We start from the raw sequence: 57,671 nt of genomic DNA on the forward strand, positions 1-57,671 counted from the left end.
TTTCCACTCACGCTGTTCGTGCTGAATTTGATTACTATACTGCTGTTGATGACTTATCTACTGAGGATAATGCTGGAGCTGGAATGTTGGGCACAATAGAATATAGTTCTTCAACGCTGTATCGTTATGCGAATGTTGCAATACATGAGTTTAGTCATCAGTTGAGCGATAACAAAGAATCTACAATTAATGCTCTTAAGCTTTTTATTGAAGCTTTCGCTAACGCCATGCCTACTGGCAAAGTAAATACTTTTGCGAATCAAACTTTGCCGCAAATGCTGGTGGTAACTTTGAGAGATGACAGACCAGTGAATTTAGTGAGTGCATTTGAAGATCCAGTAAAAGCAAAAGACGGATATGTTTCAAAATCTATTGAGAAACTATCTCAAGAATACGAGAAAGTTCAAAAATTTGTTCATAAGCCACTAGCGTCATTCTATGTGACAATGGATTCTTCAAATGAGGAGATTAAATTAGGAGTGAAAGAACAAAGTATGCAGCAATTATTGGATGATTTTTCTTCCAAAGTCTCCGAATTGCTTCAGTAAATTTCTTAATAAAAACACTTATTGGTTGATGTTTAGTGTTTAACAGTTAGGAAGCTTATGAAAAGTTTATTACTGAAGTTTGCTGGACCTTTGCAATCATGGGGTACAGATTCTCATTTTGAAACTCGTCACACAGATTACTATCCATCTAAAAGTGCGGTAATAGGTATGATTTCTGCAGCTTTTGGGTATAGGAGAAGTACAGATTGCGATGAAAATATTGCAAAGCTTAATGATTTAGATTTTGCAGTGCGAATTGATCAGCAAGGGAATTTGCTTAGAGATTATCATATTGCTGCAAAATATAAAGCTAACGGTGATTTTGAAAAAAATTATGTTACAAACCGTTACTATATAGAAGATGCTATATTTCTTGTTGCAATAGGATCTGACAATGAGAAACTCATCGATAGCATTAACGATGCTTTGCGCTCGCCATATTTTCAATCTAGTTTAGGCAGAAGATCGCTGCCTCCTACGGCTGATTTTATTCTAGGCGTGGAAGATTGCGGAGTAATTCAAGCATTATTAAAGTATGAGTGGCTTGCAAGAAAAGCAGGGAAAAGCCAAGTACAAGTTTCTAAATTATCTATGCTCTCGCAATCTTCTAATGAATCATGTAATGCTGGATTTATATCTTTATATGCTGATTCAGATTTAGTAGATAAAGCAGAATGCGAATTAGCTAAAGATTATACTTGTGCTTATAAAATTCAGTCGTATGTTCGTAAGCTACGAAAGGATTACGTTAATTCTTTCTCAAATAAGGAAAGAAAATTTGGATTTCGATACGAGTCAAAAATGGAAATTCCTATTGAGAAAATTTCACACAATAATTCGGATTCAGAAAGCAGTAAATCAGATAGTGAACATCTAAAAGATTCTGAAACTTTTAGTTTTGAGCATGATGCTTTTTCTGGATTGGAGGCTTAAATGTCTTATTTGAGTAGAGTTGAAATTGATTATAAAAAGCCTAAATCGCAGTTAGATCTTAAATCTGTAGGAGCTTTTCATAACTGGGTTGAACAAAGTTTCCCAGACGAATGGATAAATCATGAGCGAAGCAGAAAATTGTGGAGAATAGATTCTTTGAATGGGAAACATTACTTGCTTATAGTGAGTGATTCAGAACCTGATTTACAACGTTTAGAGATGTATGGAGTTGCTGGAACAGCCGCAAGCAAGAATTATGATAAGTTCTTGTCGTCTTTGAAAAATGGTATGAAAATGCAATTTAGAGTAACTCTTAATCCTGTTGTTGCTATTTCTGATACTTCTGAAACTCGCGCTACTAGAGGTAGGGTAGTACCACATGTTACTTATGATCAGCAGATGAATTTTTTGCTTAATCGTGCTCAAAAATTAGGTTTTTCATTGAATGAAAGTGAATTTACTATTGTTGAGCGCGGGTATAGTTTATTCACCAAGTCAAAAAAACCTATTCGTTTGAGTAAAGCTGTTTATCAAGGCGTTTTAACAATTAGAGATGAGGATGTTATGCGTAAAACTTTGCTAGACGGTATTGGTAAAAAGAAAGCATATGGCTTCGGAATGATGACTGTTATTCCATTGTAATAGCTTGAGTTAATGAATCTTTTGTATCAAAGGCTGTGGGAGTATGAAGAAGAAGTGTGGTGCTAAGAAGGCTGAAATTCAAGAGCTTCCGCGTATAAGTGATAGAGTGAGCTTCATATACATAGAGCATGCGAAAATCAATCGTCTTGATAGTGCTGTTACAGTCTTTGATGCAAATGGAACTGTGAGAGTTCCTGCTGCAATGATTGGTGTTTTACTTTTAGGTCCTGGTACTGAGATCACTCATAGGGCAATGGAATTACTTGGAGATGTTGGTGCGAGTATAGTCTGGGTTGGTGAGCATGGAGTTCGCAATTATGCTCATGGTAGAGCATTGTCGAGAAGTTCAAGGTTATTAGAAAAACAGGCTAATCTAGTAACAAATAACAGATGCAGATTAAAAGTTGCAAGGAAGATGTATCAAATGCGTTTTCCTAAAGAAGATGTATCTGCATATACAATGCAGCAGTTGCGAGGGCGCGAGGGTGCTCGAGTGAGAAATATATATAGGGAAATGTCTAACAAATACGATGTTCAATGGAATGGGCGTGATTATAATATTGATGATTTTGAAAGTGGTACTAATGTTAATCAAGCATTATCTGTGGGTAATGTATGTCTTTATGGTCTAGTCCATAGCATAATTTCTGCTCTAGGTTTAGCGCCTGGATTAGGTTTTGTTCATACTGGTCATGATCTTTCACTTGTATATGATATTGCTGATTTATATAAAGCAGAACTTACTATTCCTTCTGCTTTTGAAATTGCTTCTCAGTGTGAAGATGATGATGATATTGAACAGTTAATGCGTTTGAAAATGCGAGATTGTTTCGCAAGTTGTGACATAATGTCACGTATTGTTGATGATGTACAAGATATTCTTGAAATTCCTGTTGATGAGCAGATTACAGTAGATGTAATACATCTTTGGGATGATAAAGAACGTTTGGTAGCTTCTGGTGTAAATTACAGTGAGGTAAATTGAGATGCCGTTGACTGTAATTACAATGACAAATTGTCCGCTGTCTTTGAGAGGTGATTTGACTAAGTGGATGCAAGAAATTGCTACAGGCGTTTACGTTGGCAACTTCAACAGTAGAGTCAGAGAAGAATTGTGGAAGCGCATAGAAGATAGTGTTGGCAACGGTGCTGTAACAATGAGCTTTTCTTCACAAAATGAAATTGGATATGATTTTAAGACTATTCATTCGAATCGTGAAGTTGTCTACTTGGACGGTTTGCCTTTGGTTAGTATTCCTTCAAATGATATGTTGGAATGCGATATTAAATATGGATTTAGTGATGCCGCTAAGTTTCATAATGCAAAGAAATTTTCAAATGTTAGGAATAGAAAAAATATTAATATTTCTTCTAACATAATTGAGAAAGATTTAGTAAATGAGAATATTAGTTCTGTAAGTTGTGATAATTCTATACGATCTACGGTATTGTCTGTAAATGATGAAGAAGTGGCTTGTAATGATTACTGGAAAGATTATATAGGTAAAACAAGTAAAAATTTTGTTGTATTAGATTGTGAGACTACAGGTTTAGATAATAGAACTAATCAGATTATTGAAATTGGAGTTGTGAAGTTTATAGATGGAAGAATTGAAGAATTTCAAACTCTGATAAACATTAGTGATTGTAAGAATAATACAAATAATATAATTTCAAGTGAAATTACTGAATTAACTGGTATTACGTTCGATATGCTTGAGTCTGAGGGTGTAAGTTTAGGTTTAGCGTTAGAAAAATTTATTGATTTCGTGGGAGAACTACCTGTATTAGGGTATAACGTATCGTTTGATATTGGATTTTTAAACTCGGCTTTACTGTCATTAGGTGAGAAGTTTTGTAGCTCTTTTTCTATGAATAAAGTTATTGATATTTCTCGTTTTGTGAAGCATGATAGGAGGTTTTTAAAAAATTATCAGTTGAAGACTGTATTGCATGAGTATAACATTTCAGAGTCAGTCCCTCATAGAGCGCTGCTTGATGCTAGATTAACGGCACGTCTTGTTTTTCATTTGAAAGGATTGTTAAAATTTATTTCATAAGAATGCAATACCGTTGTGCTACTTTTTGTGGTAGGTTAGATTTGGAAAGTGAATGATATTTGACTATTTCTGTTATAGAAATGGCTATTTTATTGGGATCTTTAAGTGTCTTTCCCGCATACGCGGGGGTGATCCTGGTGAAGATGGCGTTTTAATTCTTCTTGATGAGTCTTTCCCGCATACGCGGGGGTGATCCCCCACGCGGAAAGACGAGAAAGCTTTTGCCAAAGTCTTTCCCGCATACGCGGGGGTGATCCTCATATCCCTTACTTTTTCATTGGACATACTCTGTCTTTCCCGCATACGCGGGGGTGATCCCGCATGCGTGCTTTATGCAAGCAATGCCACGACGTCTTTCCCGCATACGCGGGGGTGATCCCTTTGATAGTGTAGGTAATCTCTTTCATTTTTTGTCTTTCCCGCATACGCGGGGGTGATCCTCCTCACGATACGCTTTAACGCTAAAATCCTGCGTCTTTCCCGCATACGCGGGGGTGATCCCAAACTACTAAACTTTAAACATTCAAAGAATTGCGTCTTTCCCGCATACGCGGGGGTGATCCTAGTGTAATTTACATAACGAGTGTTCTGAAACTGTCTTTCCCGCATACGCGGGGGTGATCCTTGTTGACTGGTTTGGGAAACTCTTTGCAGCAAGTCTTTCCCGCATACGCGGGGGTGATCCTGTGACAACTAAAAAGCACGTTGATGCTATAATGTCTTTCCCGCATACGCGGGGGTGATCCTAAGGTTATCGCAAACTATGATAGGGGTTGGGAGTCTTTCCCGCATACGCGGGGGTGATCCTAACATACGCCTAACGCACCGCAGGTGTAACCGGTCTTTCCCGCATACGCGGGGGTGATCCCCGATAAATTTCATAAATACTTACCAAAAGAATGTCTTTCCCGCATACGCGGGGGTGATCCTGAGTGCAGAAGTAGACGAGCTAGTGCCAGTGTGTCTTTCCCGCATACGCGGGGGTGATCCCAATACTGCGAGTAATTGAGCAGACGCCAGAAGGTCTTTCCCGCATACGCGGGGGTGATCCCCAGTATTCTCTGCCATCGGGCAAGCAATACAAGTCTTTCCCGCATACGCGGGGGTGATCCCTTGAACGCAATCGCAGGCGGTAACAAAGAAACGTCTTTCCCGCATACGCGGGGGTGATCCCGGTAGAGTTAGCTGATGTTAGTTTTTGTGCAAGTCTTTCCCGCATACGCGGGGGTGATCCCAAGAGGCGACAAATCGGGAATCGGAACTAACTGTCTTTCCCGCATACGCGGGGGTGATCCTATACGCATGCCCCATATACTCCTCCTCTTAGCGTCTTTCCCGCATACGCGGGGGTGATCCGCTATTAAGCGCAAAGCCTAGTACTTGAGCGGCGTCTTTCCCGCATACGCGGGGGTGATCCTTTTATCAACTTTTAGAAAGGATTTTTATCATGGTCTTTCCCGCATACGCGGGGGTGATCCCTCTGAAAATCAATACGCATGATTATACTCCTTGTCTTTCCCGCATACGCGGGGGTGATCCTAGGATTCACAGTACATGCTTATGATGATTTTAGTCTTTCCCGCATACGCGGGGGTGATCCTAACATATCATCTGTAACATCGTCATTACAAGAGTCTTTCCCGCATACGCGGGGGTGATCCTGTTAGGAGAACCTACAAAAAGCGCAAATATATGTCTTTCCCGCATACGCGGGGGTGATCCTGAGTACACTGATTGGCTTGAAGACGTATGGTTGTCTTTCCCGCATACGCGGGGGTGATCCCAAGTGTGCAACGCGTGGGCTGCTATCATGCCAGTCTTTCCCGCATACGCGGGGGTGATCCTCGATGGACTATGAGCGAGTATGATTTTAGAGCGTCTTTCCCGCATACGCGGGGGTGATCCTTACACAGAAGTCCTGAGCCTGAATCATAAGTAGTCTTTCCCGCATACGCGGGGGTGATCCTTAGATATATCTTTGAGAAAACAAGTAAAAGAGGTCTTTCCCGCATACGCGGGGGTGATCCCAAAAAAGGAGTTAAAAATGTGGGAACGCGGCAGTCTTTCCCGCATACGCGGGGGTGATCCCACTAGACTCGCAGCGTGCAACTAAAAAAGGCAGTCTTTCCCGCATACGCGGGGGTGATCCTGAGCGCAGAAGTAGACGAAATAACACCAGTGTGTCTTTCCCGCATACGCGGGGGTGATCCTAGACAAAACGCTAAAGACACCGCACCCAATGAGTCTTTCCCGCATACGCGGGGGTGATCCCTCCATGTGATAATCATAACGAGTATTATCTTTGTCTTTCCCGCATACGCGGGGGTGATCCCGGTGTATACACTGGTAATTTTGCTGATGCAATGTCTTTCCCGCATACGCGGGGGTGATCCCTTGCTTTTACATAAGAGCGAAAAGTGACACGCGTCTTTCCCGCATACGCGGGGGTGATCCTATAGCCACGTCACGCGCCATCAGATACATTGGGTCTTTCCCGCATACGCGGGGGTGATCCCTTGGTGATAGCGTTAAAAATTTGCTGACTACTGTCTTTCCCGCATACGCGGGGGTGATCCTCTTTAGTTGCTAAAGATTTAACATATACCGGTGTCTTTCCCGCATACGCGGGGGTGATCCCTACCCAGTTTTTAATAATCTCATAGATTTGCGGTCTTTCCCGCATACGCGGGGGTGATCCTAGTGCGCCCTTGCAAACCGTATTTTTCAACTGGTCTTTCCCGCATACGCGGGGGTGATCCCTTTCGCATCAGTTGTTAAAGTAAAATCCGGCTGTCTTTCCCGCATACGCGGGGGTGATCCCTTTAGTTTTACGAGGTGTACGCTTAGTAAAGTGTCTTTCCCGCATACGCGGGGGTGATCCTTAAAACACCGTCAGCTCCATTTTTCACTTGTAGTCTTTCCCGCATACGCGGGGGTGATCCTTCATGCATTCAGCAAGGACAACAGACCGTATGGTCTTTCCCGCATACGCGGGGGTGATCCCCATACGAATTTGCGGATTATTTGAATTTTTTGGTCTTTCACGCATACGAGGGGGCGTGACAACCTGCTTGAGCGCTGCGATTTAGCGCGCGAAAGCATTTTGGAGCGCCGAGCTTGCTAAAGTTGAAAGCACGGTGTGCTTTCAATGCAAGCGAGGGCTGGCTTCGTAATTAAAACGAAGCCAGTAGGATTAGTTAGTTTCCCGCATACGCGGGGGTGATCCTGCAAGTGCAAAAACATCTTATGATAATGCAATGTCTTTCCCGCATACGCGGGGGTGATCACTTCATCCTCATACAATGAGAGGAATGCAAATGCACAAGTCAAAGAACTATGGGTTTGGCAAAATGGGACATTTAGGGTTATTTCCAAAAATGTGTGTACAGAATTTCTTGTTTTTATTTGAGGCGTGTTATGTGTAATACATGCTTAAAAGCATGTATGAAGAACAAGTCTTGCAATAATCCCGTTTGTGGTGTAAGTGGTAACGGCCTAGTTAGTAGATATAAATATAGTGAGAAAGAAATGTCGTAATAGCAGCTATTATCGAATTCTAACAGTACTTGGCAAGCGGTGTCCTATTGACAAATTCATAGATGATTACGCGAAAGATGAACGCGATACGCTAACGACGCACCGGTTTTATACATACTTTTTGGGAAATAACCCGACATTTAAGAAAATAAAAATGCACTAAAAAAAACGTGAGGTGCTCCTCAGACTAATGTTCCAGTCTTGAAAGCTGGTTTCCGAGGTCCCCACGCTCTTTATGTTGTATCACAATTTTATATTTATTTCAACATTAAAAATTGTAATAAGTATAGGAAAGAAATTATTTAACATGACATATCTTGGTCTTTCCCGCATACGCGGGGGTGATCCTTGTGGTGTGTGGATCGCACAATATGCGTCCAGGTCTTTCCTGCATACGCTGATGCTATTCTAGAAGTGCGTTTATCAAAAAAGAAAAAAGGTTAGCGTATTGTTACTGCATATAATGACGTAGAAGATAAGAGAGGTGTGAAAAGCTAATGGATATTATGAAACTTTGTTATGACATGGCTGAAAAACTTCGTCCCTATGCTGAACCATACATGGATGAAACTTGGAAAGAAGCAGCCAATAGTGCTATTCGAGCAGGCGAACCGTCTATTGCAATTGATTATTATTTAGTAGAAGCATGGATACGCAAGAGCGCACCTAAAGAGCTGCTAATCGAAGCCTACAATTTATTAGACCCTTATGAATGTGGCGATAACTACGATGATATAGCAGACGATTTAGGAGTCCCGCGTAAAGTTCATTCACCAGATGAATAAATAAATTTTATATTAAATCAACAACTATCAGATTTTATCCACCTTGCAAAGGGTGGTAAGCAATGAAAAGTATTCGTGTCAATACCGCATCACACATTCATTGCAGAAGATAAGAGAGGTGTGAAAAGCTAATGGATATTATGAAACTTTGTTATGATATGGTTGAGAAACTTCGGCCTTATGCTGAACCATACATGGATGAAACTTGGAAAGAAGCAGCCAATAGTGCTATTCGAGCAGGCGAACCGTCTATTGCAATTGATTATTATTTAGTAGAAGCATGGATGCACAAGAGTGCACCTAAAGAGCTGCTAATCGAAGCTTACAATTTGCTAGATCCTTATGAATGCGGCGATGACTATGACGATATAGCAGACGATTTAGGAGTCCCACGTAAAGTTCATTCGCCAGATGAATAAAAAATAAATTTTATATTAAATTAACAACTATCAGATTTTAGCCACCTTGCAAAAGGTGGTAAGCAATGAAAAGTATTCGTGTCAATATCGCATCCCACATTCATTGCAGAAGATAAGAGAGGAGTGAAAAGCTTATGAACATGCAAAAAATTTATTATGACATGGCTGATAAACTCCGGCCTTACGCCGAGCCATACATGGATAAACTTTGTAAAGAAGCCGCTAGTAATGCTACATGTGCAGGAGAGCCTTATGAAGCGTTAGCAGATTACTTAAGCTTTGCATGGGAACACCAAAATACTCCTCGCAAACTTATTATTGAAGCATACAATCTTATCGACGATGACTATCTTGATTCATATAACGAAATGGTAGATAAACTAGGGATTCCACGTCGTCAACATTCTGCAGATTACGACGAAGATGAATAAGATTTCGCGAAATTAGCAATTATCAGATTTTAGCCACCTTGCAAAAGATATAATAATTTGCAAAGCTATGTGTGAAAACGTGTTTTTGGATTATAAGTCAAGTTTCACGAACTTTCTATACATATAGAATTTTGCGTTATATAACAAAAAAGTTTTAACGTGAGTATACAATCTTATATGCGAAAGCTGGGGCTCCCCCTTACCCTTGACCCTTCTCGGGGTAGGTTTGGGGGAATGACCAGCTTTCGTTTTAAGTTTGGGCTTAGAGCACATATCTTTTCACACGTTTTACTAAAATCATGTTTATATGACTAAAATAATTGGTCGTATGCCAAATTTATTGGTCATATGCCCAAAAATTCATTGGTCGTGTGTCCAAAAATCAGGGGTTATATGCCAAAATCATGGGTCATAGCGCAAAAATAATAATCATAAATATTTTGTGATTTATTTAACTGATGTATGCTCATATAGGGGGTGCTTAATTTATGCATAATCATGATATTTCAACGCAATCTAGCTCAAATGAATCTTATGCTAATACTGATTTTTCGCAATATTCTATTGAATCTAATTCGAATGAATCACGTAATAATAGCTATAATCCGCATCGTTCGCATCAGAAGCGCTTGATTCTAACTTTATCTCTTACGTCAATAGTTTTCTTTGCAGAAGTAGTAGGATCTTTCCTTACAAATTCTCTTTCGCTTCTTATTGATGCTGGGCATATGCTCACAGATATATCAGTTCTTGTTGCTTCGACTCTAACTGCAATACTTATGCAGCGCCGTCCTAATAGGAAACGTACATGGGGATGGGCGCGTTTAGAAGTTATTACAGCTGCAGCAGGTGCTTTAGTATTACTTTTCGTTGGAGTATATGCTCTTGTTGAAGCATGTATGCGTCTTTTTGGTAATGGGCATAGTGGTATTCATGATGTGAATCAGCTGCTTTTCTTTGGTCTTCTTGGTTTGATTGCCAATGTTGGATCTATTATTATCTTAGTTTCTCGTTCTAACGACAATATGAATATGCGAGCTGCTTTCTTAGAGGTTATGAATGATGCTTTAGGGTCTGTAGCTGTAGTAATTTCAGCAGTTGTTATGATGAGTACTAATTGGAGTGGATTTGATGCTTTAGCTGGTGGAATTATTGCGATTTTGATGATTCCTAGGGCAATAAAATTATTAAAAAATGCTATAAAAGTATTATTGGAACAAACACCTGAAGGTTTAGATTTAGATTTAGTTCGTAAGCATTTAGAGAGTGTTGAGCATGTAATAGCTGTGCACGATTTGCATGCTAGTACTGTTTCTACAGGTATGCCTATTTTTATGGCTCATGTAGTTGTTGATAGAGATTTGAATATGGATCAGTGTGCACAAATTCTTAGTCAACTTCAAGATTGTTTACGTGAGCATTTTCCTGTATCTGTTTCGCATACCACTTTTCAACTAGAACCGGAAGGATACACAACTCCTAGCTCATCTGAGCATCATGAGTAATTTAATTAGCATTCTTAAGCGTTGGTATGAGTTTAAAGTAAGGTGATATTATGCCTTTGAAAGAATTGATGGATAATCCTCATAGCGATAGAGTAAAGCGTATTTGTGCTATAAAACGTATAAAATCACATGAAAATTTAAAGTTTTTAGTTGAAGGACCTCAAAGTGTACGTGAAGCTGTTCGATATGCTTCAGATTTTATTTGTGATATTTATGCATTAGATGATGCTGTTTATGCGCTTGAGTCTTCGGATGCGCTTGAGTCGCCGAATAATAGTGCAGGTTGCTACGTTTCAAATGCTGCTAATAGTAATTCTTCTTCCACAATTTCTTCTACAAACACTTCTATCTTCAACAACGCTTCTACAAACATTTCCACAAACACTTCTGCAATCACTTCTATAGTTCGCGAATCTTTGGAAAAACAGTGTTATGTTCATCCTGTAACAAGTGATGTAATGAAAAAAATTAGCACTGATAGTCAAGGAATTGTTGCTGTTTTGGACGCTAAATCTTTAGAAGATTCCTACGAATCAGATGTTAAGAATTTAGAAGATTGTGCGAAAAAAAGTAGTAAAACTTTGCGAATTGCAGCTTGTTGGCAAGTAAGAGATCCAGGTAATGCTGGTGCTATTATTCGTGTTGCTGATGTTGCAGGATGTGATGCTGTAGTATTTGTTGACGATTGTGTTAATTTACAAAATCCAAAACTTGTTCGCTCTACTGCAGGTTCGTTATTCCATCTTCCTGTAATTACTATGAGCGAAAGTGAATGGTTTGATTGGGCTTCATCTGCTGGTGTGAAAATAATTGCTGCGGATATTTACGGAACGAAAAATCGCAAGCCAAAAGATTTTCCTCTTGTAGTTAAAGATAGTGAACTAATGAAATCTTCTTTAGCTGTTTTATTTGGTAATGAAGCTCGTGGTTTGAATGAGGAAATTCTAAATAAGGTTGATGAAATATCAATAATACCTATTTATGGTAAAGCTGAATCAATGAATTTAGCTACTAGTGCAGCAGTTATGCTTATGGGCTTAGCTATGTCTAGTCATGAGCGAAAAATGTAGCTTTGTAGCGTAACGATTAACTTTTATATGAATAGGAAGGGTGCTGTGACGGGTAATAAGCCATTTGATTTGGATGCTGTCAAAAAAGCAGTGGAAGAGGGCATTGCTTGTGTAGAGTCCGCTCAAAGCATGGATGATTTGAAGTCGGCAAAAACAAAATATGCTGGTTCGCAATCTGTTATGACTTTGGCGAGTAAAGAGATTGGTAGTTTGCCTGCTGAACAGAAGAAGGAAGTTGGCAAAGTAATGTCACAATTGCGTGCAGATTTCGGTCGTGCTTTCGCAGTTGCGTCTGAACGAATTAAATCTCTTGAAGAAGCTCGTATTCTTTCTGCAGAAACTGTAGATATGACGCTTCCTATAAACCGTAAGCCTTTGGGTGCGCGTCATCCTATTTCGCGTATTATTGAAGATTTTGAAGACTTTTTTGTGTCTATGGGTTGGCAAATTTCTGCAGGTCCTGAGGTTGAAACTGAGTGGTTTGATTTTGATGCTTTGAATTTTGGTCCAGATCATCCTGCTCGCCAAATGCAAGACACTTTCTATGTTCAAGGTAATCAAGCTCAAGATGCTGCTGGATTTGTTGGTTCGAACATGGTTTTGCGTACGCAAACTTCATCTGATCAAGTTCGTGCTTTAATTGAACGTGGTGTTCCTCTTTATATTGCTTCTCCAGGTAGAGTTTTTCGTACTGATGAGCTAGATGCAACTCACACTCCAGTGTTCCATCAATGCGAAGCTTTGGCTGTAGATAAGAATCTGAGTATGGCTGATTTGAAGGGTGTTCTTGATCGTTTGGCTGTTGCTATGTTTGGTCCAGATGCAAAGAGCCGCTTACGTCCTAGCTATTTTCCATTTACTGAGCCTAGTGCTGAGCTTGATTTGTGGTTCCCAGATAAAAAAGGTGGTCCTGGCTGGATCGAGTGGGGCGGCTGTGGAATGGTAAATCCTAATGTGCTTAAGTCTGCAGGATTAGATCCAGAAGTTTATACAGGTTTCGCTTTTGGAGTAGGTTTGGAGCGTACTTTGTTGCTTCGACACGATATTAACGATATGCATGATTTGGTTGAAGGCGATAAGCGCTTCGCACAACAGTTTGTAATGGGGGAGTAATACTCATGCCAATGGTAGATATTGACTGGCTTAAAGATCATGTTGAAGTGCCAGATGGTTTAACTTATGAACAACTAGCTAAAGATTTAGTTCGTGTTGGTTTAGAAGAGGAAGAAATACACGCATCTCAGGTTACAGGTCCTATTGTTGTTGGTTACGTAGTTGATGCTACTCCTGAACCACAAAAGAACGGTAAAACTATAAACTGGTGCCATATTGACGTTGGAGATAAGTATAACGATGTTGATGCCAACGGTAAGAAGGTTCCTCGTGGCATTATTTGTGGCGCTCCTAATATGGCTGCTGGAGAAAAGGTTGTTGTAACTCTTCCTGGAGCTGTGCTTCCTGGAGATTTCAAGATTGAGCCTAGAAAAACTTATGGCCATATTTCGGATGGCATGTGTGCTTCCGAGCGTGAGCTTGGATTAGGTGACAGTCATAATGGAATTATTTTGCTACGCGAGTATGGGTTCTCTAAAGCTGAATACGATGCTTTGAAACCTGGCGATGATGTTATGGATTTGCTGCATCTAAATAAGCCGATTTTAGAGATTAACATAACTCCTGATCGTGGTTATGCATTCTCATATAGAGGTGTTGCTCGTGAATACCATAATTCAACTGGAGCAGTTTATAAAGATCCTGTTATTGAATTAAATAAAGATATTCCAGTTTTAGATGGTCTTCCAGCAGGAGAGCCGACTGATATTGATGTAAGTATTGAAGATAATAATCCTATTCATGGCGTTATTGGTTGTGATCGTTATTATGCTCGCGCTATTAGGAATGTTGACGCGAATGCTTCTAGTCCTCAATGGATGCGCAGACGTTTGACTCGTGCAGGTATGCGTGGAATTTCACTTGCTGTAGATGTAACAAATTATGTGATGTTGGATCTTGGTCAGCCTTTGCATGCTTACGATTTAGATAAAATCGAGGGTCCTATTGTTGTTCGCCGCGCTAGAACAGGTGAGCATTTAACTACTTTAGATGGTAAAGATCATGAGCTTACTGAAGAGGATTTAGTGATTTGTGATTCTCCAAGTGGAAATCATGGCTCTCGCGTGTTAGGTCTTGCTGGAGTTATGGGTGGAATGTATGGAGAAGTTACGAGTGAAACTAAGAATGTGTTGATTGAATCAGCTCACTTCGATCCTGTTTCTATTGCTCGTACAGCTCGTCGTCATAAGATTCCTTCTGAAGCTTCTCGCAGGTTTGAACGTGGTGTTGATACTGAGCTTCAGCCTGCTGCAGCTCAAATGGCTGTTAAGTTATTAGCTGATTTAGGTGGAGGTAATCCATCTAAGTATCCTAATGACGTTAACAACACTCAACAGCGTAGTGTTATTGTTTTCAAAGCTGACGAAGTTAAGCGTGTTGCAGGTCTTGATGTTGATTTGAATCGTATTAGCGATATTCTAACTGATATTGGTTGTTCAGTAGCTGGTGGTGGAAATGGTTCGTTTTCAGTTCTTCCTCCTACTTGGAGACCAGATTTTAATGAGCCTTGTGATTTAGTTGAAGAAATCGCTCGTTTAATTGGTTATGATGAGATTCCTGTTAAAGTTCCTGCTGTTCCTATTGTTGGTAAAACGGGTTTGACTGCTGAACAATCTATTCGTAGAGCTATTGCGTATGAGCTTGCAGAAATGGGACTAGTTGAGTCTTTGAGCTATCCATTCGTTGGAGAGGAAGATTTTAAAGCTTTCCGCCAAGATGTTGATGAAGTATCTAAAGTTAGCGTTAGAATTGCTAATCCTTTGGCTGAGAATCGACCTTGGCTTCGCCGTAATATTCTTACTACTTTAGCTGGTAGCGTTCGTAGGAATCTTCATCGTGGTTTAAGTGATGTTTCGCTTTATGAATTAGGTCACGTGTATCTTGCAGATCCTAAAGCTCCTGCTATTCCAGCTTTGCCTGGTTGTGTGCGCCCTACAGATGTTGAACTTGCTGCATTGGATGCAGGTTTGCCAGATCAACCTTTGCATGTTTCTGCTCTAATGACAGGTAAAGCTGAAGAAACTGGTTGGCTTGCAACTCATAGAGATGTAGATTGGAGTGATGCTGTAGAAGCAGTTACACGTTTAGGAAAGCGAATTGGTGTTGATTTTGAAATTCGCCAGCTTTCTGCCAATGTTGTTCCTGCTTCTTGGCATCCTGGTCGTACTGCTAAAGTGTATGTTCCAGTTGATGGAAGTGACGGAGTTGAGATTGGTATTGTAGGAGAGTTGCATCCTCAAGTTGATGAGAATTTAGATTTGCCTAAACATTCTGCTGCTTTTGAGCTTGATTTAACTGCTTTATTTGCCTCTATGTGCATTAAGCCTGTTCAAGCGAAGCCTGTTTCAACATTCCCTCCAGTTAAGCAAGATTTTGCTTTTGTTGCTCCTTCTTCTTTAACTGCTAGGGATTTGAAAGATGCTATTGTAAAGGCTTCTGGTGATTTGCTTGAGTCTATTGAGCTTTTTGACGTTTATGAAGGAGAGCAGCTTTCAGATGGCTTAAGATCTCTTGCATATTCTGTGACTTTCCGCGCGAAAGATAGAACTCTTTCTGGTGAAGAGATGGAATCTGTACGCGAATCGATTGCAAAATCTGCTAAAGAATTGCATGCTACTTTGCGAGTGTAGTATTTAATATTCTAAATTACGCTTAAGTGCTGTTAGTCAATGCTTTTTGTAGCTTTACTAGCTAATAGCTTGTTAAATAGTGTAACTGTTCGTTTTCATTCGTTCAGTTACACTATTTATGTGTTTTAGAATTATTTTGATTTTATATATTGATTGTTTTTGATTTATATAAAATTGTGTAAAAAATTAAATATTTATTAGTATTTTAATGTATATTAGATTGGAATAATCTGTAAAAAGGTATATAAAAGGTGCATAAATATTATGACTAAATCTAATAAAACGTTTAAGAATGTAAGCGTAAATGATTTTGATAGTTATGATTATGCAGATGACAATAATGGAGCAGAAGAATTTAATACTAGTAAATCAGTTGGAAAGCAACGCCCTGTTACTAAAGCTGCACGATTAAATGCAATTGAGCAAGCTATCTTAAGTGAGGTTATTACTTCACAATCTCAGCTTTCTAAGATTCTAGCTCGTCACGGTTTTTATGTTACTCAAGCTACTTTGAGTCGTGATTTAGACGAAATGAATGCTGTTAAAATACGTCTTACTGATGGTAGAATCGCATATGTTTTAGGTGATGGTACTGGAAACCGCCATGCTATGGATACTGTGCGTATTGATCAGCAAGTTGCGCGTGTGGTTTCAGGACTTATCACAGAAGTTGGTTTCGCAAATAATATTGTTGTAATTCATACTCCATCTGGAGCTGCACAGTATGTTGCTAGTGTTATTGATAAGCAACCATTAAAAGGTATTCTTGGCTCTGTTGCTGGAGATGATACTGTGATTATGGTTTGCGTATCTAATGAGGAAGCTGAAAAAAGAGCAAACTGGTTACTTTCTGTTGTTTCAAAATAGTGTCGTCATCTACTGACAAAATTGAAAGGCTTATAGCGCTTTAAGCGCCTGATATTTTCTGTAATTTTTGCAATAAGGAGATACGAATGGCTCAGGTCAGGAATTACAAAGAGGCTGGGTTTGCTTCTTTGTTTGAAGAGCTGAAATGGCGTGGATTGATTTCGCAATCTACTGACGAGAAGCAGCTTGCTCAAGCACTTGACGGAGAACCATTGACGTATTATTGCGGATATGATCCTACTGCTGCTTCTTTGCATATAGGTAATCTTGTTCAGCTTATTAATATGCGTCATTTGCAAGTTGCAGGACATCATCCTATTGCTTTAGTTGGTGGAGCTACCGGTTTGATTGGAGATCCTCGTCAAAGTGGAGAGCGCACGCTAAATTCTAAAGATATTGTTTCTGCTTGGGCTGATCGTTTACGTAAGCAAATTGGAAGAATTTTGCCACTTGATGGAGAAAATCCAGTGCGATTCGTAAGTAATTATGACTGGGTTTCAAAGATGTCTGCTATAGATTTCTTGCGTGATGTTGGTAAAAATTTCCGTGTTGGTACGATGCTTTCTAAAGATATTGTTGCTAGGCGTTTGAATTCTGATGAAGGTATTTCATTTGCTGAGTTTAGCTACCAAGTTTTGCAAGGAAATGACTTTTTGTACTTATTTGATAATTACAATGTTACTTTGCAACTTGGCGGTTCAGATCAGTGGGGTAATTTAACTTCCGGAATGGATTTGATTCGTAAAGTTCGTGGAGCATCTGTGCATGTGTTTACAAGCCCGATTATTACAGATAATCAAGGTCGTAAATTCGGCAAATCTGAAGGTAATGCCATGTGGCTTGACCCTACTATGCTTAGCCCTTATCGTTTCTATCAATTCTGGTTTAATCAGCCTGATGATGAAGTAGTGAAGCTTTTGAAGGCTTTTACATTCCTTCCAAAGAGTGAGATTGAGCGTCTAGAACAGCAAATACAGGAAGATCCTGGTAGTCGTGAAGCTCAAAGAGTTTTGGCTTGGGAAGTTACAAGTTTTGTGCATGGCGAGGATGTTACAAATCAGGCTATTTCTGCTTCAGCTGCTTTGTTTGGTAAAGGTGATTTAGCTAGTATTGATGAAGTTACTTTGTGCGCTGCAATAGATGGCGTTAAAGTTAAAAACGAAGATGGAAATTTGGATTTCGCTAAGTCTAGTGTAGGTAATCGTATTGTTGAAGCATCTGTTGCAGCAGGATTGTTCCGCACTGTTTCTGAAGCTCGCCGTGCTATTGCTTCTGGTGGCTTGTATTTGAATAACGAACGCGTGAATAGTGTTGATGACGTTTTAAGTGAGGATTCGTTCTTGCATAATCGATTTGCTTTACTTCGTAGAGGTAAGAAAGCTATTGGTGCTGTTGAGAGAATATGATTTGTTTTTAATGTAATCTTGAATTATTAGAATTATAAGCAAATTGTATAAGTATTTATTGCTAGATGTGCGAATATTTCTGTGTCTAGCATTTATTGGGTTTAATAAATAGTTGAATTATGCTTTTGCAATTATTAAGTTGCAATTAAGCGTTAGTGAGAGGTATGCCAATAATGGGCGAAGAACGTGGGTATTCTAGAAGCGGTGGCAAGTCGTTTAGTGGACGAGGAAAATTTGGTGATCATCGTAGCGGTGCCAAAAGTGGAAGCGCTGAGAGACATGGCGGTTTCCATAAAGATGGCTTCCATAAAGGCGGTTTCCACAAAGATGGCTTAAGACGCGATGGTTTCCACAAGGGTTCCTTTAATCGCGATGGCGAGCGCAATGATCGCAATGAGCGCCGTGATTTTGATAGCAATGATACTAGACGAGATGGTGCTAGAAAGTCTTTCAATAAGAGCGGTTTTAAGCGCGATGGTTTTAAGCGCGATGGTTTCCATAAGGGTTCCTTTAAGCGCGATGGCGAGCGCAATGATCGCCGTTTCAATCATCGTTTTGACAGCAATGATGAATCTAGATTTGAACGTTCTGATGCTTATCGTTCGCAAAATAACGGTTCGGTGAAAAGCGGTAACCCACGTTATAAGAAGTCTGATAATAATCGTTTTAATCGTTTTAATGGCAATGATGAACGTTATGATAATCGCAAGTCAAGTCGTGATGGTTTTAATAATGGCGATTTTCGTAAAGATGGAGTAAAGCGTAATGGTTTCCATAAAGATGGTTTCCATAAAGATGGTTTCCATAAAGATGGTTTTAAGAATCATGGTGAGCGCCGTTTAGAGAATCGTGATTCAAATCGTGCTTCTCATAGCGAAAATCGTTATAATCGCTATGATAAGCGCGTTGAAGATCGTAATTTTAATTATGAGAATGGTCCGCGCCGTAATTCTGATGGAACTATTTCGTATCCTTCGCAAAATCCATATACTGCGCGTCGTCCGGGCGAGCCTAAAATGCCTAAGGGTATGGAGTGGGCAATGCTTTCTAAGGAATCTCGTGAACGTTTGCGTGGACTTTCTAAAGAGCATGCAGAAAATATTGGTTTGCATATTCTTGCTGCTTATGCGTTGGAAGAGGAAGAGCCAAAGTTGGCTTTAGAGCATGCTAAATGGGCTGCTAAGCAAGCTTCTCGTATTGATTTTTCTCGAGAAACGTTAGCTTTTATTGCTTATCGTCAGGGTGATTATAAGTTAGCTGCTAGAGAATTTCGTACAGCAATGCGTATGAATGGTTATCTTGATTATTTGCCTTTTATTGCTGATTGCGAGCGCGGAATTGGTAATCTTGATAAAGCATTAGAAATATGCATGTCTGATGAAGCTAAATCTGTTGTTGGAGAAGTAAAAGCTGAATTATTCTTAGTTTATGCTGGAGTTTTAGCTGATACTAATCATATTGATAAAGCTATTGAGCTTGTTCATGTTATGGGACGTTCAAAGGGTTTGCCTGGAGAGTATCGCATGCGTGCTATTCAAGCTGAACAATACTTCTTAGAAGAAGCTGGAAGAAGTGATGAAGCTCTTGAATTAGAAGGATTGTTAGATCGCTTAGAAGAGCAATATGCGGATATTGAAGATGATGAAGTTAATCCGGAAGATATTGTGATTGACTATGATTTGGAACATTTCAATGAGTCTTTGTTAGAAGATATTGGAGTTAGTAAAGATGATGCAAAATTTGCTCCTGAAGACTCTGAAGATTCTTATGACTCTTATGATTCTGAAGACTCTGAAGATTCAGATGATTCTGAAAGCTTAGATGATTCTAGTTTTGAGGAATCTAAATCTGATTCTCTAGCAGAATCTGAAAATTCTGAAAAAGATAATAATAAATTAAGTAGTTCAGATAATGTTGAAACTACTTCAAATGGAACTGTTGATTCTAACGAATAACATTCAAAACTAATTTTCGTGCCCGGCTGCTTTGTGTTGACAATAGTGAGTCGGGCAATTGTTAATTTGCGATTAAATTATGCGAGGAAGTCTTATGCAACTTAATAAACGAACAAATTTATTGTCAAGTGAACGATTTTTAAGTGAATCCTTTAATTTAGCATTACTTGATTTAGATGGTGTTGTTTATAGAGGTGGAAATGCTGTTGCAAATGCTTGTGAGGCTATTGCTGGTGCGCAAAATCGCGGTATGTTTATTGAATATACAACTAATAATTCTTCTCGTTTTCCTACTGTTGTTGCAAAGCAATTGGAAAGTTTTGGACTAAAAGTAGAGCCATGGCAGATTATTACATCCTCAGTCGTTGCTGCTCGAATGGTTGCGCGTAACGTAGATCCTGGTGCAAAAGTTCTTGTCTTGGGTGCAGAACATTTGCTGCAAGAGGTGAAAAAAGTAGGACTTGAACCAGTATTTTCATGCGAAGATTCTCCGCAAGCTGTAATTCAAGGCTGGTATCCTCAAATGACGTGGCTTGAAATGGCTGAAGTTTCATTCGCTATTGAGCATGGTGCGAAATATTTTGTTACAAATCGTGATTTAACAATTCCTCGTGAGCTTGGAATTGCTCCAGGGTGCGGTTCTATGATTCAAGCTGTAATTAACGCTACTGGAGTTGAACCAATTGCATCTGCAGGTAAACCAGAGTCTGCAATGTATGATGAAGCAAGATTGCTTGTTGCTGCAAATGCAAATAGTAATGATTTAGCATCTTGTCAGGATTCTTGCGATTATACAGAAAAAGATGAGTGCGCTAATCCTGTTATAAGCATAGATAATTCTCTTGCTGTTGGAGATCGTTTAGATACAGATATTGAAGCTGGTACTAGAGGTGGATATAAGTCGTTGCTTGTTCTTACAGGTGTTACGAATCATAAAATGTTAATGCTTGCTCCAGAATATTTGCGTCCTAGCTTTGTGTCTGATGATTTAAGAGGTTTAAACGAATCTCATGAAGCGCCAAAACGTATTGACGAAAATACTTTTGTTTGTGCTAATGCTAGAGCGAAACTTGTTGATAATCGTTTAATTGAAGTAAGTGATTCTAGTGATTGCAATGCTTTGCGTGCTGCTTGCGCTTTGACGTGGAGTTTGAAAGATAGTGGAGAAAATCTAGATGATTATATTCTTCCGGAGTTTTGTTTATGAGCGCGAGTAAAGATTTTATAAATTTTACTAAAGTTGAATCTAATTTTCGCGAAAGTGGTTCTGGCTTTGAGTCTTCTGAATTTGATTCGTGTTCTCGTGCTATCTTTCAAACGTCCGGTTCTCGCGCGAGTAGTTATGATTTTTTTGAGCGTTTAGATTGTGCGCTAGTAAATCGAGGTTTAGCTGAAAGCAGGACAATTGCTCAGCGTTTAATACGTTCTGGAATTGTTAATGTAAATAATCGAAATATTAAAAAACCATCATTTTTAGTAAAAACTGACGAAAAAATAAGTTTTAATGAGTCTAAAAATGTAGATTCTTGTCTTAAATATGTTTCTAGAGGAGCTCTTAAATTAGAAGGAGCATTTTCGTTATTTGAAAATCTTGGTCTTGAAATCAATTCATCAACTAAAGCTTTAGATATTGGTGCTTCAACTGGTGGTTTTTGTGATGTTTTATTACAAAGAGGAGTTGAATCTGTTATAGCTTTAGATGTTGGGCATGGACAGTTGCATCAAAAAATCGCATCTAATCCAAAAGTGATTGAAATGAGTGGAGTAAATATTCGAGATGTTTATGAAGAAGATCTTCCGTATAAGCCTAATTTGATTGTTTCGGATGTTTCTTTTATTTCTCTTACTTTAGTTATTCCAGTAATTGCTCGTGTTGCTGATTTGAAAACAAACGTTGTTCTGTTAGTTAAGCCGCAATTCGAAGTAGGTAAAGGTAATCTTGGCAAAGGTGGGATTGTAACAGATGAAAATCTTCGAATTAAAGCGTTAGAAACAGTTATAGATTGTGCTAAAAATAATGGTTTTCAAGTTGTATCTACTCATGAATCTCCTATAGAAGGTACGCATGGCAATATTGAGTATCTTCTTTATGCGCGTGTTAATTATTGAATAAAGTTTTTAATTAGTTTTGCACAATGTGTTATGTAACAATTACAATAGTTGTTGTTATGTTATGAACAGTGTGATGGGGGGCTGTGCAATGCCGGAACAATTCATAGGAGATGTTGCTTCGGGTTCTCGCCGTGCGCTAGTTGTTACTCATGCGAGATTAGATAAACACAGCGCTGTTGTTATGCAAGTTACTAGAAGACTTGTTGATGCAGGATTCAATGTTGATGTATTTAATAGTGCTTCGCTTTCAGATTTTGCTCAAAAGCCTTGCTGCATAGTTGATGAAAATACTGAAATTGTTGTTGTTCTTGGTGGAGATGGCACTATGCTCCAAGCTGCTGAGTTAGTGCATTGTACTCCAGTTCCAATTATCGGTATAAATCTAGGGCATGTTGGATTTTTAGCTGAATTTGAAAGTTTTCAAATTGATGAAGCTATTCATAGAATTGCTAAAAAAGATTATTTTTTGGAACATAGAATGGAAGCGCATGTAGATGTATGGCTTCCTGGAGAAAGTGAACCATTATGTGATTGGGCGCTTAACGATATTACGCTTGATAGATCTGACAGGGGTCGTATGGTTGAGCTTTCAATTCGTGTTGACGATGTAGAAATGTCTTCTTTTGGTTGTGACGGAGTAATAGTTTCAACTCCTACAGGTTCTACAGCATATGCTTTTTCTGCAGGAGGTCCAATTATGTGGCCAAATGTTGAAGCTTTACAATTAGTTCCTTTAGCTGCTCACGCGCTTTTCGCTAGGCCTCTTGTTATTGGTTCAGGCTCTACTTTTACAATTGACATTCTTGACAATTCATCTTCAGGTGGTTGGATTTGCTGTGATGGTAGACGTCAAAGAGCTCTTCCGAAAGGTTCTAGGATTCAGATTCGTCAATCTAAAGATGAACTATTTTTAGCTCGTCTTTCAGGCGTGTCTTTTACTCAAAGATTAGTTACTAAGTTCGATTTGCCAGTTGTTGGTTGGCGTGAAAATAGAGGTATCGCATGCTCGAAGAATTAGAGATTCGTAATTTAGGACCAATTTCTCACGCATTGTTCACTCCTTCTCATTCTATGACTGCTATTACTGGAGAAACTGGAGCTGGTAAATCAATGTTATTAAGTGCTATTTCATTGATTTCTGGTGGGAAAGCGCAATTGTCGAGAATAGCAGCAAATGCTGATGAATCATGGGTGCAGGGCGTATTTTGTACATATAAAGATAGTTCTTTAGCGAATTTATTACAATCGTCTGGAATTTATTTAGAAGAATCAGATACAAATAATTCAAAATTAGATATTTATGTATCTCGTAGTGTTCCTAAGAATGGAAGATCTAGAGCAACAGTTTCTGGTAAAGGTGTTCCTAAAACTTTATTAAGTCAAATTTCTTCTTATGCAATTACAATTCATGGTCAAAGTGATCAATTGCGAATTGCGTCTAAAGCAAATCAGCGTGATTTTCTTGATATTATTGCAAACGATAGTGCAGAATTAAAAGAATATTATAATGCTTTTCAGGATTGGAAAAGTGCGAAAGAATCATATAATCGCATTATAAATCAAGAATCTTCAGTTCGTCAGCGCGCTGATTATTTGAGAGAGTCATTAGAAAAAATAGATAATATTGATCCTAAACCTAATGAAGATATAGATCTTATTGAAAAAAGGAATCGCATAGAAAATGCTGCTCAAATTATTAGGGGAGTAAGTGATGCAGTTTCATCTATAGATGCTAGTCAAATTGATTATTCTTCTGATTCTGTTGATATTTTGCATCTTATAGATAATGCTATTAAAGCACTTAGATCTATTCGCGTTGAAGGCTTATACGATGATATTGCGAATCAGTTAGATGATATTTCTGCGCAACTTTCAGATATTGTTATGCAATTAACGCAGCAATTAGATATTGATGAGAGTCAAGAAGATTTAGATTCTATCAATGCTCGTATTCATGATTTGAATGAGCTTACTAGAAGATGGGGTCCTAAAATCGAGGATGTTCTTGAGTGGTCTAAAAAAGCTAGATATGAATTAGAAGATTTAGATGATTCTCCAGAGGCAATAAAACGTGCTAAAGAATTATGCAATGAGAAATATTGTGATGCTTTGCGTTTAGCTAAAATATTAACTGAAAAGCGTGTTGATGCTGCAAGAAAACTTAGTGATGATGTTACTGAAGAACTTAAATCTTTAGCTATGCAAGATGCGCTCCTCATTGTGAAAGTTATTGAAAATGAAAAAGATGGCTCTGGTGATATTCGTTTAGATAGTCATGGTGCAGATAGTATTGAGTTTTTATTTAAGCCATTTCCAGCATCTTCAGATTTACCTATTGCTAGTAGTGCTTCAGGTGGAGAATTAAGCAGATTGATGTTAGCTATGGAGCTCGTTGCTGCTCGTTGTAGGCGTAATGATAATCACGAGATGACTTTTATTTTTGATGAAGTCGATGCAGGTGTTGGAGGTGTTGCTGCTCTTGAGCTTGGAAAACGATTGGCTCAGCTTGCTAAGAGTTGTCAAGTTATTGTAGTAACTCATTTAGCTCAAGTTGCTTCTTTTGCTGATACTCAATATGTTGTACGAAAGACTATAGAGCACAAAGAGAATAGTTTGAATCAAAATGATTCTGCTGCTGCTTCTGATTCTGATTCTGATTCTGATTCTTCTACGCTTTTAGCAGATACTACTATAACTAAATTGGGGTATGAAGATCGTGTTCTAGAAATTGCTCGAATGCTTTCAGGAAGTGATTCTAAAGCTTCTTTGCAACACGCTAGAGAATTGCTGGAAAATAGTAAAATTTAATAATTTTTTGCTTTCATATTTGTTTATGTTTGTGATTTAGATTATGAATTAAGTCATATTAGATTTTAGATTTTGCTATAAGTGATTTGCTATAAATTATTTGCGAGGAGTGATTTGCGTTTCGAGATTCGAGGTTCGTATCGCTGAATTTGCATTTCGAGATTCGAGATTCGTATTGTGGGATTTTTATGTAGGGATTTTTATATGAGCGAAAATATTTTATTTGATAATTCTAATTGCGCTGCAATTTTTGATTTTGATGGTACTTTACTTGATTCATTAAATGTGTGGGACGATATAGATAATGAGAGTTTTGCAAAACGTGGAGTAGCTGTTCCAGAAGATTTTGCAAATTCTACAGCTACATTCACTCCAAGGCAGGTTGCTGATTACGTTATAGAGCATTTTGGCTTTACGGATTCTCCTGAAGATTTAATGAAAGAGTGGCAAGATATGGCTGCTGATGCGTATGCAAATCGTTTAGAGTTGAGAAAAGGCGCGAAAGATTATGTTATTTATTTACGTAAAAGTCGTGCAAAATTAGTTCTTTTAACTTCTCTTTCTAAAACGTTGTGTGAGCTTTCATTGAAACATACTGGATTGCGTGAATATTTCGATTTTATTATTTTTGGAGAAGATTTAGAAAAAACTGGGAAAAATAGAGCGCAAACCTATATAGATTTAGCGAATAAAATTGGTGTTTTACCTAATAATTGTACTGTTTTTGAAGATTCTGATGTAGCATTAAGCTCTGCGAAGAAAGCAGGTATGAAAATTTGCAAAATTTTTGATTGCGTGCCAGCAAAAAGCTTAAAGAATAATGCATTTGATGGCTGCTGTACAGGTTTTTCTGATTTTTCGCTTGCGCCAAAAAATCTTAAAGAATAATCAATGTTGAGGTGAGGTTTCACATACCCCGGGTTTTGTCGCGTGAAAATTACACGCGGATGACCATCCATCTCGATTTGACGTTACCGCCAAACTCTAGCAGTCTACCCGAAGACTTGAGCGAGCAGCTCTTAACGTCTTCTGCTTGACCTTGCTCCCAATGAGGCTTGCCATGCGGCTAACTGTTACCAGAAGCCCGGTGGTCTCTTACACCGCCGTTTCACCCTTACCTAAACGAAACATTTAGGCGGTCTGTTCTCTGCTGCGCTATCTCTCAGGTCGCCCTGGGCGGACGTTATCCGCCATTGTGCTCTTTGGAGCCCGGAAGTTCCTCAGTCGCTCCGAATGAACATTGCGACCGCGGTCATCGTGAAACCTCAACCTTCCTAAGTATAGCAGAGTTAATTCGTATAGTAAAAAAAGTTAATTTTATAGCCAGATTTCCTTGTAAATGACGCATTTTTAACATATTTTTTGTGCAATTTTTAACACTCGCTAGGCTCTTGCGAATAAAAACTGTATAATGGGTTACATCGATAGCATCGAGGCTGTCGATTTGCATACAAGTCGAGTTTAAAGCTCGTGTTAGTTTAGGAGGTTCGCATGGAAATCGTCATAACCGGACGTCATACACAGATTAAGCCAAAGTTCCGTGACGTTGTGGAAAGCAAGATGAGTCGTGTGACCGCCATTGCTCCGGATGCGCAGCGAGTACAAATCGTTGTTTCGCATGAGGGTAATCCACGGCAAGCAGATACAGCAAAACGAGTAGAGATTACAGTTGTTGCTGGAAGTACAGTTATTCGTGCTGAGGCAGCGAGTACTGATCAATACAGTGCTTTGGATATGGCGCTTGATAAGTTGACGTTACGTTTACGCCGTACTCGTGATCGCCGTAAGGATCATCGTCGTGGATACACTCAAATGGCTCCAGTTGATTTAGGTGTAGTTACTCCATCTGTTGAAGATGAATTAGATGAAGAATCAGAAATCGAAGAGAACGATAACAATAGCGCTGATGCTGCTGTTGCATCTGATCTTGGTCCTGGTGAATCTGTTGAAGTGAGTGTAGGAAATACTCCTATTGTGATTCGCCGTAAGCTTCATATTGCTGAACCTATGAGTATCGATGAAGCTTTGTATGAAATGGAGCTTATAGGTCACGATTTCTTCCTGTTTGTTAATAAGGAAACCATGCGTCCATCGGTTGTATACCGTAGACATGGTTGGAGTTATGGAGTATTTGAGATTGATACTCCTGAGAATGTTAATAAGTGATAAAAGACGAGATTTTAAAATAAAAATCGCGATTTAAAAGAATTGCGGCAAATGGATATGAACAATATGCCCACTAGGTGTAAACTTAGTGGGCATTACATATTATTAAGTGGGAATCGTCGTTTATTCGTGCGAATGAGTCTTTAAATAACGCGCTTGAGTTTTTAAAAATCCCAGCTGTCGCGTAATATAGGCTCAGTTTCGTCTATGCTGGCTAAGGCGTCTGCATAGACACGACCTAAGGGAGTGAAACGTGGTAGATATCGTCGACAAAGCCTTGCGCATGGGTGAAGGCCGTCAGTTGAAGCGCCTTGAGAATGTGGCGAAGGCTGTGAATGCGTTGGAAGAAAATATTTCTGCGCTTTCAGATGAAGAATTGAAGGGGCAAACTGCCAAGTTTAAGCAGCGTGTAGACAATGGTGAATCGCTGGATGAACTTATGCCTGAAGCTTTCGCTACAGTGCGAGAAGTTTCTAAACGTACCCTTGGTCAACGCCATTTTGACGTGCAGCTTATGGGTGGAGCTGCATTGCATTGGGGAAATATTGCAGAAATGAAAACTGGTGAAGGTAAGACTTTGGTCGCTACTTTACCAAGCTATTTGAACGCTTTAGAAGGTAAAGGCGTACACGTTGTTACAGTCAACGATTATCTTGCTAGTTATCAAAGTGAGTTAATGGGACGTATTTACAGATTCCTTGGTATGAGTGTTGGATGTATTATTACAGATCAGCAGCCTCCTGAGCGCCGTAAGCAATATAATGCTGACATTACTTATGGAACTAATAATGAGTTTGGTTTCGATTATTTGCGTGACAACATGGCTTGGGAAAAGAGTGAGCTTGTTCAGCGTGGTCATCATTATGCAATCGTTGATGAGGTTGATTCTATTCTCATAGATGAAGCTCGTACTCCTTTGATTATTTCAGGTCCTGCTGAAGGAGATGTAACTCGTTGGTATCGCGAGTTTGCAAAACTTGTTTTGAAGTTGGATCGTGACAAAGATTACGAGATTGATGAAAAGAAGAAGACTGCTGGTATTCTCGATTCAGGCATTGAAAAGATTGAAGATTATCTAGGAATTGATAATCTTTATGAGCCAAGTAATACAGCACTTGTTGGTTACTTGAATAATGCTTTGAAAGCTAAAGAATTGTTCCTTCGCGATCGTGATTATGTTGTAACGAATGGTGAAGTTTTAATTGTTGATGAACATACTGGTCGTGTTCTTCCAGGACGTAGATATAGCGAAGGCTTGCATCAAGCTATTGAAGCTAAAGAAGATGTGGAAGTTAAGGCAGAAAATCAGACTTTTGCAACAATTACTTTGCAAAATTACTTCCGTATGTACGATAAACTTGCAGGTATGACTGGTACTGCAGAAACTGAAGCTGCAGAATTTATGGGTACATACAAGTTAGGCGTGTTGCCAATTCCTTCTAATCGTCCTGTAATTCGTATGGATAAAGATGATTTGATCTTCCGCACTAAGAAAGAAAAGCTTGCTGCTATTGTTCGTGACGTTGCAATTCGTCACTCTAAAGGTCAGCCTGTTCTTCTTGGTACAGCATCAGTAGAATCATCTGAAATAGTTTCTTCTTTGCTTGATGTTGCTCGTATTCCTCATCAGGTTTTGAACGCTAAGCAAAACGCTAAAGAAGCTGCTGTTGTTGCTGTTGCAGGTCGTAAAGGTGCTGTAACAGTTGCTACTAATATGGCAGGCCGTGGTACTGATATTATGCTCGGCGGTAATGTTGAGTTCCTTGCTGATGCAAAGTTGAAAGCTGAAGGATATTCCCCAGACGATACTCCTGATGAGTATGAGAAGCGTTGGCCTGGTGTTTTGGCAGAAGTTAAAGAACAAGTTAAGGATGAGCACGAAGAAGTTAAGAAACTTGGTGGCTTGTATGTTCTTGGCACTGAACGCCATGAATCTCGCCGTATTGATAATCAGCTTAGAGGCCGTTCTGGTCGTCAGGGCGATCCAGGAGAGTCACGTTTCTACTTGAGCTTGGAAGATGACTTGATGCGTTTGTTTAACACTCAGCTTGTTGCTCGTGTTATGGCAAAAGGATTGCCAGAAGGTGAGCCAATCGAGTCTAAGTATGTGTCTAACGGCGTTCGTACAGCACAAAAGTCTGTTGAAGCTCGTAACTTTGAAATGCGCAAGAACGTTTTGAAGTATGACGATGTTATGAATAAGCAGCGTACTGTTATTTATTCTGAGCGTCAAATGGTTCTCAAGGGTGAAGATATTCATAGTGATATCTTGAAGTTCATTTCAGATACTGTTGAAAGCTATGTTCGTGGTGCTAATAATGGATCTGATAAGCCAGAAAATTGGGACTATGATGGTTTGCAATCAGCTCTTGAAATGGTTATGCCTGTGGAGCTTGATTGGGATGATGTTTGCGGTAGTATCTCTAAGCTTAAAGGCGAGAAGGCTGTTATAGCTTTGCGTGATATTATCGTTGATTGCGCTGAGGAAGCTTATGGCAAGTTAGAAGATCGTCTAGGTGAAGAAGGTCTTCGTCAGCTTGAGCGTAGAGTAGTGTTATCTGTGCTTGATCAGAAGTGGCGTGAACATCTTTATGAGATGGATTATCTTAAAGATGGCATCGGTCTTCGCGGTATGGGTCAGAGAGATCCACTGGTTGAATATCAGCGTGAAGGGTATCAGATGTACAATTCCATGATTGAAGCCATTAAGGAAGAATCTATCCAATTGCTATTCCATATTGACATTGATCAGATTGCATCTAGTGATTACGATGACGATTCTGAAATTGATGACGATATTGCTGATGTTTCTTCTGAAGTTGAAGCAGAAGATCAAGCTGTTGGAGTTGTTGGACCTGCACCTTTGAGCCATGCTGAAGGCGAAGTTCCATCCAGCATGCGTCCAAAAGCTGAAGAGTGGAAGACTCCATGGTCTGATGGACGTACCTTCCCTGGAACTAACAAGAATGATGAATGCCCATGTGGTTCTGGACGAAAGTACAAGTTATGCCATGGTCAGAATGAAGTAGAAGAATAATATTACATTTGTTATACTTCGTTTGATAATTCAAAATTTAATAAAATAAAATGAAATGTGGAGATTAGCTTTATTGCTTTTCTCCACATTTTTGTTTGTTTATCTATCTGTTTGTTTGTTTATCTATTTATCTGTTTGTTTATCTATCTGTTTGTTTATTTATTTATTTATATCTATCTATATCTGTATCTGTTTATCTACCAATAAATAATTTTGAGTTCGTTTTATCTATTAGACTCGTGCTCCATTTCCATAATCGCTATAATCATTGTTATCGTGTCTATCTTTACGAATCATCAATAATCCAACTCCTGCAATGATTATAAAAACTATGCTTATTGTTGCTGCAATAGAAGCGATGATTGGAATAAAAGCACTTGTTATAATTCCAGCAATTCCTACGAGTAATACGAGCCATAATATGACTACGCTTTTACGAATATTTTTGAAATGCGGATTTGGCGCAACGAAGTCATCTGAATATTCTTCCATTGTATCGTCAACGTCAAGCCAGCTTGAACGTATATTATCTCTAGGTCCGTGAGATAAAAATATTTCTCTTTCAATTCTTAAATTTCTTATCGCATTTTTTCTCGCCTCTTCCTCCTTCCTTTTAATATTGCGTTTATCTTCTCGCTTTGCGTGCTTTTCAAATTCTTTTGCGCTTTTAGATTTCTCTATGTCGTTAAAATCTTGTGAATGTTCCGATATAAAACTAGACCAGTCATCTTGAAAATCATTTGAATTATTATTGCTGTTTTTGTTATTTTCAAGGTGAGGGGAGTTGGTATTCTTAGATGATGTCATGAGTTATACTGTATCAAGTCTGCTTGATAGCGTACGTATAAGAGATTAAATATTATGCGTTATGCTAAGAAAGGATTTCGCATGCTTTATTGGTTTTTTGTAAAAGGGTTGGGATTTATAGCTCGTATGAGGATTCATCCGAGTGTAAAAGGCGTTGAAAATATTCCAAAGAAAGGTGGCGCTATTATTGCAGCTAACCATCTTGCTGTTATCGATGATGCCTTATTACCTTTAACTTGTCCTAGAATGATACATTTTATGGGCAAAGCAGAATACTTTGAAGGCAAAGGCTTGAAAGGTCGTTTTAAGAAGTGGTGGTTTACTTCTGTTGGAGTGTTTCCTGTTGATCGTTCAGGTGGAGCTCGTTCTGAAAGTGCATTAAAACATGCGCGCGCTATACTCGAAAAAGGTCAGCTTTTTGGTATTCACGTGGAAGGCACTAGAAGCCCTGATGGACGTTTATATAAAGGTCATACTGGAGCTGCTCGTCTTGCGTTAGAAACAGGATGTCCTATCATTCCTGTCGCTATTATTGGAACTAGGCAATTGCAACCTAAAGGTACTGTTATACCTTTATCTGGAAAGACTCAAGCAATTTATGGTGAGCCAATTCATGTTGAGCGTGTGACAAGTGATGAAGAAATTACGCGTGAACGCTTGCGTGAAATTACTGACGCTATTACTCGTTCTATTGCATCTATGAGCGGTCAAGAATATGTTGACGAATATGCTCAAACTGTTAAACAGCGTATGAATGAAGAAAAGAAGTGCAACTAATCAGCGCATTCTATTAGTTTACTTGTTATTGTTAATAACAAACCTATGTGATTTGTATAAGATGTAACTCCAACATATTACAAAACACTGAAACAACAGCGAAAAGCAGTAAAAATAATAGCGTATGCTCATACTACTGTAAGTGTAATAACAGTTGCATTGCCGCTATTATCTTTTAGACGTACTTCTTTGCCAGGGCTAGTAGATTGAAGACGAACAACATGCGTAAAATCTCCAAGAGGAGCTGAAATCTTCACTTGTAATCCTAAATCTTCCAAAATCTTACGAGCTTCATCTTTATTTTTCCCTCGTACGTCAGGCATGATTACAGTTTGAGGTCCTTTTGAAATAACAATTGAAACAGAATCGCCCCAATGGAGTTTTTCTCCTTTAGGCTTAGACGCACTTATAACGTTTCCTTTGCTAACAGTATCGCTATATTCTTCGCTATATGTTGCATTCAGTTTTAAGTCATTTAATAACTGTTGAGCATTATCTTTACTTTTGTTTACTATATCTGGCATTTCAACTGGCATAGGGCCTTTAGAAAGTATCACTGTTACAGGTTTATTGTGATCTGTTGTTGTTCCAGCTTGTGGTGAAACGTCAATAATCTCACCTTTTGGAACATCCAAAGAATACATATCGAGAATATCCCTATGAATAATATTTGTGAATCCAGCTTTACGTAATATTTCTATAGGTTTATTAGACTTAGAAGAAAGTATGTCAATAGGAATAGTTGCTTGTTTAATGCCGCGAGAAACAATGATTTTCGCGTATTCGTGATTGTGTTTATTTATATGACTTCCTACGAGATCAGGTGTTGTTGATATTACGTTTCCTGAATCAATGTCATCGCTGTATTCTAATTCAACTTTGTAAGGTATTCCAGCGACTTTAAGAGTACGCTCATAATTTTCCCACTTGATATCAGCTATTTTGCACGTTTTTGTTCTGGAACAAGATAAGTCATCTGGTTTTGGCAAAGTCCAATAACTATTTGGTCCATAGAAATACCAAATTATTGCGCATGCTACTATAAATATTGAAGCTAAAATTGTAATAGCAATAAATATTACTTTTTTACGAGATGTTTTGCCTTGTGTTTCTTTCGTTTTAGAAGAGTTGCTGTATATTTTAGATTTTTCTAATGCAATAGTTGGAAGATTACTATCATTAAAATCTTCTAATGGATCATTATTATAGTTGTAATCTACATCACTAGTTTTTGCGCTACGCCAAGGCATTGCTTGAGTGATATTATTGGTTGAACTATTTTTCGCTTGTGTATTATCTTTGCTAATTAAATTATTTTCGGATTCTGCAATATCGTAGCTTTTATCTTGATTAAGTTCATTATGTTCATTAAGTTCATTAGATTTTTTAGATGGTGGTAATGGAATATCGTCATCGTTTACGCTTCTAATATCATTATCAAGAAAATCTGGTAAGTTAATAATATTTTCAGATTCGCTAGTTTCGTTTGCGCTGTCTTTAGCGGTTTTTTCGTTTAATTCGCTAGTTTCTTCGCTATTAGACGGATTTTCTATAGTATTTTGATGCGTATAACTAGTATCTTCTTCATTTGCATCTTCAACTTCGTTTTCATTAGAAATCTTTAGATTATCTAATTTGCGGCTATTTATAAGCATAGTTGAATCATCTAATACATCTTCGCTTTGAATTTCAGATTCTTTAAAACGGTATGACCAATCTTTTGATGTAAGCTCTTTACTTATAGTTCGTAATTCAGCTAACGCTTCAGAAGCATTATCAGGTCTTAAATTCATATCTCGAGATGTAAGTTTTTCTAAGAATTTTGCAACTTTAATATTTATTCCAGTACAAACTGTTGTAATAGAAGGAGTATCTTCGTGGACATGCTTAAAAACTAGCGTAACAGGGTTATCTGCTGTAAAAGGCACTTTTCCTGCTAACATTTCCCATGCCATAGTTCCTGCTGAATATAAATCGCCTTGTGGTGTTGCAAGATTTTTTTCAATCATCTCTGGTGCCAAGTAAGCAGCTGTTCCTAAAAGCAATCCAGTAGAAGATAATGTTGCTTGAGAAATAGCCCTAGCTAATCCAAAATCTGTGATTTGAACATTTCCGCGATCGTTTATAAGTATGTTTTCTGGTTTAATATCTCTGTGTACAACACCGGCAATATGAGCTGAAGCTAATCCATCAAGAGTTTGCGCAAGTAAACGAAGAGTATCTTTTACGCTAAAAGTTCCGTGCATATTCATTTCATAGCGCAAATTAACGCCATGAACATATTCCATAACTAAATAGTCAAGTCCTTCAAATTCGCCTGTGTCATAGACTTGTACAATATGAGGGTTAGCAATCTGTGCTGCGGACGTAGCTTCTCTGCGGAATCTGGCTATAAATTGCTCTCTGTGCACGCCTTGAGCTAATTGTGTATGCATTATTTTAATCGCAACAGGTCTGCCAAGTCGTTCGTCTTGTGCTTGATACACTGTGGCCATGCCGCCTTCAGCTATTTTTCGCACTATGCGATATCTGTTTTCAATACGCATACCTTTTTGTACTTGTTTCGCGTCACTCATTGTTGCAAATCCTTATATGCGAATCATACTTCACTATTTACGAGTGTACAGGCATGTAGGTAGAGAATTAAAGTTTTAGTATTATATTCTCCACTGTTCTGGAATAAAACGTTCAATAATTGATTGCATAATATTTTTAGCTTCTTCGCTTAATTCGCTATTTTGAAGAGCTTGTTGAGATTGTTCCCAAAGATCCTTAATGCGTTTCTTTGATTTTTCGATTGCTCCGCTTTTATAGAAAATATCTATAATTCTCTTCACATCTCCGCTGCTTCTATGCTTTTTAGTGTATGCTTTCTTCAAATAAGCTTTATCTTTTTCATTGCTATTTTGAAGTGCGTCTGCAAGAAGAGTTGCACGTTTTCCTTCTCGTATATCTCCTCCAACTGGTTTACCAGTATGTTTAGGATCTGAAACTACGTCTAATAAATCATCTGCTAATTGGAATGCGATTCCTAAAGGTTCTCCAATTGAATAAGCTAGATCGTTTGCGAGTTTAGGGTCTAATCCTGCAGAAAGGAAACCTAATTTTATAGGAGATATCGTTGTGTAACTAGCAGTCTTCCATTTAAATACGTTAAGAGAAGATTGTGCAAGAAGTTCAGTATTATCTAAGTCCATCATTTCAATAGATATATCTAGTACTTGCCCTACGCACACGCTTCGTTGAGTATCTGAAAATGTTAGAAGAAGTTCTTGAGTATTTTTAAGATTTTTTGCGCAATTGCCAGCTATGTTAAAGCTTTCTGCTGCTAACAAATCGCCTAACATAATTCCTAAGCCAGTGCCTATACGTAAATTGTTATAGACTTTAGAAAATGCGCAATATGCACTTGGTATGCCTCGTCTTAAAGAGGATTCGTCAATAATATCATCGTGTATTAAAGCTGCTGTTTGAAAAACTTCAATAGCACAAGCTAAGTCAATCATTGATGCGCGATTGAAATTTTCTTTTGAACTTTCGCTAGAACTTTCGCTAGAACTTTCGCTAGAACTTTCGCTAGAACCTTTATTAGAGGAAATCGTTGAATTTGCTGCATCATATGATAATAGCGACAATAATGCTCTTAAGCGTTTGCCGCCTTTGCTAGAAGTTAAAGCTTGATTTACTACTGTTTCCATAGTGTCTTTGCATGAGGAATGTAGATTTTGGCATGCAGGCATTTCAAATTGTTCTGATGTGAGTGTGCAAATACGTTGTTCTATTTGTTTAAGTTCCGCATCAATATCCATAGTATGAAGTTATACACATTGTTTCGACATTATTCCAGTCGAGAATGTATTTCTGTGTGTCTGTTTTATTGGTTGATTTAGCGTAGAGCTTGTTAGTTGTAAATAGTATGCGTTCAAGTGAAACTGTATGTGTGTAAACGAGATTGTATTCACGAGATTGTATTCACGAGATTGTATTCACGAGATTGTATGCGCGAACCTCTATGCGCACAAGTTTTATGAACTTCTGAATGAACTTCTGACCACAATCGCAATTTTTTATTGCTACATTGAAAATTTCTTGAGAAACTTCTTTTACAAAACTTAATAATAAATGAATTATTGAGTTGATTTAGTTGATTATTAAATATTGGGGGAGTTATGGGGATTTTGGCTGTAGACGATATTGATACAATTGGGAAAATTGACTTATTAAGTGATCATCCTATAAAAGAGAATATTATTGATGATTCTTTATCTCGATTATTTGATTTGTCTTATATATCTAAAAATCATGATGAAGATTCTAATTGGATTGAATCTATACGATCAAAAGTAGGTAGTTGTATAGAAAAATACAATAGTTTTGCTAATAGATTCAATAAAAGTATTGCAAATAAAGTATATGCGAATCAAGCTTTGCACAGATGGTACAATACTTTTTCTTACAAAAGTAACTATGAAACTAAATATTATGAATCTATTGAATCCATTGAATCAATTAACAAATGTGATGGCGAAAAAACGAGTTTGAATAATGGATTATTAGGAGTTGATTTTATAAATTTAGCTTTGGCTATGAATAGTAATATAAATGTTCGTGATGCAATGCTAATCGCTATTTTAGATTGTTATCACGAATGGTATGACTATGATAGTTTATGCGCTGTAGCTTTTGAACCTCATACAAAAAGTGTTTCTGAATATCTTCATAAGTGTTTGGAAGATAAATTTATTAGATATACTCACAAGCCCGATATGCTTATGGTTTCAAATGTTATTGATACTTTAACTGCAATGGCTTATATTATGCGAGATGCGCGAGAGTTTACAACTCATATTTATGCATTGATTGCTTATTTAAGTTGGTGGTTTAGATTCGGTAATGTAGAGTATTACACTAATCTTGCTTTAAGCGTATGTTCAGATTGTTCTATGGCAAGAATTGTTCAATCTGCATATAGGAATGGCGTAGAGGCACCGTGGTTAAAAGAATACGATAAAGATAAAGGTTTGTGTTTGACTAGTCGTATATAAAGTCTGATTGAAAATTGGGAGCGTGTTGTTATTAGCTAATTATTTTGCATTTTATTTGTGTTTTAGTTTGTCTTTGCAATGTGATTAACTTACAAGACGCAAAAATTTGACCTTGCTATATCTATGCCTATATGCAATTATTAGTGCAGTAAGGGTTCTATCAGGAGGAATAGTTGACGAGTGAAGAATTAGAAATTGATGAACTTGCTAGTGAAGAAAGTAAGTCAACAAAAGCTCGTAGAACTAATGGTACTCGTAAAAGTAGTGCTCGTTCGTCTTCAAAAAAACTTGCATCTTCGCGCTCGCAAAAGAAATCTGATGAGTCTTATGATGAAAGTGACAATGATGAATTTATGAAATCTGAAAATGATATAGATGAATCAGATTCATTAGATTCCTCTGAGAGCAATCTTGATGATGTTGATTCAATTGACGATGTTGATGAGCATGATTTAGATATGCATTTAGATGATCTTGACGATCTTCACCACGATGATATTGATGATCTTCATCATGATGATCTTGATGATGTTGATTCAATTGACGATGTTGATGGTCTTGATGTTGATGATGTGGATCAAGATTTTGATGAAGATTCAGATATTGATGATGTAGAAGAATCTGATGAAAATACAAAATCCGAAGAGCCTGTAGTTCCTCAAGCTAAAGGTGCTTTTGTTGTTAGCGATGATGACGATGACGACACATTAACTTCTACTCCTGGAAATCCAAAGCGTCGAGTTATTGCGACTGGTGCTACTGCTGATCCTGTTAAAGATTATTTGAAACAAATTGGTCGCGTTAGCTTGTTAAATGCTGAACAAGAAGTTGATCTTTCAGAGCGCATTGAAGCTGGATTATATGCTCAGCATTTACTTGATACTCAAATTGATCAAATGGAGTTTAAGCGTAAGCGTGAATTAAAATGGGCTGCTGCTGATGGTAAAAAAGCTAAAGATCATCTTTTGGAAGCAAACTTACGATTAGTTGTTTCTCTTGCTAAGCGTTATACAGGTAGAGGCATGCTTTTTCTTGATTTGATTCAGGAAGGCAATCTTGGCTTAATTAGAGCAGTTGAAAAATTCGATTGGAAAAAGGGCTTTAAGTTTTCTACTTATGCTACATGGTGGATTCGTCAGGCAATTACGCGTGCAATGGCTGATCAGGCTCGAACTATTCGAGTTCCAGTGCATATGGTTGAAGTGATTAACAAACTTTCGCGTGTTCAACGTCAAATGCTTCAAGATTTAGGTCGCGAGCCTACGCCTGATGAGCTAGCTAGAGAGCTTGATATGCCTGTAGAAAAGGTACAAGAAGTGCAAAAGTATGGACGTGAGCCTATATCTTTGCATACTCCTTTGGGTGAAGATGGTGATTCTGAATTCGGTGATTTAATTGAAGACACTGATGCTATTGCTCCATCTGATGCTGTTGCATTCTCACTTTTGCAAGAACAATTCAGACAAGTTCTTGAAACGCTATCTCCTCGCGAAGCTGGCGTTATTAAGATGCGTTATGGTTTGGAAGATGGACAGCCTAAGACTTTGGATGATATTGGGCGTGTTTATGGTGTAACTCGTGAGCGTATTCGTCAAATTGAATCTAAGACTATGGCTAAGTTGCGCCATCCTTCTCGTTCTCAAACATTGCGTGATTTCTTGGATCAGTGATTATAAAATAATGCATATTGAAGTGTCGTATTTTTGCATTTAAGCAAGAGTGCGACACTTATTGCTTGACTGAATAGTTTTATTACAAGGGGTAGAAGTGGTATCTCGTAAAGAGCAAGAGCAATATGATGCTGACAGTTTAACTGTGCTTGAAGGTTTGGATGCTGTTCGTAAGCGTCCAGGTATGTATATTGGTACTACTGACAGTCAAGGTTTAATGCATTGCCTTTGGGAGATTATTGATAACGCTGTCGATGAAGCTTTAGCTGGAGCTTGCAATCATATTGTTGTAACTTTACATTCTGATGGGTCTGTTGAAGTTGCAGATAATGGTCGTGGTATTCCGGTTGATGTTGAACCTAAAACAAAATTAACAGGTGTAGAAGTTGTTTTAACTAAACTTCATGCCGGTGCTAAATTTGGAAATTCTTCGTATAATGCTGCAGGTGGTTTGCATGGTGTTGGATCTTCTGTTGTTAATGCATTGAGTTCTCGTTTAGATGTAGAAGTTGATCGCGATGGCAAAACACATCACATGTCTTTTCATCAAGGTCATCCTGGAGTTTATAGTGACGCTGATCCTGAGCATCCATCTCCATCTTCTCCTTTTAAACGTACTCGTAAGAATCGTCCTACAGAGCTTGAAATTATCGGTACTGTTTCTCCTAAAACTACTGGCACTAGAGTTCGCTATTGGGCAGATCCTGAGATTTTTAATTCAACAGCTCGCTTTAGCTATGAACAGCTGATTGCACGTGTTAGACAAACAAGTTTTTTGGTTCCAGGATTACGCATAACTGTTATAGATGAAAATGTTCCTGAAGGTGAGTTTAGTGATATTCAAGAGATTGATGAGCTTAACTTAGATAATTCTCAGGAACAAGTAGATGAGTTTTCTACATCATCTAATAAATCAGAGGATTCACACAGCGAGTTTACAGAAACTGAGAGTTATGAAGACAGCCAGAATTTAGATAACTCAAACGATCTAAAAGATTATGATGATTTAGATAATGAGTATGAATCTGAAGAATTACATGATTCTGACGATGACGATTCTGACGATTCTGAAACTTTGACTAAGCTTGATGATTCTGATTCTGATTCTGATTCTGATTCTGATTCTTTAGATTCTTCTGAAGCACAAGCAGTTACAAATGCTGAATCATATAAATCCATTCAAAGCAATCATCATCCTAGAATAATTGAATTCTTACATAATGGTGGCGTTAAAGATTTCGTTGATTTTCTATCTCACGGTCAATCAGTTTCGGATATTTGGCGTATTTCTGGTGAAGATACGTACTTGGAAGAAACACAAGCTGTTGACGAGTCTGGTGAATTGCATGCTCAGCAGGTAACGCGCAAGTGTGGTGTTGACATTGCAATGCGTTGGGTAAATGGATATGATTCAACGATTATAAGTTTTGTCAATGTTGTTGAAACTCCAGGTGGAGGTTCTCACGTAGACGGATTCTTGCAAGGATTAACTAAGCAAATTCGTAAAGCTGTTGAAGATAACGCGCGCAAGCTAAAAGTAAATCTTAAAGATTCGAATACGAAAATTGAACGAGATGATATTACAGCAGGATTGGTTGCTGTTATAACTGTTCGTATTGCTGAGCCTCAATTCCAAGGTCAAACTAAAGATGTTCTTGGAACTGCTCAAGTTAAGCCAATCGTTACTAAAATGACTGACTCTCAATTTGGGGAGATGATTACTGGTTCTAAGCGAGGATTTAAAGAGCAATCTGCTAGAGTGCTTGAGAAAATCGTTTCAGAAATGCATGCAAGAATTCAAGCGCGTAAAACAAAGGAAGTTACTCGTAGAAAGAACGCACTTGAATCAGCTTCTATGCCTCCAAAACTTTCAGATTGTCAACCTGGAAATGACGATGTTGCTGAGCTTTTTATTGTTGAGGGTGACTCTGCTCTTGGTACTGCAAAAGCTGCTAGAAATTCTGCTTTCCAAGCATTATTGCCAATTCGCGGTAAGATTTTGAATGTTCAAAAAGCAAGTCTTTCGCAAATGCTTTCTAATAAAGAGTGCGCTGCAATTATTCAAGTTGTTGGAGCAGGATCAGGCGCAAGTTTTGATATTTCACAAGCTCGTTATAACAAGATTGTTATGATGACTGATGCTGATGTTGACGGTGCTCACATACGTATTTTGCTTTTAACGTTGTTCTATCGTTATATGCGTCCGCTTATTGAGCACGGGCACGTTTATGCTGCTGTTCCTCCGCTTCATAGGATTGCGCTCGCAGGAAAGCACAAAGGTGAGTATATTTACACTTATTCAGACGATGAGCTAGCTGGAAAGCTTGATGATTTGCAAGCTAAGGGCATTGATTTTAACAGCGATATTCAGCGTTATAAGGGCTTGGGTGAGATGGATGCAGATCAGCTTGCAGACACCACTATGGATCCTAGAACTCGCATGCTTCGAAGGATTCGTATGGAGGATGCTCAGCAAGCGAGTGAAGTATTTGATCTTTTAATGGGCGATGACGTTCCTCCGCGTAAACAGTTTATTGTTGATAACGCAGACGATTTCGATCGCTCTAAAATTGATACATGATTTTCTGCACTATGCTGTTTTATTTCTTTAACCAATGTGAGCTATTTGAGAAACAAGTTCTGTTCCAGAAGCATCTCTTCGCATATCTGGTTTTGGCAATTCAACATTAGCTCTTCCAGGAGTTGTTGCATAAAGCGGATAATGCCCAACATATGCGTTTAATAAAGTATTTTGACCTTTTAAGAATCGTTGCGATCTTACTCCGCTTGTTCCTCTTCCTTTAGTTGGATACATTGTTAGTGGAGTTAGCTTAGCAGATCCGTTATCTGTTCCAGGAAGAGCGTTTTCATCTCCTGCTAAAGTAAAAACGATTGTTCCAGATGCGGAGAATAATCCATTTTCACCTTCTTCATAATTCCATTCAACGAGATCTTTTGGAACTACTGCGAAAGCAACAACTTTGCAATCTTGTGCTAAACGAATACCTGCCATCCCTGCAGCAGTACGTCCTTGAGGTCTTACTTGCTTTGCATCGAAAGTTAGTAGTGAAGAATCTGAACTGATGAATACTAAACGGTCGTCATCGCCAGAAATTGCAGCGTTAATTACTTCATCTTTAGGCTTTAAATCTATTATGCTCCAAGAATCCATAGTTGTAGGGGATTGCCCATTCCAACGTTTTACTACTCCGTCTTTTGTTCCAATAGCTATTGGATTTGGTTCATCTGAATTAAGTGGTATAGCAGATACAACCTTTTCTCCAGCAACATGGTCGCTGCTTTGAGTAGATAATAGTAGTTCGTTTGCGCTAACGCCTTTTGATAGAAGCTCAATATTTACATTTTCACTATTTGCTATTGAATGAAGTTGAGGTAAGTCAGATACATGTGCGAGAACAAGTCTTCCAGCAGAAGTAATTAAACCATATGTTGAGCGAGTTGTAGTCGTAAACATAGTAAGACATGGAGTATCGAAAATATTTCCAGTATTTGTTTTCCATTTGTTGAAAGTATCTACGCTAGTTCTAGCTATAAACCCAGATGCGCTTAAAGCTATTGCGCATGGATCATCGCTTAATTGTAATGCTTGTTGCGCTACATCTGATTGTCCTGCAAGACGTGCTGCGTTTGCAGCTGCAACGTCAGCTTGTACAGATGTCATTTTATTTGCTTCCTGAACAGCAATAAGCGCCGAATCTGTATTTGAATTTTTATCATTATGTGTGCGAACTGGTGTAAAACTTCCATCAACTTGTTCATCTAAAATAATTGTTCTACGAGGAGAATCCCATTGTTTTACAGCAGAATCCATTTCTGATATTACAACTTTATCTAGTTCGAGTTCAGAGCTTAATATTTTATCTAATTCTTCTATTTTCTTTAATAAGTCATTGCGTTCAGACTCAAGTTCTATTCGACTCATTTTCGTAAGTCTGCGCAAACGTAAATCAAGAATATATTGTGCTTGAACATCGTCTAAGTCAAATACTTTAATCAATTTTGCTTTAGCAATATCCGCATCTTGGGAAGAACGAATTACTTGAATTACTTCATCGATATCTAGCATTGCTAGAAGAAGTCCTTCAACAAGATGTAAACGTTCGCCCGCTTTAGTCTTTCTGAATTCACTACGTCTGCGTACTACTGTTCTGCGGTGTAAAATCCAAACATCTAAAAGCTCTTTCAATCCCATAGTATGAGGTCTGCCGTTTACTAGAGCAACGTTATTGATTGTAAAGCTTTCTTGTAAAGGCGTGTGTTTGAAAAGCTGTGCTAAAACAGCGTTAGGATCAAATCCTGTTTTAATTTCTATTACTAAACGAGTTCCGTTATGACGGTCTGTTAAATCAATAGCTCCAGTAATTCCGTCAAGTTTTTTAGCTTTAATTCCTTGAGAAATACGTTCTAGTACTCGTTCTGGACCAACCATAAAAGGAAGTTCTGTAACTATAATAGCTTTTTTACGTGCTGTAATATTTTCAATATGAGCTTGTGAGCGAGTTATGAATGCTCCTCTACCAGTTTTATAAGCTTCACGAATTCCGGATCTTCCTACAATAATTCCGCCGCTTGGCCAATCTGGTCCTGGAACAAATTGCATTAAATCATCTAAAGTTGCATCATTGTGTTTCATTAAATATTTTGCGGCTTCAACTACTTCTCCAAGATTATGTGTTGCCATGTTAGTTGCCATTCCAACAGCGATTCCAGAAGCTCCGTTTACAAGCAAATTTGGTATTGCTGCTGGCAAAACTGTAGGTTCTTTAAGTTTATTATCGTAATTTGGAGTGAAATCAACAGTGTTTTCGTTAATATCTGCATTCATGCCTAAAGCAGCAGGTGCTAAGCGTGCCTCAGTATATCGTGATGCTGCAGGACCATCGTCAAGAGAGCCAAAATTTCCGTGTCCGTCAACTAAAGGAATACGCAAAGAAAAAGGTTGAGCTAAACGAACCATTGCTTCGTAAATTGCGCTATCGCCATGTGGGTGTAATTTACCCATTACTTCGCCTACTACTCGAGCAGACTTCATATAAGCGTGATCTGGGCTTAAGTTCATATTGCCCATTTGATACACGATTCTTCTTTGAACAGGTTTCATACCATCGCGCGCGTCTGGTAAAGCTCTGGCGTAGATAACAGAATAAGCGTATTCCAAGAAGGATTTGCTCATTTCTTCATTTAACGGCGTTTCAACAATATGCTCTTTAACTTTTCGTGGGTCAAAAGCAGGTGCTGTTGAATGGCGGCGTGAAGGCATGATATGAACTCCTTGAATGACTTTTATAGACTACTATAGTAGCAATTTACGTGCACAAGAATGTTGTTCTTCGTTGTGATTTTAGTAAACTTATTTAAAATTTTCAGTAATTTTATGAATTTTTTACTTATTTTATTATATGAATTTTTTAAAATATATGAGTTTTCTTCACGAAGTGGTTCAATAATATGTATGAGCGTTGAAATGCCGTCTTTTAAAGAATTATTGCAATTCGTTGAAAAAGTTGAATATGGGGATTGGTATTCGAAAGATTTAGCTGTTTGTGGTGTAACTGATGTTAGTAGTGTAACTGATGTTAGTAGTACTAAAGTTAGTAACTTTGCTAATGATGGTACTAAATTTAGTAGAGATGATTCTGATTATGCTAAAGTTGGTGGAGCATTACATTTATCTTCTGTTCTTCCAGCTGTTTGTGATGCTATTGGAACGCCTGTAAGCACTGCAATACATCATGATCCTTCATTTTTGCGTAAATCATTAAATATACCTTCTGCTAGTAGAGCTATTGTTGTTCTTGTTGACGGTTTAGGGTACTGGAATATTGTTAATAGGATTGGACACGCTCCTTATCTTCGTTCTCTTATGAAAGAACCTTTGAATCAGCGTTTTATTTACTCGTGTTTACCAAGTACTACTGTTGCAGCAATGGGTACTTTTGGTACTGGTACTTGCCCAGGTCTTACTTGTATGACTGGATACACTCAAAAAAATAATGAAACTGGTGCTTTAGCTCAGTTAATTCAATTTAGAGATGCTCCTTTACCTGAAAATCTTCAGATTCAGCCAACTATATTTGAATTACTAGTCAAGCGCGGTGTTCGCGCTGATAGTGTAAGTCTTCCTAAATTTGAAAATTCTCCTCTTACTCGCGCTGCTTTGCGAGGTGCGCGTTATATTAGCGCAAAAACACCTAGAGCACGTATTTGCGCTGCCGCAAACACGACTTTAGAGCCTGGATTAACTTATATGTATTTACGAGATACAGATAAAGTAGGTCATAACTACGGTTGTGATTCTGATGAGTGGATTGCATCTTTTGAGCAAGTTGACGCTCAATTACAATTATTGCGAAAAAAGTGTGCTCCTGGAACTTTGATTATTATTACAGCAGATCATGGAATGATACAATCTGATCCGTCTATGTGCATAGATATAGCTAAAAATCCTAAATTATCTGAAGGCGTTTCCATGGTTGCAGGAGAGCCTAGATCTGTTATGCTTTACGCAAAAGATGGTGTTAGTGTAAATGATTTAGCTAAGCGTTGGACAGATGAGCTAGAAGATAAAGCACTTGTTAGAACTAAAAAACAAGCTATTTTGGATGGTGTTTTTGGCGAAGTTTGTGATAGAGCAAATGAAATCTTGGGTGACGTAATTGTTCAAGCTGCAAATCGCGTCACCATAGTTGATTCTCGAACACAAACACAAAAGGCTATGAGTTTACCAAGTGTTCATGGATCTATGACTCGTATGGAACTTGAAATACCTTGCCTTATTGATCTTGTTGATTAAGATATCAGCCTTCGCCAAATAAAATCTCATCCCAGCTAGGGACTGCAGATCTTCCACTTTTCCTTTTATGCTCGTTTGAGTGAGATTTTTCGACTGTATTCGCATTATTTTGTGTTTCATGCGTTTTCGAATTTGAATTAGAAATAGTGGAATTAGAGTTGTTGTTAGAGCTGTTGTCCTTGCTATTTCTGTTATTCTCATAAGAGTTGTTTGAATTGTTGCTATTTGCGCTTGTGCTCGAATTTGCGCTCAAGTTTGTGCTCGCGTTTGCTACTTGTGAATACGTATTTTCATTTGCGCTTGCAACGCTTGCACTATCGTATTCTTTATTAGTTTTAGTAGCTTTAGTAGTGTGCTTTTTTGATTCACTTGAGTTTATTCCTGAAATATCATCTTTTTGCAATATCAGATTTTCTTGTGAATAATGAGAATCTCTTGTATTGGATTGCAATTTAGGTGAATTGCTTGCATAATCTGAATTATTATCAAATTCGTAATCATGATTTTCCTTTTTAGATAAGTGTGAGTCAGACTTAACTTTCGAAGAATTATCTAATATAGAAGATTTGTTTACATAATCTTCTAAAGTATGAATTTCTGTTTTATTTCCAGACTTATAATCCGTTTGATTATCTAATTGAGATATATTTTGAGAATTGTTATTCTCTTCAGAATTTGAATTTTCCCATTGAGAAATTGCACGCTCTATTCTTGCGGATCGTATTGAATTTCCTGGTATTTCGTTATTTGTAAACGGGAAGGATATATTTACAGTATCTCTATAAGTGTTATTAAACGAAGTTTTACTTGAGTTTAAGTGTGTGCCAGACGCTATTTCTTCACCGAGTAAAAGTCTAGAAGAAGTATTCATGCACGAAACAGTGTTATCGTGCATATTCCAAGTCCATTCTGCTTTGATTGTGCGAGTCGCTGTATTAAATTGCGCGATTATACGCCATGGCTCAAGCCCTCTTCGAGTTGCACGCCATTTTACTGTTTCCATTCCAATTCTTGCTTTTGCTAAAGTGCGTTCAATAAGATCTGAAAGTGTGCGCATATTGCTTTGTTTTGGAGCTGGAACAGATAAGAATTGTTCAATAGCGTATTGTTTTTCAGTTTCGACTCCAGAAGAAAATCGTCTAACTTGTGCTTCACTTATATGATATCTTGCTGAAACTTGAGATGGCTCAATACCTGCTCGTATGAGTGCTTGTATTTGTGATATTGGAAGTGCTGCACTTGATTGAGAAGTGTTGCTTTGAGAATCTGCATCGTTTCCATTCTTAATACGTTGTGATTCTGATATAGCGTGCTTCAGCGTGTCGTCCATGTAAATTTTTAACGGCGTGTTTTCGTAAATAAAAATTAAATCTCCGTTTTCATCTACATGATCGAAACTCGCCGTTTTTGGCGGATTTTCAAGCATTGTGCACCACTTTCCTCGCTTTTAACAATACTATATATATACTTTAGTCTATAGTATGCCTTCTTTAGCATTTTACATATATTTAAAAGAGTGTATTCTATGCGGGGTGGCATTCATGTATGCTATGCGCGTAGGAGCTTTAGAGAACGAAAGGACCATAATGGCACAGGATTATGATTCCCCTCGTAGTAAAGATGAGGATGAGGAGTCGCTGCAAGCACTGATTAAGGGTTCGCAGAACTCTTCTAGTGAGATTGACGATGATGAGAATGCTATTGCTGAAGATTATGAATTACCTGGAGCTGATCTTAGTGGTGAAGATGCATCTGTTACGGTAATTCCTATGCAAGGTGACGAGTTTATTTGCTCTGAGTGCTTCTTAGTGAAGCATCGCAGTCAGCTTGCTGAATCTTCTACTGAAAGTCAGCCTGTATGCAAGGAGTGCGCTGCTTAAATGGCATATGATGAAACTTATAACAGCCCAGAGCAATTAGAAGTACTTATACAATATTTGGATAAAGTTGCCGAGCATATTGAGCCTCTTCGTTATGCGCATGCTTCAGATGCTGGAGCTGATTTAAGAACCACACAGGATTTTGTTTTGAAGCCGTTTGAAAGAGCGCTTGTGCCTACTGGTGTAGCGATTGCTTTGCCTGCTGGTTACGTAGCTCTTGTACATCCTCGTTCTGGTCTTGCTGTAAAGCAAGGTGTAACTGTTTTGAATGCGCCTGGAACAGTGGATGCAGGGTATCGTGGAGAAATAAAAGTTCCACTTATAAATTTAGATCCTGAGCATGTTGCTGAATTTCATAGAGGAGATCGTATTGCTCAATTAGTTATTCAGCGTTATGTTGAAGCAGATTTTATTCAATCGGAAAGTCTTCCTTTATCTGATAGATCTGATAAAGGCTTTGGTTCAACAGGTTTGCAATAAATTTTAAATAAATCCGACTAGCGTGTGCTATGTCGGATTTATAGTAATTTTTTTGTAAATTAGCTTATTCTTAGTGCATTAGTTGTTGATTTTTTACATTATTTAACAATTTAAGTGCTGTATTTTGTTGAAACATGTAGGATAGTGTTACGCGGGAGGTGATGTGTGATGGGTGAATCACAAGAAGAGATTAGGTGTGCTAATAAGCTTGGATGTGAAATTAGCGAAGAACCAAATAACCCGTTGTGCCCAATTTTACAAATGTGTCAATGGCATCATCCCGGTGAAAATATGGATATACTTCATCGTGCGTATAAACGAGCAGTGAAGCAACATACTGGTCAGCGGCGTAAATCAGGTGAGCCATATATTATTCATCCTCTTGCAGTTGCACAAATTCTTGCAGATCTAGGTATGGGTCCTGTAGTTGTTGCAGCTGGATTATTGCACGATACTGTTGAAGATACTGATTACACTTTAGAAGAGTGCAGGGCTGATTTTGGTGATACAGTAGCAGGTCTAGTTGATGGCGTTACCAAAATTTCAAATATGGAATACGGAGATAATGCACAAGCTGAAACTATAAGAAAAATGGTTGTAGCAATGAGCAGAGATGTTCGTGTTCTTGTTGTAAAACTCGCAGATCGCTTGCATAATGCTCGTACGTGGAGATATGTTAAACCTCAAAGTTCGCATAAAAAAGCTAGAGAAACGCTAGATGTATATGCTCCTCTTGCAAATAGACTTGGTATGAATGCTATTAAAACAGAACTTGAAGAGTTAAGTTTTAAAGTATTGTATCCAAAAATTTATAATGAAATAGTTGTTTTAGTCGCTCGTAGAGCTGGTCAGCGTGAAGTTTATTTACGCCAAATTCTTGAAGAAATCAACGAAGATTTATCTGAACAGCATGTAAAAGCTTCTGTTAAAGGTCGTCCAAAAGATTATTTCTCAATCTATCAGAAGATGATTGTTAGAGGTCATGATTTTGAAAATATTTACGATCTTGTTGGAGTTAGAATAATAGTTGATTCTATCCGAGATTGCTATGCTGCATTGGGTGCTGTGCATGCAAGATGGAGTCCTGTTCCTGGGCGCTTCAAGGATTATATAGCAACTCCTAAGCTGAATATGTATCAGAGTTTGCATACTACTGTTGTAGGTCCAGGTGGAAAGCCTGTTGAAATTCAAATTCGTACTTGGGATATGCATAGGCGTGCTGAATTTGGTATTGCTGCTCATTGGAAGTATAAGGCTAACGGTCAGGCTGGTCGTGCTTTAAGTAAGCCAGATAATGAAGATTTGAAGCGTGAGCAAGAGGATCGTAAAGAGCTAAGCGAAGCAGATAATCTTAAATGGATTCAACAATTAGCTGATTGGACTAGTGAAACTCCTGATTCAGATGAATTCTTAGGATCTTTAAAGCAAGATTTAGGTGCTGCAGAAGTATATGTATTTACTCCTAAAGGAAGCATTGTTGCACTTCCTCAAGATGCAACTCCTGTAGATTTTGCTTATTCAGTGCATACTGAAGTTGGACATCGTATGATGGGCGCTCGTGTAAACGGCCGTTTAGTTCCTCTTGATACGAAGCTAGTTAATGGAGATACAGTTGAAGTTTTGACTTCAAAATCAGATACTGCTGGACCATCAAGAGATTGGCTTAGTTTTGTAAAATCTCCGCGTGCTAGAAATAAGATTCGCCAGTGGTTTAGCAAAGAGCGTCGTTCTGAAGCTATTGAAGAAGGTAAAGACGAGTTAACTCGTGCTATGCGTAAAAGAAACTTGCCTATATCTACTTTAATGACTCCACAAGCTTTAATTGGTGTTGCTGACGAGTTGAATATTATGCCTAATGTTGATGCAGTTTATGCTGCAATCGGCGAAGGCCAAGTTTCGACTCAAAATGTTATTTCTAGACTTGTTAAAGACGCTGGAGCTGATGAAGTAGATGAAGAAGTTGAACAAGAAGCTTTGCCTTTAAGGAGACCTGAGAGAGCCAGAAAGTCTAATGGTGTTCTTGGTGTTTCTGTAAAGGGAGTTGGAGATGTGTGGGTTAAGCTTGCTCGTTGTTGCATGCCAGTTCCTGGAGATAATATCGTAGGATTTATAACTAGAAATCAAGGCGTATCTGTTCACAGGAATGATTGTCAAAATATGATTGATTTGCAAAAAACTCAACCTGAACGCGTTATTCCTGTTCAATGGACAAGTGATAAAGGCCTGTTTTTGGTTAAAGTTCAGGTTGAAGCTTTGGATCGACAGCATTTGCTTTCAGATGTTACTAAAGTACTTTCTGATCATGGTGTAAACATTCTCTCAGGAAATATTGCTACTGGGGATGATCGAGTTGCAACAAGTCAGTTTACTTTTGAAATGGCAGATCCTCAGCATCTTAATACATTGCTTGCTGCTATTCGTAAGATTGAAGGCGTTTTTGACGTTTATCGTATTACTGGTGCAAAAGATAGTGCTGAGCCTCGGCTTAGAAAGATGGAACGCGGCTGAGTGATTAGCTGAGTAATTAGCTGAGTGATTAGCTCTAGTGATTATTAAGTTATTAAGCGATTAGCTTCAGTAATCTTATATAATTATGTGCTTTACATATTCATGTTGAATACGTAAAGCACATTTTTTAATGCTCGCGATGATTTATTTTATTTGATATTACATCGCCAATACTTTGTGCTATTTGAACTAAAACAATGCATAAGATTACAGCTACACCCATAACATCATATTGGTATCTTTGATATCCGTATCGTATAGCAATGTCGCCAAGTCCACCTGCTCCAACTGTTCCTGCCATTGCAGAAAAACCGAAAAGTGTTATAAATGTGAGAGATACTCCACGAATTAAGGATGGAAGGCTTTCAAAGAGTAATACTTTGAAGATTATTTGTATATTGCTTGTTCCAAAACTTTGTGCTGCTTCAATAAGACTTCCATCAACTTCTGCTAAAGATTGTTCAACTATTCTAGCTACGAATGGTGCTGCTGTAACAACAAGTGGAACAATAGCTCCTGGAACACCTAGCGAAGTTCCTACGATAAGTCTAGTAATTGGTATCAATGCAACTAGAAGAATGATAAACGGTACAGATCTGACTATATTAACTATTCCGCCTATAATAGCGTGAATAGTCGCGTTTTCTTTTATTCCTTTCTTTGAAGATACTATTAGTAAAACGCCTGCTGGCAATCCTATTGCATATGCTAAAAGTGTTGCAATAGAAGTCATTACTATTGTGTCTAGAGTTCCTTCAAGCAGTAAGTCACCATATTCTTCAAAGAAATTTGTTACAGCATTAAGCATTTTTGCTCCCAGTTTAATTTTGCAGATTCGCCTTTATTGATTCTGTTCGCTTGTGTCTTTATTGCGATGATTTTCAACAAGAGAATCAGCAATAAGAGTAGTTAGAATTTCGCTATGAGGATTTTTAAATAATGTTGATGTGTCACCGATTTCAACTATTTTCCCACCGTCTATCATTGCTACTCGATCGCAAATATTTCGAGCTACAGATAGTGAATGAGTTATTATAACCAAAGTTACGTTTAGTTCTCTGTTGATTTTACGAAGCAAGTCTAAAATTTGCGCAGTAGTAGTTGAATCAAGAGCACTTGTTGCTTCATCACACAACATAATAGAAGGGTTATTTGCAAGTGCGCGTGCAATAGCTACACGTTGTTGTTGTCCGCCAGAAAGTTGGCTAGGGTAGCTGTTTTCAAAACCTTTTAATCCTACTAACTCTAATAAATATTGTGCTCTTTCTTCTCGTTTCTTTTTAGGAGTATGGTTTAGCTCTAACGGGAATGTAACATTTCGTAATGCTGTGCGCTGCCCAAATAAGCTAAAGTTTTGAAAAATCATGCCTATATTTGAGCGGATTTTAGAAAGCTCTAGATTTTTAGCGTTTGTTATATCTTTTCCATCGATGATTATTTTTCCGCTTGTAGGTCTTTCTAATAGATTTATGCATCGGACAAGTGAGGACTTACCTGCTCCGGAAGATCCAAGAATTCCAAATACTTCACCTGATTCAACAGTTACGTTTATACCATGTAATACTTCGCGTGACTCTTTGCCGTTTGAATAGCTTTTATGAAGATTTTCAATTTGAATCATATGTTCTCACTTGTTCCGATCTATAGTTTTTTGCGATTTTAGCAATATTGTAAAATTTCTACTCGTATAAAGTAAGAAGTACCTTATACGAGTTTGAAAAGTTTAGAAAACAGGTAATACTGCTCCATTGTAATTTTTGTTAATGAAATTACGCACTTCGTCAGTCTTTAGAGCTTTAATCAAAGCTTTGATCTTGTCTGTGTTTTCTGAACCTTTTTTGACAACAATAATATTTTCATAAGTTTTTGCTGCAATTCCGCCAACTTTTTCTGAAATTAGTGGATCTTTTATAGGATCAAATCCAGCTTGAATAGCATAATTTCCATTTAATGTAGCGAAATCGACATCTTTAACAGCAGTTGGAACCATTGCTGCTTCAAGCTCTTTGAACTTCAAATTATGAGGGTTAGAAACAATATCTTTAGTAGTGGAATTCACATCCTTTGGATTCTTTAATTTCAACAAACCTGCATCTTGAAGAAGTAGCAATGCGCGTGCCTCATTAGTTGCGTCATTAGGAACGGCAATAGTAGAGCCATCTTTCACATTTTTAAGAGATTTTAATTTTCCTGGATATAATCCGAAAGGCTCAAAATGTATTCCTGCAACAGAAACAAGGTGTGTTCCTTTTTCTTTATTGAAATTATCTAAATAAGGTAAATGCTGATAATAATTTGCATCAACTTCGCCTTCTTCAGTTGCAGTGTTTGGCTGTACGTAATCTGTAAATTCTTTTACAACAAGTTTGTATCCTTGTTTTTTAAGAATTGGTTTTACTACTTTGTTTAATATTTCTGAATGAGGTGTAGGAGAAGCTGCGACAGTAATTGTATGGCTATCTTTATCGGAAGCTTTTTGAGAACCACATCCTCCGAGAGTTAATCCTACGAGTGCGCTTAAAGCAATTGCTGCTGAAATAATTTTCTTATTATTCATATTTTTCTCCTAACATTATAGATTTTATTTTTCTTTTTCTTTTTCTCTTTTTTCAGTTTTCTGTTTTATTTTTCTTTTTCAGTTTTTTCTTTTCTCTTCTTCAGTTTTTAGTTTTCAGTTTTCTGTTTCTCTTTTTTTTCTTCTTTTTTCAGTTTTTCTTCTATCTCTTTTTATTTCTCAATATGTTCCCCTTCGCGAGTACAAAATCCAAATATATGGGAGAAATCTGCTTAATGCTACTGTTTTATTATTTGTATTACTTATGACTGGTTAGAAAACGTTGAAAATAAAAGGAAGTGAAAAAATATCTCCTTTTTAAAGTATTTGCATTTTTTCGATTACACTTATAGTCATGAGTGTAATTCGTTTAGCATTAGCGCAAATTGATACTTGCGTTGGAAATATAGAAGTAAATAGCGAAAAGATTTTGCAATATTGCAAAAAAGCTAAAGAAAATAATGCGCAAATGGTCGTATTCCCTGAAATGACTTTAACAGGATATCCTATTGAAGATCTTGCATTGCGAGCGACTTTCCGCAAAGCAGCTAATAATGCTATATTTACTCTTGCAAAACGGTTATGTAGTGAAGAATTATCTGATTTATATGTAGTTGTTGGAACAGTAGGATTAGATGAATCCTCTGGAAAACCTCGTAATAGACTTGTTGTATTGCATAACGGCAATATTATTCTTCATTACGATAAGCATTTTTTGCCTAATTACGGAGTATTTGATGAGTTCCGTATCTTCTCTTCAGGAAATGAATGTTCAATTCTAGAAATTGACGATTTTCGCATCGGATTCGCTATTTGTGAAGATATTTGGCAAGACGGAGGTCCTGTTGCGCAATTAGCTAATAAAGGTATTAACGTACTCGTCACTATGAATGGCTCTCCTTATGAAGAAGGTAAAACGCATGTGCGCGTAAAACTTGCAAAGCAAAGAGCATCTGAAGTCAATGCACCAGTAGTGTATGTAAATCAAGTTGGTGGTCAAGATGATTTAGTTTTTGACGGCGGAAGCTTTGTAGTTGATCGCGATGGAAGTTTGCTTGAACGCTCTAAAATGTTTAAAGAAGATATTTCTTATGTTGATATAGATTCTTCTGTTTGCAAACAAAAAGTTTCTACTATTGCGAAAAAATTGGAACAAGACGAAGAAGTTTATTGTGCGTGCGTTTTAGGTCTTCGTGATTACATGCGTAAGAATGGTTTCAAAGGAGTGTGTTTAGGGCTCTCTGGTGGTATTGATTCAGCTTTAGTTGCGACTATGGCTGCAGATGCTTGCGGTGGGCAAAATGTTTGGGGAATCTCAATGCCAAGCATGTACTCTTCAGATGGTTCTAAAGATGATGCTTATGATTTAGCAAAACGTATATGTGCTAATTATGATATTCAACCTATTGAACCGCTTTTCAAAGTTTTTCAGACTCAACTTGATTTACAAGGTATTGCTGCAGAGAATTTGCAAGCTAGAGTTCGTGGCGTAATCGTTATGGCGTATTCAAATTCTAAAGGATTGCTTGCGCTCGCAACTGGTAATAAGTCAGAACTTGCATGCGGATATTCAACTATTTACGGAGATGCTGTAGGTGGGTATGCTCCTCTTAAAGATTTATTCAAAACTCGTGTTTGGGCTTTATCTCGTTGGCGTAATCGCGCTGCAGCAAATGGTGTTGGAATTGGCATGTTGCCGATTGTTGGTTTTGAAGATTTAGAAAATCAAAAAATTCCAGATGATGGATTGTTGATTCCAATAAACTCAATTATTAAGCCTCCTAGTGCAGAATTAAGGCCTGGTCAGAAGGATTCTGATTCTTTGCCAGAATATGATCTGCTTGATCGAGTGTTACAAGCGCATATAGAACTTGCTCACGGTCGTGCTGATTTGCTTTTAGATGGTTTTGATGAGCAAACTGTCGATACTGTTATGCGTTTAGTTGATCGTGCTGAATGGAAAAGGCGTCAATATCCTCTAGGTCCTAAAGTTAGTTCAATTGCTTTTGGAAGAGATAGAAGAATGCCTATAACAACAGCATTCCGTGAATAAAAGCTCAAGTACTTATGTTTATTGTTGTCAATCAGCGTTTCTATATATAAATGTGATGTAACTCACTTGAAATTTTAAAAAATTCGACTTGTTTATTGACTATTTGCTTTAACATATTACTTAGAGCAACGTGAAGGAGCGCTGCAATTATAAAAGGAGTTCAGATATGACACCAACGGATACCTCCGTTCTCACTGACGAGGAGCTTCGCACAAAGGCATGGGATGGCTTCGTCGAAGGCAATTGGAAGAACGATATTGACGTTCGAGACTTTATATTGAAGAATTACACGCCGTATGAAGGCGATGAGAGCTTCTTGGCAAACGCCACTGAAAAAACTAAGCATATGTGGAAGTACCTTGACGACAATTATTTAGCAGTTGAACGTGAGCGCCGTGTTTATGACGTTGAAACACATATTCCAGCTGGTATTGATGCGATGCCTGCAGGCTATATTGAAAGCCCAGAAGTAGATAATGTAATAGTAGGTTTGCAAACAGATGAGCCATGCAAGCGTGCAATGATGCCAAATGGCGGATGGCGCATGGTTGAGCAAGCTATTAAAGAAGCTGGAAAAGAAGTAGATCCAGAAATTAAGAAAATCTTTACTGTTTATCGTAAAACTCATAATGATGGCGTGTTTGGTGTTTATACAAAGAATATTAAGATTGCTCGCCACAACAAGATTCTAACCGGTTTGCCAGATGCTTACGGACGTGGTCGTATTATTGGTGATTATCGCCGTGTAGCTCTTTATGGCGTTAATATGCTTATTGAGTTTAAGAAGCGCGATAAGGATTCGATTCCATATCGTAATGATTTTACTGAAACTGAAATTGAGCATTGGATTCGTTTCCGTGAAGAGCATGATGAGCAGATTAAAGCTTTGAAGCAGCTTATTAACTTAGGCAAAGAGTACGGTTTGGATTTGACTCGTCCAGCTCAAACTGCTAAGGAAGCAGTGCAATGGACTTATATGGGCTATCTTGCGTCTGTTAAGAGCCAGGATGGCGCTGCAATGAGCTTTGGACGTGTATCTGCATTCTTTGATTGCTACTTTGAGCGTGATTTTAAAGCTGGTTTAATTGACGAAACTGATGCTCAGGAAATTATTGATGCTCTTGTTATGAAACTTCGTATTGTGCGTTTCTTGCGCACTAAGGATTACGATGCAATCTTCTCTGGAGATCCATATTGGGCAACTTGGTCTGATGCAGGTTTTAGTGACGATGGACGCACTTTCGTTACTAAGACATCATTCCGTTTGCTTAACACTTTAACTCTTGAGCATTTGGGACCAGGTCCTGAACCAAATATAACAATCTTCTGGGATCCAAAACTTCCTGAAGCTTATAAGCGTTTCTGCTCACGTATTTCTATTGATACTTCTGCTATTCAATATGAGTCAGATAAAGATATTCGTGAGCATTGGGGTGATGATGCAGCTATTGCTTGCTGTGTTTCGCCAATGCGTGTCGGTAAGCAAATGCAGTTCTTTGCAGCTCGCGTGAACTCTGCTAAGGCTTTGCTTTACGCTATTAACGGTGGCCGTGATGAGATGACTGGCATGCAAGTTATCGATAAAGGTGTTATTGAGCCAATTCTCCCAGAAGCTGATGGCACTCTTGATTATGAGAAAGTTAAAGCTAATTATGAGAAAGCTTTGGAATGGCTTTCTGAAACATATATTGAAGCTCTTAACATAATTCATTACATGCACGATAAGTACGCTTATGAGTCAATTGAAATGGCTTTGCATGATAGGGAAGTCTATCGTACGCTTGGTTGCGGTATGTCTGGCTTGTCTATTGCTGCGGATTCTTTGTCTGCTTTGAAGTATGCAAAAGTTTATCCAATTTATAATAAGGATGCTAAGCAAACAGAGGGTCACGAATACGAGTACATTGAAGGTGGCGACGATGATTTAGTCGTAGGCTACAAGACTGTTGGTGAATTCCCAATTTACGGTAACGATGATGATCGTGCTGATGATTTAGCAAAGTGGGTTGTAAGTACTGTTATGGGTCAGGTAAAGCGCTTGCCTGTTTACCGTAATGCTGTTCCAACTCAGTCAATCTTGACTATTACTTCTAACGTTGAATACGGTAAGAATACTGGTTCGTTCCCATCTGGGCACAAGAAGGGTACTCCGTATGCTCCGGGCGCAAATCCAGAAAACGGTATGGATGCTCACGGAATGCTTCCATCAATGTTCTCAGTTGGTAAGATTGACTACGATGATGCTCTAGATGGTATTTCGCTTACGAACACAATTACTCCTGATGGTTTGGGTCGTGACGAAGATGAGCGTATCACTAACTTAGTGGGCATTTTGGATGCAGGAAACGGACATGGCTTGTATCATGCAAACATCAATGTTTTGCGTAAGGAACAGCTTGAAGATGCTGTTGAACATCCAGAAAAGTATCCACATTTGACTGTTCGAGTTTCTGGATATGCAGTGAACTTTGTAAAGCTCACTAAAGAGCAGCAGCTTGATGTTATTTCTCGTACGTTCCACCAAGGATCTGTTACAGAGTAATAGCTAGAGATTGTTTATAAACCGCCGGAGTGAGTATTATTGCTTCGGCGGTTTATACCATATTTTGCGGAATATAGGAGGGCAGCTTAATGGCTGATAATACAGCGTTTCGAACTACAACGCAGCATATGCTTAAAGAGTCGAAAGAGTATGCCCGACAGACTTTAATGGGTGGGCTTTCCGGTTTTGAATCTCCAATTGGATTAGACAGAAAAGATCGTTTAGCAGCTCTCAAAACTGGCGATATTGGGTTCGTGCATTCGTGGGATATTAACACTTCTGTTGACGGACCTGGAACTCGTATGACAGTGTTTATGAGCGGCTGCCCGCTTCGCTGCCAATATTGCCAAAATCCTGATACTTGGAAAATGCGTGATGGCAAGCCAGTCTACTTGGATGCGATGATCAAAAAAGTAGACCGTTATCAAAGTCTTTTTAAAGCAACAGGAGGCGGAATTACTTTTTCTGGTGGAGAGTCCATGATGCAGCCTGCTTTCGTATCTCGAGTATTTCGCGC

The 57,671-nt window shown here is 38.2% G+C and carries 41 protein-coding genes, 1 other RNA gene and 1 CRISPR repeat array (1 of these 43 running past the window's edge); of the genes, 33 read left to right on the forward strand and 9 right to left on the reverse strand.

Annotation, left to right across the window (positions count from 1 at the left end):
* From Q0X59_RS03985 to Q0X59_RS04080, 20 genes are all read left to right on the forward strand, one after another.
* A partial coding sequence (locus tag Q0X59_RS03985; protein ID WP_297643323.1) for a type I-E CRISPR-associated protein Cas7/Cse4/CasC occupies window positions 1–548 on the forward strand: 548 nt, incomplete at its 5' end.
* A gap of 57 nt (window positions 549–605) precedes the next feature.
* On the forward strand, window positions 606–1,481 hold the full coding sequence (gene cas5e / locus Q0X59_RS03990) for a type I-E CRISPR-associated protein Cas5/CasD (protein ID WP_297643325.1): 876 nt from the start codon (window positions 606–608) through the stop codon (window positions 1,479–1,481).
* Entirely contained in the window at window positions 1,482–2,123 is a 642-nt protein-coding gene (gene cas6e / locus Q0X59_RS03995; RefSeq protein WP_297643326.1) for a type I-E CRISPR-associated protein Cas6/Cse3/CasE, read from the forward strand.
* A gap of 43 nt (window positions 2,124–2,166) precedes the next feature.
* A complete protein-coding gene (gene cas1e, locus Q0X59_RS04000) occupies window positions 2,167–3,108 on the forward strand; it encodes a type I-E CRISPR-associated endonuclease Cas1e (protein WP_297643328.1) in 942 nt (313 codons plus the stop codon).
* Between the two features lies 1 nt (window position 3,109).
* Window positions 3,110–4,183, forward strand: a complete 1,074-nt coding sequence (gene cas2e, locus Q0X59_RS04005; RefSeq protein WP_297643330.1) for a type I-E CRISPR-associated endoribonuclease Cas2e — start codon at window positions 3,110–3,112, stop codon at window positions 4,181–4,183.
* Window positions 4,184–4,290: 107 nt separating this feature from the next.
* Window positions 4,291–7,247: a CRISPR direct-repeat array (repeat unit 28 nt; unit sequence GTCTTTCCCGCATACGCGGGGGTGATCC).
* Window positions 7,248–8,217: 970 nt separating this feature from the next.
* A complete protein-coding gene (locus tag Q0X59_RS04010; protein ID WP_366517016.1) occupies window positions 8,218–8,505 on the forward strand; it encodes a hypothetical protein in 288 nt (95 codons plus the stop codon).
* A 131-nt stretch (window positions 8,506–8,636) separates the two neighbouring features.
* On the forward strand, window positions 8,637–8,924 hold the full coding sequence (locus Q0X59_RS04015) for a hypothetical protein (RefSeq protein WP_297643335.1): 288 nt from the start codon (window positions 8,637–8,639) through the stop codon (window positions 8,922–8,924).
* Window positions 8,925–9,058: 134 nt separating this feature from the next.
* Window positions 9,059–9,355 carry a hypothetical protein gene (locus Q0X59_RS04020; protein ID WP_297643337.1) on the forward strand — a complete coding sequence of 99 codons (297 nt, stop codon included), beginning with the start codon at window positions 9,059–9,061 and terminating at the stop codon, window positions 9,353–9,355.
* A gap of 488 nt (window positions 9,356–9,843) precedes the next feature.
* Window positions 9,844–10,860 (forward strand): cation diffusion facilitator family transporter, encoded by a 1,017-nt coding sequence (locus Q0X59_RS04025; protein ID WP_103043109.1) that lies wholly within the window; start codon window positions 9,844–9,846, stop codon window positions 10,858–10,860.
* 50 nt (window positions 10,861–10,910) lie between these two features.
* Complete coding sequence (locus Q0X59_RS04030) at window positions 10,911–11,930, forward strand: RNA methyltransferase (protein ID WP_297643340.1); 1,020 nt, start codon at window positions 10,911–10,913, stop codon at window positions 11,928–11,930.
* 45 nt (window positions 11,931–11,975) lie between these two features.
* Complete coding sequence (gene pheS, locus Q0X59_RS04035; RefSeq protein ID WP_196489636.1) at window positions 11,976–13,043, forward strand: phenylalanine--tRNA ligase subunit alpha; 1,068 nt, start codon at window positions 11,976–11,978, stop codon at window positions 13,041–13,043.
* 5 nt (window positions 13,044–13,048) lie between these two features.
* Window positions 13,049–15,673 (forward strand): phenylalanine--tRNA ligase subunit beta, encoded by a 2,625-nt coding sequence (gene pheT, locus Q0X59_RS04040; RefSeq protein ID WP_297643342.1) that lies wholly within the window; start codon window positions 13,049–13,051, stop codon window positions 15,671–15,673.
* A gap of 264 nt (window positions 15,674–15,937) precedes the next feature.
* Window positions 15,938–16,540, forward strand: coding sequence for an arginine repressor (locus tag Q0X59_RS04045; RefSeq protein WP_075523390.1), 603 nt, complete (start codon window positions 15,938–15,940; stop codon window positions 16,538–16,540).
* An 86-nt stretch (window positions 16,541–16,626) separates the two neighbouring features.
* A complete protein-coding gene (gene tyrS, locus Q0X59_RS04050; RefSeq protein WP_296157906.1) occupies window positions 16,627–17,946 on the forward strand; it encodes a tyrosine--tRNA ligase in 1,320 nt (439 codons plus the stop codon).
* 173 nt (window positions 17,947–18,119) lie between these two features.
* Window positions 18,120–19,901: a hypothetical protein gene (locus Q0X59_RS04055; protein ID WP_297643344.1), complete on the forward strand. Its 1,782-nt coding sequence runs from the start codon at window positions 18,120–18,122 to the stop codon at window positions 19,899–19,901.
* Window positions 19,902–19,995: 94 nt separating this feature from the next.
* Window positions 19,996–21,108: an HAD-IIA family hydrolase gene (locus Q0X59_RS04060; RefSeq protein ID WP_297643346.1), complete on the forward strand. Its 1,113-nt coding sequence runs from the start codon at window positions 19,996–19,998 to the stop codon at window positions 21,106–21,108.
* On the forward strand, window positions 21,105–22,010 hold the full coding sequence (locus Q0X59_RS04065; RefSeq protein WP_297643348.1) for a TlyA family RNA methyltransferase: 906 nt from the start codon (window positions 21,105–21,107) through the stop codon (window positions 22,008–22,010). The genes Q0X59_RS04060 and Q0X59_RS04065 overlap by 4 nt, the downstream gene beginning before the upstream one ends.
* A gap of 91 nt (window positions 22,011–22,101) precedes the next feature.
* Window positions 22,102–23,031: an NAD kinase gene (locus Q0X59_RS04070; protein WP_075523387.1), complete on the forward strand. Its 930-nt coding sequence runs from the start codon at window positions 22,102–22,104 to the stop codon at window positions 23,029–23,031.
* Complete coding sequence (recN, locus tag Q0X59_RS04075; RefSeq protein WP_297643351.1) at window positions 23,016–24,821, forward strand: DNA repair protein RecN; 1,806 nt, start codon at window positions 23,016–23,018, stop codon at window positions 24,819–24,821. Before Q0X59_RS04070 ends, recN begins: the two co-directional genes overlap by 16 nt.
* Window positions 24,822–25,025: 204 nt before the next feature.
* A complete protein-coding gene (locus Q0X59_RS04080) occupies window positions 25,026–25,709 on the forward strand; it encodes an HAD family phosphatase (RefSeq protein ID WP_075523385.1) in 684 nt (227 codons plus the stop codon).
* 8 nt (window positions 25,710–25,717) lie between these two features.
* Here the strand turns inward: Q0X59_RS04080 and rnpB are convergent.
* Window positions 25,718–26,089, reverse strand: an RNA gene (gene rnpB / locus Q0X59_RS04085) — RNase P RNA component class A.
* A gap of 223 nt (window positions 26,090–26,312) precedes the next feature.
* On the opposite strand from rnpB, the gene raiA reads away from it, so the two are divergent.
* Both raiA and secA read left to right on the forward strand, forming a co-directional pair.
* Window positions 26,313–26,987 (forward strand): ribosome-associated translation inhibitor RaiA, encoded by a 675-nt coding sequence (raiA, locus tag Q0X59_RS04090; RefSeq protein WP_075523384.1) that lies wholly within the window; start codon window positions 26,313–26,315, stop codon window positions 26,985–26,987.
* Window positions 26,988–27,240: 253 nt separating this feature from the next.
* On the forward strand, window positions 27,241–30,024 hold the full coding sequence (gene secA / locus Q0X59_RS04095; protein WP_075523383.1) for a preprotein translocase subunit SecA: 2,784 nt from the start codon (window positions 27,241–27,243) through the stop codon (window positions 30,022–30,024).
* A gap of 231 nt (window positions 30,025–30,255) precedes the next feature.
* Here the strand turns inward: secA and Q0X59_RS04100 are convergent, their stop codons facing one another.
* Window positions 30,256–30,831 (reverse strand): hypothetical protein, encoded by a 576-nt coding sequence (locus Q0X59_RS04100; RefSeq protein WP_075523382.1) that lies wholly within the window; start codon window positions 30,829–30,831, stop codon window positions 30,256–30,258.
* A gap of 81 nt (window positions 30,832–30,912) precedes the next feature.
* Between Q0X59_RS04100 and Q0X59_RS04105 the strand changes: the two genes are divergently transcribed.
* Window positions 30,913–31,608: a lysophospholipid acyltransferase family protein gene (locus tag Q0X59_RS04105; RefSeq protein WP_075523463.1), complete on the forward strand. Its 696-nt coding sequence runs from the start codon at window positions 30,913–30,915 to the stop codon at window positions 31,606–31,608.
* A 128-nt stretch (window positions 31,609–31,736) separates the two neighbouring features.
* Here the strand turns inward: Q0X59_RS04105 and Q0X59_RS04110 are convergent, their stop codons facing one another.
* Together Q0X59_RS04110 and Q0X59_RS04115 are read right to left on the reverse strand one after the other, a co-directional pair.
* Complete coding sequence (locus Q0X59_RS04110) at window positions 31,737–34,184, reverse strand: Stk1 family PASTA domain-containing Ser/Thr kinase (RefSeq protein WP_297643356.1); 2,448 nt, start codon at window positions 34,182–34,184, stop codon at window positions 31,737–31,739.
* Between the two features lie 81 nt (window positions 34,185–34,265).
* A complete protein-coding gene (locus Q0X59_RS04115) occupies window positions 34,266–35,417 on the reverse strand; it encodes a polyprenyl synthetase family protein (RefSeq protein ID WP_297643359.1) in 1,152 nt (383 codons plus the stop codon).
* Between the two features lie 360 nt (window positions 35,418–35,777).
* On the opposite strand from Q0X59_RS04115, the gene Q0X59_RS04120 reads away from it, so the two are divergent.
* The 3 genes from Q0X59_RS04120 to Q0X59_RS04130 all read left to right on the forward strand — a co-directional run bounded on the left by Q0X59_RS04120 (window position 35,778) and on the right by Q0X59_RS04130 (window position 40,904).
* The gene (locus tag Q0X59_RS04120) at window positions 35,778–36,653 is read left to right on the forward strand and encodes a hypothetical protein (RefSeq protein ID WP_075523379.1); all 876 of its coding nucleotides are present in this window, start codon (window positions 35,778–35,780) and stop codon (window positions 36,651–36,653) included.
* 173 nt (window positions 36,654–36,826) lie between these two features.
* Window positions 36,827–38,323 carry an RNA polymerase sigma factor gene (locus Q0X59_RS04125; RefSeq protein WP_296156516.1) on the forward strand — a complete coding sequence of 499 codons (1,497 nt, stop codon included), beginning with the start codon at window positions 36,827–36,829 and terminating at the stop codon, window positions 38,321–38,323.
* Window positions 38,324–38,420: 97 nt separating this feature from the next.
* On the forward strand, window positions 38,421–40,904 hold the full coding sequence (locus Q0X59_RS04130) for a DNA topoisomerase IV subunit B (protein ID WP_296156518.1): 2,484 nt from the start codon (window positions 38,421–38,423) through the stop codon (window positions 40,902–40,904).
* A gap of 27 nt (window positions 40,905–40,931) precedes the next feature.
* Here Q0X59_RS04130 and Q0X59_RS04135 read toward each other — a convergent pair whose 3' ends face one another.
* On the reverse strand, window positions 40,932–43,604 hold the full coding sequence (locus Q0X59_RS04135; RefSeq protein WP_297643362.1) for a DNA topoisomerase (ATP-hydrolyzing): 2,673 nt from the start codon (window positions 43,602–43,604) through the stop codon (window positions 40,932–40,934).
* Between the two features lie 192 nt (window positions 43,605–43,796).
* On the opposite strand from Q0X59_RS04135, the gene Q0X59_RS04140 reads away from it, so the two are divergent.
* Window positions 43,797–45,137 carry an alkaline phosphatase family protein gene (locus Q0X59_RS04140; protein WP_297643364.1) on the forward strand — a complete coding sequence of 447 codons (1,341 nt, stop codon included), beginning with the start codon at window positions 43,797–43,799 and terminating at the stop codon, window positions 45,135–45,137.
* Window positions 45,138–45,141: 4 nt separating this feature from the next.
* Here the strand turns inward: Q0X59_RS04140 and sepH are convergent, their stop codons facing one another.
* On the reverse strand, window positions 45,142–46,563 hold the full coding sequence (gene sepH / locus Q0X59_RS04145) for a septation protein SepH (protein ID WP_297643365.1): 1,422 nt from the start codon (window positions 46,561–46,563) through the stop codon (window positions 45,142–45,144).
* A gap of 160 nt (window positions 46,564–46,723) precedes the next feature.
* Here sepH and Q0X59_RS04150 point away from each other — a divergent pair, with 160 nt between their 5' ends.
* From Q0X59_RS04150 to Q0X59_RS04160, 3 genes are all read left to right on the forward strand, one after another.
* On the forward strand, window positions 46,724–47,017 hold the full coding sequence (locus Q0X59_RS04150; RefSeq protein ID WP_075523462.1) for a DUF4193 domain-containing protein: 294 nt from the start codon (window positions 46,724–46,726) through the stop codon (window positions 47,015–47,017).
* Window positions 47,018–47,497, forward strand: coding sequence for a dUTP diphosphatase (gene dut / locus Q0X59_RS04155; RefSeq protein ID WP_297643366.1), 480 nt, complete (start codon window positions 47,018–47,020; stop codon window positions 47,495–47,497).
* Between the two features lie 168 nt (window positions 47,498–47,665).
* Complete coding sequence (locus Q0X59_RS04160) at window positions 47,666–50,005, forward strand: bifunctional (p)ppGpp synthetase/guanosine-3',5'-bis(diphosphate) 3'-pyrophosphohydrolase (protein WP_296156572.1); 2,340 nt, start codon at window positions 47,666–47,668, stop codon at window positions 50,003–50,005.
* 127 nt (window positions 50,006–50,132) lie between these two features.
* Here the strand turns inward: Q0X59_RS04160 and Q0X59_RS04165 are convergent, their stop codons facing one another.
* The 3 genes from Q0X59_RS04165 to Q0X59_RS04175 form a co-directional block, all read right to left on the reverse strand.
* A complete protein-coding gene (locus Q0X59_RS04165) occupies window positions 50,133–50,813 on the reverse strand; it encodes a methionine ABC transporter permease (RefSeq protein ID WP_075523372.1) in 681 nt (226 codons plus the stop codon).
* 33 nt (window positions 50,814–50,846) lie between these two features.
* Entirely contained in the window at window positions 50,847–51,626 is a 780-nt protein-coding gene (locus Q0X59_RS04170) for an ATP-binding cassette domain-containing protein (RefSeq protein ID WP_075523371.1), read from the reverse strand.
* Window positions 51,627–51,728: 102 nt separating this feature from the next.
* A complete protein-coding gene (locus Q0X59_RS04175; RefSeq protein ID WP_075523370.1) occupies window positions 51,729–52,562 on the reverse strand; it encodes a MetQ/NlpA family ABC transporter substrate-binding protein in 834 nt (277 codons plus the stop codon).
* Between the two features lie 352 nt (window positions 52,563–52,914).
* Here Q0X59_RS04175 and Q0X59_RS04180 point away from each other — a divergent pair, with 352 nt between their 5' ends.
* From Q0X59_RS04180 to pflA, 3 genes are all read left to right on the forward strand, one after another.
* Window positions 52,915–54,612, forward strand: a complete 1,698-nt coding sequence (locus Q0X59_RS04180; RefSeq protein ID WP_075523369.1) for an NAD+ synthase — start codon at window positions 52,915–52,917, stop codon at window positions 54,610–54,612.
* A 166-nt stretch (window positions 54,613–54,778) separates the two neighbouring features.
* Window positions 54,779–57,154 carry a formate C-acetyltransferase gene (gene pflB, locus Q0X59_RS04185; RefSeq protein ID WP_297643369.1) on the forward strand — a complete coding sequence of 792 codons (2,376 nt, stop codon included), beginning with the start codon at window positions 54,779–54,781 and terminating at the stop codon, window positions 57,152–57,154.
* Between the two features lie 89 nt (window positions 57,155–57,243).
* Window positions 57,244–57,671 carry the beginning of a pyruvate formate-lyase-activating protein gene (gene pflA / locus Q0X59_RS04190; protein ID WP_075523367.1) on the forward strand. 454 nt of this gene lie beyond the right edge of the window, so only the first 428 of its 882 coding nucleotides appear in the window; its start codon is at window positions 57,244–57,246; its stop codon lies off the right edge, out of view.

The sequence above is a fragment of the uncultured Gardnerella sp. genome, assembly GCF_947280595.1.
Lineage (GTDB): Bacteria > Actinomycetota > Actinomycetes > Actinomycetales > Bifidobacteriaceae > Bifidobacterium > Bifidobacterium vaginale_A.

What these genes read in the sequence shown, in the direction of transcription:
- cas2e (WP_297643330.1), top strand. Translation starts at nt 3,110, where the DNA reads ATGCCGTTGACTGTAATTACAATGACAAATTGTCCGCTGTCTTTGAGA.
- cas6e (WP_297643326.1), top strand. Translation starts at nt 1,482, where the DNA reads ATGTCTTATTTGAGTAGAGTTGAAATTGATTATAAAAAGCCTAAATCG.
- Q0X59_RS04170 (WP_075523371.1), bottom strand. Translation starts at nt 51,626, where the DNA reads ATGATTCAAATTGAAAATCTTCATAAAAGCTATTCAAACGGCAAAGAG.
- Q0X59_RS04100 (WP_075523382.1), bottom strand. Translation starts at nt 30,831, where the DNA reads ATGACATCATCTAAGAATACCAACTCCCCTCACCTTGAAAATAACAAA.
- dut (WP_297643366.1), top strand. Translation starts at nt 47,018, where the DNA reads ATGGCATATGATGAAACTTATAACAGCCCAGAGCAATTAGAAGTACTT.
- Q0X59_RS04150 (WP_075523462.1), top strand. Translation starts at nt 46,724, where the DNA reads ATGGCACAGGATTATGATTCCCCTCGTAGTAAAGATGAGGATGAGGAG.
- pflB (WP_297643369.1), top strand. Translation starts at nt 54,779, where the DNA reads ATGACACCAACGGATACCTCCGTTCTCACTGACGAGGAGCTTCGCACA.
- Q0X59_RS04025 (WP_103043109.1), top strand. Translation starts at nt 9,844, where the DNA reads ATGCATAATCATGATATTTCAACGCAATCTAGCTCAAATGAATCTTAT.
- Q0X59_RS04165 (WP_075523372.1), bottom strand. Translation starts at nt 50,813, where the DNA reads ATGCTTAATGCTGTAACAAATTTCTTTGAAGAATATGGTGACTTACTG.
- Q0X59_RS04015 (WP_297643335.1), top strand. Translation starts at nt 8,637, where the DNA reads ATGGATATTATGAAACTTTGTTATGATATGGTTGAGAAACTTCGGCCT.
- Q0X59_RS04070 (WP_075523387.1), top strand. Translation starts at nt 22,102, where the DNA reads ATGCCGGAACAATTCATAGGAGATGTTGCTTCGGGTTCTCGCCGTGCG.
- Q0X59_RS04120 (WP_075523379.1), top strand. Translation starts at nt 35,778, where the DNA reads ATGGGGATTTTGGCTGTAGACGATATTGATACAATTGGGAAAATTGAC.
- pheT (WP_297643342.1), top strand. Translation starts at nt 13,049, where the DNA reads ATGCCAATGGTAGATATTGACTGGCTTAAAGATCATGTTGAAGTGCCA.
- Q0X59_RS04105 (WP_075523463.1), top strand. Translation starts at nt 30,913, where the DNA reads ATGCTTTATTGGTTTTTTGTAAAAGGGTTGGGATTTATAGCTCGTATG.
- Q0X59_RS04110 (WP_297643356.1), bottom strand. Translation starts at nt 34,184, where the DNA reads ATGAGTGACGCGAAACAAGTACAAAAAGGTATGCGTATTGAAAACAGA.
- sepH (WP_297643365.1), bottom strand. Translation starts at nt 46,563, where the DNA reads ATGCTTGAAAATCCGCCAAAAACGGCGAGTTTCGATCATGTAGATGAA.
- Q0X59_RS04180 (WP_075523369.1), top strand. Translation starts at nt 52,915, where the DNA reads ATGAGTGTAATTCGTTTAGCATTAGCGCAAATTGATACTTGCGTTGGA.
- Q0X59_RS04115 (WP_297643359.1), bottom strand. Translation starts at nt 35,417, where the DNA reads ATGGATATTGATGCGGAACTTAAACAAATAGAACAACGTATTTGCACA.
- Q0X59_RS04160 (WP_296156572.1), top strand. Translation starts at nt 47,666, where the DNA reads ATGGGTGAATCACAAGAAGAGATTAGGTGTGCTAATAAGCTTGGATGT.
- Q0X59_RS04010 (WP_366517016.1), top strand. Translation starts at nt 8,218, where the DNA reads ATGGATATTATGAAACTTTGTTATGACATGGCTGAAAAACTTCGTCCC.
- cas5e (WP_297643325.1), top strand. Translation starts at nt 606, where the DNA reads ATGAAAAGTTTATTACTGAAGTTTGCTGGACCTTTGCAATCATGGGGT.
- Q0X59_RS04080 (WP_075523385.1), top strand. Translation starts at nt 25,026, where the DNA reads ATGAGCGAAAATATTTTATTTGATAATTCTAATTGCGCTGCAATTTTT.
- Q0X59_RS04065 (WP_297643348.1), top strand. Translation starts at nt 21,105, where the DNA reads ATGAGCGCGAGTAAAGATTTTATAAATTTTACTAAAGTTGAATCTAAT.
- cas1e (WP_297643328.1), top strand. Translation starts at nt 2,167, where the DNA reads ATGAAGAAGAAGTGTGGTGCTAAGAAGGCTGAAATTCAAGAGCTTCCG.
- Q0X59_RS04030 (WP_297643340.1), top strand. Translation starts at nt 10,911, where the DNA reads ATGCCTTTGAAAGAATTGATGGATAATCCTCATAGCGATAGAGTAAAG.
- Q0X59_RS04135 (WP_297643362.1), bottom strand. Translation starts at nt 43,604, where the DNA reads ATGCCTTCACGCCGCCATTCAACAGCACCTGCTTTTGACCCACGAAAA.
- Q0X59_RS04140 (WP_297643364.1), top strand. Translation starts at nt 43,797, where the DNA reads ATGAGCGTTGAAATGCCGTCTTTTAAAGAATTATTGCAATTCGTTGAA.
- Q0X59_RS04045 (WP_075523390.1), top strand. Translation starts at nt 15,938, where the DNA reads ATGACTAAATCTAATAAAACGTTTAAGAATGTAAGCGTAAATGATTTT.
- Q0X59_RS04060 (WP_297643346.1), top strand. Translation starts at nt 19,996, where the DNA reads ATGCAACTTAATAAACGAACAAATTTATTGTCAAGTGAACGATTTTTA.
- Q0X59_RS04175 (WP_075523370.1), bottom strand. Translation starts at nt 52,562, where the DNA reads ATGAATAATAAGAAAATTATTTCAGCAGCAATTGCTTTAAGCGCACTC.
- raiA (WP_075523384.1), top strand. Translation starts at nt 26,313, where the DNA reads ATGGAAATCGTCATAACCGGACGTCATACACAGATTAAGCCAAAGTTC.
- recN (WP_297643351.1), top strand. Translation starts at nt 23,016, where the DNA reads ATGCTCGAAGAATTAGAGATTCGTAATTTAGGACCAATTTCTCACGCA.
- Q0X59_RS04055 (WP_297643344.1), top strand. Translation starts at nt 18,120, where the DNA reads ATGGGCGAAGAACGTGGGTATTCTAGAAGCGGTGGCAAGTCGTTTAGT.
- Q0X59_RS04020 (WP_297643337.1), top strand. Translation starts at nt 9,059, where the DNA reads ATGAACATGCAAAAAATTTATTATGACATGGCTGATAAACTCCGGCCT.
- tyrS (WP_296157906.1), top strand. Translation starts at nt 16,627, where the DNA reads ATGGCTCAGGTCAGGAATTACAAAGAGGCTGGGTTTGCTTCTTTGTTT.